At 56.8% G+C, this 53534-nt stretch carries 52 protein-coding genes and 1 tRNA gene; 18 read left to right on the plus strand and 35 right to left on the minus strand.

Going from position 1 to position 53534, the window contains the following annotated elements; all coding sequences use genetic code 11:
* Positions 1 to 524 precede the first annotated feature (524 nt).
* From KJ653_03365 to KJ653_03385, 5 genes are all read right to left on the minus strand, one after another.
* A complete protein-coding gene (locus KJ653_03365; GenBank protein ID MBU0684873.1) occupies positions 525 to 1772 on the minus strand; it encodes a serine hydroxymethyltransferase in 1248 nt (415 codons plus the stop codon).
* Between the two features lie 5 nt (positions 1773 to 1777).
* Positions 1778 to 1957: a hypothetical protein gene (locus KJ653_03370; protein MBU0684874.1), complete on the minus strand. Its 180-nt coding sequence runs from the start codon at positions 1955 to 1957 to the stop codon at positions 1778 to 1780.
* A 66-nt stretch (positions 1958 to 2023) separates the two neighbouring features.
* Complete coding sequence (locus KJ653_03375; GenBank protein MBU0684875.1) at positions 2024 to 2563, minus strand: exosome complex RNA-binding protein Csl4; 540 nt, start codon at positions 2561 to 2563, stop codon at positions 2024 to 2026.
* A gap of 33 nt (positions 2564 to 2596) precedes the next feature.
* Positions 2597 to 3193, minus strand: coding sequence for an METTL5 family protein (locus tag KJ653_03380; GenBank protein ID MBU0684876.1), 597 nt, complete (start codon positions 3191 to 3193; stop codon positions 2597 to 2599).
* Between the two features lie 29 nt (positions 3194 to 3222).
* Positions 3223 to 4044 carry a GTP-binding protein gene (locus KJ653_03385; GenBank protein ID MBU0684877.1) on the minus strand — a complete coding sequence of 274 codons (822 nt, stop codon included), beginning with the start codon at positions 4042 to 4044 and terminating at the stop codon, positions 3223 to 3225.
* A 210-nt stretch (positions 4045 to 4254) separates the two neighbouring features.
* Here KJ653_03385 and KJ653_03390 point away from each other — a divergent pair, with 210 nt between their 5' ends.
* Positions 4255 to 5562: a hypothetical protein gene (locus tag KJ653_03390; protein MBU0684878.1), complete on the plus strand. Its 1308-nt coding sequence runs from the start codon at positions 4255 to 4257 to the stop codon at positions 5560 to 5562.
* On the opposite strand, the gene KJ653_03395 is transcribed toward KJ653_03390, so the two are convergent.
* Positions 5563 to 6201, minus strand: coding sequence for a PHP domain-containing protein (locus tag KJ653_03395; GenBank protein ID MBU0684879.1), 639 nt, complete (start codon positions 6199 to 6201; stop codon positions 5563 to 5565).
* 143 nt (positions 6202 to 6344) lie between these two features.
* Between KJ653_03395 and KJ653_03400 the strand changes: the two genes are divergently transcribed.
* Complete coding sequence (locus KJ653_03400) at positions 6345 to 6722, plus strand: DUF1801 domain-containing protein (protein ID MBU0684880.1); 378 nt, start codon at positions 6345 to 6347, stop codon at positions 6720 to 6722.
* A 114-nt stretch (positions 6723 to 6836) separates the two neighbouring features.
* Here KJ653_03400 and KJ653_03405 read toward each other — a convergent pair whose 3' ends face one another.
* Positions 6837 to 7247 (minus strand): hypothetical protein, encoded by a 411-nt coding sequence (locus KJ653_03405; protein ID MBU0684881.1) that lies wholly within the window; start codon positions 7245 to 7247, stop codon positions 6837 to 6839.
* A 333-nt stretch (positions 7248 to 7580) separates the two neighbouring features.
* On the opposite strand from KJ653_03405, the gene KJ653_03410 reads away from it, so the two are divergent.
* Positions 7581 to 8228 (plus strand): site-specific integrase, encoded by a 648-nt coding sequence (locus KJ653_03410; GenBank protein ID MBU0684882.1) that lies wholly within the window; start codon positions 7581 to 7583, stop codon positions 8226 to 8228.
* Here KJ653_03410 and KJ653_03415 read toward each other — a convergent pair.
* Positions 8210 to 8282, minus strand: a tRNA-Val gene (locus tag KJ653_03415). The genes KJ653_03410 and KJ653_03415 overlap by 19 nt on opposite strands.
* 104 nt (positions 8283 to 8386) lie before the next feature.
* On the opposite strand from KJ653_03415, the gene mtnA reads away from it, so the two are divergent.
* A complete protein-coding gene (gene mtnA, locus KJ653_03420; GenBank protein ID MBU0684883.1) occupies positions 8387 to 9382 on the plus strand; it encodes an S-methyl-5-thioribose-1-phosphate isomerase in 996 nt (331 codons plus the stop codon).
* 138 nt (positions 9383 to 9520) lie between these two features.
* Entirely contained in the window at positions 9521 to 10585 is a 1065-nt protein-coding gene (locus KJ653_03425) for a ribosomal biogenesis protein (protein ID MBU0684884.1), read from the plus strand.
* Between the two features lie 18 nt (positions 10586 to 10603).
* Here the strand turns inward: KJ653_03425 and KJ653_03430 are convergent, their stop codons facing one another.
* Positions 10604 to 11821 carry a M20/M25/M40 family metallo-hydrolase gene (locus tag KJ653_03430; protein MBU0684885.1) on the minus strand — a complete coding sequence of 406 codons (1218 nt, stop codon included), beginning with the start codon at positions 11819 to 11821 and terminating at the stop codon, positions 10604 to 10606.
* A 111-nt stretch (positions 11822 to 11932) separates the two neighbouring features.
* Here KJ653_03430 and KJ653_03435 point away from each other — a divergent pair, with 111 nt between their 5' ends.
* Together KJ653_03435 and speB are read left to right on the plus strand one after the other, a co-directional pair.
* Positions 11933 to 12319 carry a translation initiation factor IF-5A gene (locus KJ653_03435; protein MBU0684886.1) on the plus strand — a complete coding sequence of 129 codons (387 nt, stop codon included), beginning with the start codon at positions 11933 to 11935 and terminating at the stop codon, positions 12317 to 12319.
* Positions 12320 to 12321: 2 nt separating this feature from the next.
* Positions 12322 to 13179, plus strand: a complete 858-nt coding sequence (speB, locus tag KJ653_03440) for an agmatinase (GenBank protein ID MBU0684887.1) — start codon at positions 12322 to 12324, stop codon at positions 13177 to 13179.
* 3 nt (positions 13180 to 13182) lie between these two features.
* Here speB and glmM read toward each other — a convergent pair whose 3' ends face one another.
* On the minus strand, positions 13183 to 14553 hold the full coding sequence (glmM, locus tag KJ653_03445) for a phosphoglucosamine mutase (GenBank protein ID MBU0684888.1): 1371 nt from the start codon (positions 14551 to 14553) through the stop codon (positions 13183 to 13185).
* 174 nt (positions 14554 to 14727) lie between these two features.
* Here glmM and KJ653_03450 point away from each other — a divergent pair, with 174 nt between their 5' ends.
* Both KJ653_03450 and KJ653_03455 read left to right on the plus strand, forming a co-directional pair.
* Positions 14728 to 15357: a DUF47 family protein gene (locus KJ653_03450; protein ID MBU0684889.1), complete on the plus strand. Its 630-nt coding sequence runs from the start codon at positions 14728 to 14730 to the stop codon at positions 15355 to 15357.
* Between the two features lie 10 nt (positions 15358 to 15367).
* Positions 15368 to 16381, plus strand: coding sequence for an inorganic phosphate transporter (locus KJ653_03455; GenBank protein MBU0684890.1), 1014 nt, complete (start codon positions 15368 to 15370; stop codon positions 16379 to 16381).
* 7 nt (positions 16382 to 16388) lie between these two features.
* On the opposite strand, the gene KJ653_03460 is transcribed toward KJ653_03455, so the two are convergent.
* From KJ653_03460 to KJ653_03510, 11 genes are all read right to left on the minus strand, one after another.
* On the minus strand, positions 16389 to 16604 hold the full coding sequence (locus KJ653_03460; protein MBU0684891.1) for a hypothetical protein: 216 nt from the start codon (positions 16602 to 16604) through the stop codon (positions 16389 to 16391).
* A gap of 9 nt (positions 16605 to 16613) precedes the next feature.
* Positions 16614 to 17603 (minus strand): NDP-sugar synthase, encoded by a 990-nt coding sequence (locus tag KJ653_03465; protein ID MBU0684892.1) that lies wholly within the window; start codon positions 17601 to 17603, stop codon positions 16614 to 16616.
* A gap of 104 nt (positions 17604 to 17707) precedes the next feature.
* Complete coding sequence (locus tag KJ653_03470; protein ID MBU0684893.1) at positions 17708 to 17923, minus strand: RNA-binding protein; 216 nt, start codon at positions 17921 to 17923, stop codon at positions 17708 to 17710.
* 74 nt (positions 17924 to 17997) lie between these two features.
* Entirely contained in the window at positions 17998 to 18939 is a 942-nt protein-coding gene (locus KJ653_03475; protein MBU0684894.1) for a hypothetical protein, read from the minus strand.
* Positions 18940 to 19044: 105 nt separating this feature from the next.
* On the minus strand, positions 19045 to 19560 hold the full coding sequence (locus KJ653_03480) for an SMC-Scp complex subunit ScpB (GenBank protein MBU0684895.1): 516 nt from the start codon (positions 19558 to 19560) through the stop codon (positions 19045 to 19047).
* Positions 19557 to 20486, minus strand: a complete 930-nt coding sequence (locus KJ653_03485) for a hypothetical protein (GenBank protein ID MBU0684896.1) — start codon at positions 20484 to 20486, stop codon at positions 19557 to 19559. Before KJ653_03485 ends, KJ653_03480 begins: the two co-directional genes overlap by 4 nt.
* Positions 20487 to 24200, minus strand: coding sequence for a chromosome segregation protein SMC (smc, locus tag KJ653_03490; protein ID MBU0684897.1), 3714 nt, complete (start codon positions 24198 to 24200; stop codon positions 20487 to 20489).
* Between the two features lie 45 nt (positions 24201 to 24245).
* Positions 24246 to 25379 carry a glycosyltransferase family 4 protein gene (locus KJ653_03495; GenBank protein ID MBU0684898.1) on the minus strand — a complete coding sequence of 378 codons (1134 nt, stop codon included), beginning with the start codon at positions 25377 to 25379 and terminating at the stop codon, positions 24246 to 24248.
* A gap of 49 nt (positions 25380 to 25428) precedes the next feature.
* Positions 25429 to 26379, minus strand: a complete 951-nt coding sequence (locus KJ653_03500; GenBank protein MBU0684899.1) for a Gfo/Idh/MocA family oxidoreductase — start codon at positions 26377 to 26379, stop codon at positions 25429 to 25431.
* 10 nt (positions 26380 to 26389) lie between these two features.
* On the minus strand, positions 26390 to 27493 hold the full coding sequence (locus KJ653_03505) for a DegT/DnrJ/EryC1/StrS family aminotransferase (GenBank protein MBU0684900.1): 1104 nt from the start codon (positions 27491 to 27493) through the stop codon (positions 26390 to 26392).
* Entirely contained in the window at positions 27490 to 27975 is a 486-nt protein-coding gene (locus tag KJ653_03510; protein MBU0684901.1) for an N-acetyltransferase, read from the minus strand. Before KJ653_03510 ends, KJ653_03505 begins: the two co-directional genes overlap by 4 nt.
* 149 nt (positions 27976 to 28124) lie before the next feature.
* Between KJ653_03510 and KJ653_03515 the strand changes: the two genes are divergently transcribed.
* On the plus strand, positions 28125 to 28610 hold the full coding sequence (locus tag KJ653_03515; protein ID MBU0684902.1) for a hypothetical protein: 486 nt from the start codon (positions 28125 to 28127) through the stop codon (positions 28608 to 28610).
* 5 nt (positions 28611 to 28615) lie between these two features.
* Here KJ653_03515 and galU read toward each other — a convergent pair whose 3' ends face one another.
* Entirely contained in the window at positions 28616 to 29485 is an 870-nt protein-coding gene (gene galU, locus KJ653_03520; GenBank protein ID MBU0684903.1) for a UTP--glucose-1-phosphate uridylyltransferase GalU, read from the minus strand.
* 87 nt (positions 29486 to 29572) lie between these two features.
* Here galU and KJ653_03525 point away from each other — a divergent pair, with 87 nt between their 5' ends.
* Genes KJ653_03525 through KJ653_03535 form a run of 3 tightly spaced genes read left to right on the plus strand, consistent with a single transcriptional unit; the run spans position 29573 to position 32450 of the window.
* Positions 29573 to 30883: a UDP-glucose/GDP-mannose dehydrogenase family protein gene (locus KJ653_03525; GenBank protein MBU0684904.1), complete on the plus strand. Its 1311-nt coding sequence runs from the start codon at positions 29573 to 29575 to the stop codon at positions 30881 to 30883.
* 57 nt (positions 30884 to 30940) lie between these two features.
* Positions 30941 to 31774: a glycosyltransferase gene (locus tag KJ653_03530; protein MBU0684905.1), complete on the plus strand. Its 834-nt coding sequence runs from the start codon at positions 30941 to 30943 to the stop codon at positions 31772 to 31774.
* Between the two features lie 40 nt (positions 31775 to 31814).
* The gene (locus KJ653_03535) at positions 31815 to 32450 is read left to right on the plus strand and encodes a glycosyltransferase family 2 protein (GenBank protein MBU0684906.1); all 636 of its coding nucleotides are present in this window, start codon (positions 31815 to 31817) and stop codon (positions 32448 to 32450) included.
* Here KJ653_03535 and KJ653_03540 read toward each other — a convergent pair whose 3' ends face one another.
* The 6 genes from KJ653_03540 to KJ653_03565 all read right to left on the minus strand — a co-directional run bounded on the left by KJ653_03540 (position 32451) and on the right by KJ653_03565 (position 38556).
* Positions 32451 to 34346, minus strand: coding sequence for a hypothetical protein (locus KJ653_03540; GenBank protein ID MBU0684907.1), 1896 nt, complete (start codon positions 34344 to 34346; stop codon positions 32451 to 32453). It lies immediately after the preceding gene.
* A 37-nt stretch (positions 34347 to 34383) separates the two neighbouring features.
* Positions 34384 to 34953 (minus strand): uracil-DNA glycosylase, encoded by a 570-nt coding sequence (locus KJ653_03545; protein MBU0684908.1) that lies wholly within the window; start codon positions 34951 to 34953, stop codon positions 34384 to 34386.
* Positions 34950 to 35450, minus strand: coding sequence for an orotate phosphoribosyltransferase (locus tag KJ653_03550; GenBank protein MBU0684909.1), 501 nt, complete (start codon positions 35448 to 35450; stop codon positions 34950 to 34952). The genes KJ653_03545 and KJ653_03550 overlap by 4 nt, the downstream gene beginning before the upstream one ends.
* 10 nt (positions 35451 to 35460) lie before the next feature.
* Positions 35461 to 36024 (minus strand): CDP-2,3-bis-(O-geranylgeranyl)-sn-glycerol synthase, encoded by a 564-nt coding sequence (locus KJ653_03555; GenBank protein ID MBU0684910.1) that lies wholly within the window; start codon positions 36022 to 36024, stop codon positions 35461 to 35463.
* A 66-nt stretch (positions 36025 to 36090) separates the two neighbouring features.
* Positions 36091 to 38046: an ATP-dependent DNA helicase gene (locus KJ653_03560; GenBank protein MBU0684911.1), complete on the minus strand. Its 1956-nt coding sequence runs from the start codon at positions 38044 to 38046 to the stop codon at positions 36091 to 36093.
* Between the two features lie 87 nt (positions 38047 to 38133).
* On the minus strand, positions 38134 to 38556 hold the full coding sequence (locus KJ653_03565; GenBank protein ID MBU0684912.1) for a hypothetical protein: 423 nt from the start codon (positions 38554 to 38556) through the stop codon (positions 38134 to 38136).
* A gap of 197 nt (positions 38557 to 38753) precedes the next feature.
* Here KJ653_03565 and KJ653_03570 point away from each other — a divergent pair, with 197 nt between their 5' ends.
* Positions 38754 to 39059: an MTH1187 family thiamine-binding protein gene (locus KJ653_03570; GenBank protein ID MBU0684913.1), complete on the plus strand. Its 306-nt coding sequence runs from the start codon at positions 38754 to 38756 to the stop codon at positions 39057 to 39059.
* A 39-nt stretch (positions 39060 to 39098) separates the two neighbouring features.
* On the opposite strand, the gene KJ653_03575 is transcribed toward KJ653_03570, so the two are convergent.
* On the minus strand, positions 39099 to 39488 hold the full coding sequence (locus tag KJ653_03575) for a hypothetical protein (protein MBU0684914.1): 390 nt from the start codon (positions 39486 to 39488) through the stop codon (positions 39099 to 39101).
* Between the two features lie 395 nt (positions 39489 to 39883).
* Positions 39884 to 40396 (minus strand): gamma carbonic anhydrase family protein, encoded by a 513-nt coding sequence (locus KJ653_03580; protein ID MBU0684915.1) that lies wholly within the window; start codon positions 40394 to 40396, stop codon positions 39884 to 39886.
* Positions 40397 to 40536: 140 nt separating this feature from the next.
* Here KJ653_03580 and KJ653_03585 point away from each other — a divergent pair, with 140 nt between their 5' ends.
* On the plus strand, positions 40537 to 42192 hold the full coding sequence (locus KJ653_03585; GenBank protein ID MBU0684916.1) for a PAS domain-containing protein: 1656 nt from the start codon (positions 40537 to 40539) through the stop codon (positions 42190 to 42192).
* A 41-nt stretch (positions 42193 to 42233) separates the two neighbouring features.
* The gene (locus tag KJ653_03590) at positions 42234 to 43157 is read left to right on the plus strand and encodes a DMT family transporter (GenBank protein MBU0684917.1); all 924 of its coding nucleotides are present in this window, start codon (positions 42234 to 42236) and stop codon (positions 43155 to 43157) included.
* A gap of 41 nt (positions 43158 to 43198) precedes the next feature.
* Here the strand turns inward: KJ653_03590 and KJ653_03595 are convergent, their stop codons facing one another.
* Positions 43199 to 43819, minus strand: a complete 621-nt coding sequence (locus KJ653_03595) for a MarC family protein (protein MBU0684918.1) — start codon at positions 43817 to 43819, stop codon at positions 43199 to 43201.
* Between the two features lie 92 nt (positions 43820 to 43911).
* Here KJ653_03595 and KJ653_03600 point away from each other — a divergent pair, with 92 nt between their 5' ends.
* Positions 43912 to 45354 (plus strand): M20/M25/M40 family metallo-hydrolase, encoded by a 1443-nt coding sequence (locus KJ653_03600; protein ID MBU0684919.1) that lies wholly within the window; start codon positions 43912 to 43914, stop codon positions 45352 to 45354.
* On the opposite strand, the gene KJ653_03605 is transcribed toward KJ653_03600, so the two are convergent.
* On the minus strand, positions 45342 to 46442 hold the full coding sequence (locus tag KJ653_03605) for a glycosyltransferase family 4 protein (protein MBU0684920.1): 1101 nt from the start codon (positions 46440 to 46442) through the stop codon (positions 45342 to 45344). The genes KJ653_03600 and KJ653_03605 overlap by 13 nt on opposite strands.
* A 367-nt stretch (positions 46443 to 46809) precedes the next feature.
* Here KJ653_03605 and ppsA point away from each other — a divergent pair, with 367 nt between their 5' ends.
* Entirely contained in the window at positions 46810 to 49245 is a 2436-nt protein-coding gene (gene ppsA, locus KJ653_03610; GenBank protein MBU0684921.1) for a phosphoenolpyruvate synthase, read from the plus strand.
* A gap of 124 nt (positions 49246 to 49369) precedes the next feature.
* Here ppsA and KJ653_03615 read toward each other — a convergent pair whose 3' ends face one another.
* From KJ653_03615 to KJ653_03625, 3 genes are all read right to left on the minus strand, one after another.
* Entirely contained in the window at positions 49370 to 50596 is a 1227-nt protein-coding gene (locus tag KJ653_03615; protein ID MBU0684922.1) for an MFS transporter, read from the minus strand.
* A gap of 129 nt (positions 50597 to 50725) precedes the next feature.
* Positions 50726 to 51934: a saccharopine dehydrogenase NADP-binding domain-containing protein gene (locus KJ653_03620; GenBank protein MBU0684923.1), complete on the minus strand. Its 1209-nt coding sequence runs from the start codon at positions 51932 to 51934 to the stop codon at positions 50726 to 50728.
* A gap of 185 nt (positions 51935 to 52119) precedes the next feature.
* The gene (locus KJ653_03625) at positions 52120 to 53334 is read right to left on the minus strand and encodes a saccharopine dehydrogenase NADP-binding domain-containing protein (GenBank protein ID MBU0684924.1); all 1215 of its coding nucleotides are present in this window, start codon (positions 53332 to 53334) and stop codon (positions 52120 to 52122) included.
* Positions 53335 to 53534: the final 200 nt, after the last annotated feature.

Genomic DNA, 53534 nt, shown 5'->3' on the forward strand with positions numbered 1-53534 from the left:
ATATAACAGCGTTAATAGGTCTACTTGAGTAGGCGATAGCCTTGAAGTGCCCAAAGTGCGGACTGGACCCTGACGAGAGACATTCACCTGAGTACTACTCGAGCTGCCAGAGGTGCTCAGCGATAGCACGGAGAAGAAGGATGCGCCCGGGCCGCGACTGGAGGCTGGTGGAGGGGAGCACTACACTCAGGAACGACTGCTTCTGCCAGGATTGCGGCAGACTCCTGGTTGCGCCCGCGCAATTCTGTCTCGCATGCGAGTTGGGGCGTTAATCGCCCCGTAGTTGAAGGTGTCCCGAGCAGGAATCCCTTCCCAACATACGGCCGGTCCTGCGGAACTTCTTGCCGGTTGAAAATGGGATCGCCTTTCATTCCACACGATTTTCTTCTCACATTTGCAGACGCAGGTTGACCCATTCCGCATTTTCCTGAGACAAGATTCAGCATCTCCGATTTGAACGTCAGTTCGCACCAAGGAATCAGGACGCGCAAGGGCACGGATCTAAGACCAGTTCGTGTCCGGCTCTATCTGAACCTGTACTCCATGTCGAAATCATCCCTGAGAGTCTTGACATCCTTCTTCACGTTCTTGCCCTTGGTCGCGGCCATGAAGAGGTCCGCTAGTGCTGACAGATCCTTCTCCCTAAACCCCATTCGGGTGATCTCACCAGTGCCGATCCTCCCGACCGAGTCGATGATCAGGTTCGACCGTTCCATCCGGATGGAGAAATCGTTCAAGCCCAAGCCATAGATAGCTCTCATCTCCTTTACGTCGTACAGGAGTTGGTGCGACCTAGAGAACCCGAGCTCTTCGAACATGATCGGGAAGCCTCTCTCCTTCAACTCTTTCCCGAGCCTCTGAGTGTTCTTGACGACCTGCTTTGCATACTTCGGTCCGAACGCCCTCATCTCCAGGAGCGCATGGCCCATAGAGGCAACTCTGTTCCAGTGCACGTTATCCACTATCCGCCAGGTCAGATTCCTCCTGATGGACTCGTCGTGCTCCTTGCGGTCTGTGAGTATGATGCCTCCTTGGGGGCCGAAGAAGCTCTTGTGAGTGGAACCGTAGAGAATCTCAGCGCCTTCCTTCAGGGGATTCTGGAACTCCCCGCCGGCTATGAGGCCCAGGACATGGGAACCGTCATACACCAGGGTGGAGCCCGCGTCATCGCAGGCCTCCCTGATAGGCTTCATGTCGTAGGGGAACAGTATCAGCGATGCTCCCAGGATTACCAACTTGGGCTTCCGCTTGAGAATGACATCCCCTGCTGCTTCAGTGTCCAGATTGTATTTGTCCATATCGAACGGCAGCGTGAACGCTCCGAGCCCGAAGATGTCCGGCAGATAGTTGGGGGCGTATCCGTCGTACCCTCCGTTTTCCGGGGGTATCGCGCACATGACGTCGCCCTTCTTGGTGGTCGACACGATTGTGATCATCGCCGCGATGTGGCCCGACATGGGCTGCACGCAGGCGTGTTTCGATTTGAAGACCTCGCGGGCCGCCTCCTCCGCCTTCCTCTCGACCTCCGTGGTGATCCTGGTGCCCCTGTAGGCGTTCTCGATGAACTCGCCGCCGGAGACGGAGTTCAGGGGAAGCGTGTACCTGTTCACGAACTCCGATGACAGGAGCGCCCTTACCTGTGGGCTCGTCTGGTTCTCCGAGGGCAGGAGGTTTATGGAATCCTCAATGCGCCACTTCTCCTGAGCCCTCATGCTGTCCAAGAAGTATGTGTTCTTCATCTCGTTCCCCATCGGGGTAACGGGCTCTTCCACTTAAGTCAATTGTAGATATTGAACCTGTTCTCGTTGCCAGGGTATGAGGGGAACTCGGGCTCTTCCTCTTCCATGTCCTCCTCCATCACTACGTTCACGAGCACGTTCACGATTTCCCGGAGTTGCTTCACGTCCTCCCTGAGTCGATCGATCTCAGCGAGGAGTCCTTTGTCATTCTCTGTCAAATGTGCTCCCCCTTCTGCCGGCCAACCTATCCGCAATCCCGCTATATGGGGCTTGCGCTTTGCCTCTCACTGGGAGAACGAGCGATAGTCGTCCGCGATCTTCCTGTTCTCAGTCCTGTCGCACTTCTCGCAGTACAGACCTCTGCCCTTCTTCTCCAGCGGGCTCCTGCACCTTCCGCAGAGCGCCCGGAGAACTCCGAAGTGTGGGCCTGCAGTCGATAGCTGAACCGAGGGATCGGCCTGGATGACTGTCCCTCTGATGATGTCCCCCGGCCTCATGAGGTCCCCAGCGTCCTCAACATACGAACTTGACAGCTTAGAAACGTGAACGGATGCGAGTGTCTCCGAGGACACCGCCCTCGCGTTCCCCTCCTGTGCTATGATCGAGATTATTGCCATGGCCGGCCTCGTGTCCGTGACCTCTCCGAGCACCAAGTCGCCTTCCTGTAGAACGACCGGCGGGTTGTCCAGAATGACCTTAGCCAGCTTGTCTCTGGGGTCCAGGTCGAGCTCTCCGACCGCGCTAGCGAATATCTTCCCGTCCATCTCGTATGTGCCCTCGCCGGACATGTACTCCTCGGCGATGGCCACCTCGTCCCCCGGCAACACTTTTCGACCAGTCCTAGCCAGCTGAATCACCTATCTCTCAAACCTCAAAAGAACTACTGAAACGGTCTCGGTAGCCTTTCTGTGGAATTCGAACGCATATGGTATCTCGAATTTATACTTTTTGAGTGGCTTGACATCCCCTCCCAGGGAAGATACCAGCCTGGCCACGAAGTCTTCAGTGCCGTCATTGTGAAGGCTGTAGGCCCTCGGCGCTAGCTCCAAGGCCTTCTTGATGAACGCACGGTCCGCGTGCTGGGTCTGTGCCCCGAAGGGCGGGTTCTGGAGGACTGTATCGAACTTGCCCGTTGCGGATGAGACGTCCTGCTCCTTGAAGTCGATGTCGAGGGAGAGTGCCTTGGCATTCCCATGGGCTGTCCGGACCGCTCCTGGGTCGATGTCTATCCCGGTGGCATTCCCGGCCCCCAGCAGCATGGAGCCGATCGCGAACACGCCGTTGCCGCAGCCGAGGTCGATGACCGACCTGCCCTCGATGTCCCCGGCCGTGAACGCCTCCCAGAGGATGTCGGTGGCGACGTCCGCCGGGGTCAAGTACTGTTCCAGTCTCGAGGATCTGGAACTCAGCGGCATCAGCTTCTGAAGCACTATTTCGAGTTGCCGCTTCTTCATGGATAAGCCCCTAGAAAGTGGCCCAGGGCCTACCTGACCTCGTCGATCATCTTCCAGCGCCTGAGCTTGTTGACCTCGGACACGTCTCTTCCATGGACGTCGCGCTCGATGTCGGACAGATACTCGATCGCCATGAGCAGCGAGTCCTTCGCGGGTGCGTTGACGTTGACCTTGGCTTTAGTGAACTCACGCTCGATTATATCCATGGCCCTCGAAGTGTCGCCGTACTGTTCGCAGAAGTCGCTGACGACGTCGTCTACGGCCTGCGCGAGGGATTCCGCTGTGGGCTCCTGGGAACCTTTCTTGTCACCAGAGTCAGTCCATGTCATCAACTCTCCGATCTTCCTGAAGGTTGCCTCGACATTCTCGCCAGTCTTCGCGCTTCCTAGGAGCAGCGGAACCTCCATTTTGACTGAGACCTGCTTGAGTGCCAGGGCGCCGGGCGATTCTGCTGGGGCCAGGTCCGACTTGTTGCCGACAAGCAGAACCGGGGCGTTTGGGACGACCTCACTGACCTCGGGAAGCCAGAAGTCCTCGACCGATTTCACTGTCTCGAGCCGAGTCAGGTCGGAGACCAAGATTACTCCGTGCGCGCCTGTCAGCCCCTGGGTCCTCATCTTCTTGTAGTCCTTCTGCCCCAGGATGTCCCACATCATTAGCGTCAGATAGACGGTCTTGTCGGGAAGCTTGTACTCGAGATCCTTCTTGCTGACTTTGGCACCTATGGTCGCGATGTACTTGTCGTCGAACACGTCGATGACGAATCTGCGGATCATGGAAGTCTTCCCGACCGACGAATCGCCAACGAGCGCGACCTTCTTGATATATCGCTTAGACTTGATTATGCTCACTTGATTCCCAGCCTGGAAGATGAATAATGACTTGGGATGCGATGCATCAGAGAATACATAACCCTTTCCAGAGCCCCACGGAGCTGGCACACAGTGCTCTCGATCCATTTCTTTGGGTGTAAGACTCTACTGGCCTAGCTGAGAATCATGCACTGAACCCAAGTAGGAAAAGCTCAATAATAGATAGCCGATAATCCCCGAGAAGATCAAATGGACAACTCCTCTCCCCAGGCCTCATTTCCCGCTAAGAAGGCGCTTGAGAACTATGCTATCTCCTACATGGGCGCCTACCTGAATACCGTCAAGAAGGAACGTCCGGAGCATGAGCCCTTCCTGGCGAGGAACCAGTTCTATGAGATAGAGGTCAGCCAGATGCCGAACAGCTGCATCGCAATGCTGTTCGAGAAGGCGGACAAACAGAATGTCGTGGCGAAGACCTGCGACTGGGACTTTGTCGAGGGCAAGGTGATGTCTGGCGTCGCATACCTCGTTACCGTGTACGCCCACGAAGGCATCTCAGTCGCTGACGCCATTTCGAGGGGCAAGAAGGACGCGATTAGAGACATACGCACCCTCGAGGACTCGTCCATATCCAAGGCGGTCACGCAGCTGGAAAAGATACTCCAAGGCATGTCCAGAGTTGGAAAGGGTAACAAGTCCATGGTAGAGCTCGGGGAGCGTGAACTCGCGAAGCTAGAGCCAATCAAGGACGCCATCCGGAACGCGGGACCCGAGCTAGACATGTTGCAGATGATAGATGCGCTCAAGAACTATCCAGGAGTTCATACAGAGACGTGCATTGGCGACCAGGAGAAAGAACTCCTTCAGAGGATCGTAACCGAGCTCGGGGACATGTCCGATGTCATCCGCAGAGCTGAGGCCCAGGACAAGAAGCTCGAGGAGCTCGAGCAGGCCATGAAGAAGGCCCTGTCCGAATTCAACAGGACTGTGGACGAGAGGGTATCGAAAGGCCTCGCTGTGATCCTTCAAGCATCTGATAAGAAGATCGACAAGGGCTTTTCCGCTTTTGCTGGAGCCTCGAAACATCCTTCCGACCTGCAGCTCCCGAAGGACCTTGAGACCAGGCTGGAGAGGATCGAGAAGACGGTTGCTGCCACTGTGTTGCATCTGAAGGACCAGTCCAGCAGGAGCATTGCCGAGACGGGGGCTCCGGCCGATCTGGAGAAGCGCATCGCCACATTAGAGAAGGCTCTTGGGCAGCTCGAAGTGAGGATTCAAGAGAGAGCGGCTAGGGCGGATGTCTCGGTCGCGCTTCCGAAGGACATGGAACAGCGGCTCGAGATGCTCGACAAGTCTGCCAGCGCCCTCCAGACACAGGTCCAGCAGTGGATCCAGGCGCAGCAGGCCAAGCCGGCGGTCCACGGAGAACTTGTTCTGGCCGTAGCCGACCTCAAGGAGAACATCGCCAGGACGAACAACAGGATCATCAAGATCGAGGAATTCTTGCAGCAGGCTTCGGGCGCGCGCGTCCGAACACTCAAGCAGAAGCCGCAATGATCATCTGCGCCAGATGCCCTTGATGCCGAACAGGACCGCCTCGTTGGTTCTGTGGATGAGCGGATTGGACCGGACCCTCCTGGTGATGACTGGGTTCTTGAGCACGACCTCGCGAAGCTCTGCAAGGCTCGTGCAGTCAGGAGCTTGGATCCTGCCGTTGCCGATCTCCATGACTAGGTGAGCGTCGGAGACAGCAATCCCTGGTTTGTTGAGTCCGGAGGCGAGGTCGACGGATCTCTGATTGTCTTTCGCGCTGAGCGTAGCGTTGAACGCCTCATAACCGTCGGCAATCTCGATTGCCCCCTTGGTGACCTTGCGTGACTCGCCCGGATGAGGTACTATAGCGATGCCTGCCTGAGCGTGAATCTTCTCCACCGCCTCTTCGAACGAGTATGACTTGATCTCCTTCTCCACGAATAGTGCTACAAGATCCCCCTTGTCGGTCTTGAGCTCCGCGCCGGGAACGATCAATAGGTTGGGCGGAGTGACCCTCGACGCGGCTCTTGCCCCTTCCCAAGAGTCGTGGTCAGTGATGGCAATCGCACCAAGGCCGACATCCGAGGCTCTCCTGACCATCGCTTCGATCTTGCTTCGAGAGTCAGGCGAGTAGAACGAGTGCATGTGAAGATCGACCTCCAAACTCTTGTCCTCCGGTTTCCACACGGATATCCGCGCCTTCACATAATGCTTCGGTCGAAGTCTCCGTATCGATACTCTCTCTGAAGTTCTTGGAATCGCGATTTGGCGCAAGATTGACCTAGCCACACGCAGGTCCCTCTTCGATGGAGGCACATCACATGGGCGAGGCGATGAATCCCGAGGTGCGCGAGTTCGTCGACGACCTGGACGAAAGCAAGAAGGGTATCGTTCTGAATCTGAGAAAGCTTATACTCGATTCGATACCAGGTGTCAAGGAACTGATAAAGTGGAAGACCCTGACGTATCAACGGAACGAGGTCATCTGCATGATTCTGGTGTTCAAGAAACAAGTGAACCTGCGGATCTGGAAAGGAGCCGAGGTCGACGACGAGAGCGGCCTGCTGGAGGGGAAAGGAAGAGTCATGAGACACTTGATTGTGGTCACAAGTTCCGATATCAATCCGAAGGTGTTCAGAAGTATCCTGGCCAAGGCGATGGCTCTCGACAAGAAAGGGCACTGAGTGTTGTCAGGCGGCATTGACCCAGACGCCAGGAGGCCTCTGCCTCACAAGCCTCTTATGCAGCGTGAAGAAACCTCTATGGGCCGCAGAGATTATTGCGTGACATATTCTTTCTCAGAATCTGCGTCGCTTCAGCATGCTCCAGAGCGCCCAGCCGCCGCCGTTCACAATCCCGACCACGAGCAAGGACAGGATGAATACAGCGAGGTTCTGGTAGCCGTTGTAGTCTCCTGCATAGAAGAACAGCCAGATTATGAGAAACACCAGCCATCCGATGCCGGACGCAATGGATATGACGGTCATCAGGATCGGACGGCCGAACTGCATGGGCTGCGCCACGCCCGCCCTCGTAGCCATCCGCATACCCCATGGCGCCCACATCGCGCCGAGTACGCCGACGCTCACGAGCACCGACACGATCACGATTGCCAGGTTCTGGAATATGTCGAAATCCCCTGCGTAGAAAAACAGCCATAGGATCAGGACGCTCACCCAGCCAATGACTATCAATATCGATGCTGCCACTCTCCATCCGAACCCCGGGGTCGTCCGGACGTCGGGATGAGAGTGTTCTGGCCAAGACCCTTGTTGAGGTGATTCTTCTTGTTGTTCCATGCAAACGCACCCGACGTTGACGAAAGACTTTGACCTATTTAACTCGAACCACGAATTTCGGGTGTGTCGACTCGTTCCTCGGCCCAGCTGGAGAGAAGAGAAGTGAGCCCAACCGGATTAGGGCGGGTCAGGCCGACTGGCTAGAGGTCGGAAATTTCCGCTTTCGGAAATCTCATCGCCGAGGATGCGAGAGATGATACAAACCCCTTCTCGTCCTTTTTCTCATGGTCATGTCCTGGTTGCATGAAGTCGTCATATGGGATAAGGGACTACGAAACCGAGTGGCTGACCCTCGAAAATGTCCTTCCTGGGGCATCTTCGCCGAGGAGAAGAATCGAGCTGTTGAGGTTGAGACCCAAGGATTTCCAGACTGGCAAGGCCTTCAACACCATTTCCATACTTGGCAAGGGTAGGTATGGTGGCAAGCTTCGAACCATTGACTGGCACCCTGACACGCCTGCCGAACTCGAAGCCTATCTTGATTTGAGGGACAGTATGGTGATGAGGGCCAGAGGCAAGAACCAGAATGTGGAGATGCCAGAGGACTTCTTGATCTATGAGAGAGATGGAAAGCTGTATCCCTACTCGGAGTCGGGGGTTGACTCAATCATAGGCAGGTTGTCTGAGAGGACACATATCGAGTTCATGAACCACGACCTTCGCCGAACATGTGGGAGAATGATGTACCGAGCTGGAGTCAGGATCGGACAGATAGCTCGGATATTCGGCCACAGCGACATACGCACAACGATGAAGTATCTCGGTCTCGACCATGAAGACATGGCCGAGGCAATGAGCCAATATGCCCAGTATCAGAAAGCGGTAGTTTTTCCGAAAGTGGAAAGAATCGAGCATGAGCCAGATGGTGAGAGTGGGCCCAACCGGATTTGAACCGGTGATCTGCGCTGTGTGAGAGCGCCGTCATAACCGCTAGACCATGGGCCCGACCTGAGCAGGCTGATGAATGCCCGATTGGTTTAATATTCTTTTGGAGCTGTGCTGACCCCATTCTTTTATCAACCCAATCTCATTCATGGGGTCGATCAAAGATGCTAGTAAGGACGGCCGAAGGAAAGAGGGACATCAGAGCTCTCTGGATGGAAAAGGGGGTCGTCAAGGCGATAGACCAACGTCTCCTCCCGAGCCAGCTCAAGATTGTCACGATAAGGACCGTCGCTGAGATGGCGCATGCAATCTCAGACATGACCATCAGAGGCGCTCCTTCCATAGGCGCTGCCGGAGCTTACGGCATGGCGCTCGCATGGCTGAGGAAGGAGAATCTGACCAAGGCCTCAATCACCCTGGTCAAGACGCGTCCGACCGCGCACGACCTCTCCTACGGCGTCAACCTGATGCTGTCGAAATGCGACGAGGATCTGGTGGAGGTCGCAGAATCATTCGCAGATGACATCGTGGAAATGTGCCGGAAGATCGGCGAGAACGGCGCCAAGCTGATCAAGGACGGTTACAGGATACTCACACACTGCAACGCAGGCGCGCTCGCGACCGTTGATTTCGGAACCGCCCTGGCTCCCATGAGGGTGGCGCATAGGCAGGGAAAGAGTATCTTCGTGTATGTGGACGAGACGAGACCGAGGCTCCAGGGAGCGAAACTCACTGCCTGGGAGCTCGGGAACGAAGGCATAGATCATGCGATCATTTCGGACAACGCCGCTGGGCATTTCATGAAGAGCTCAGTGGACCTCGTGATCGTCGGCGCTGACAGGATAGCCAGGAACGGCGACTTCGCGAACAAGATAGGGACATACAGCATAGCCGTGCTTGCGAAGGAGAACTGGGTCCCGTTCTATGTTGCTGCTCCGATGAGCACGTTCGACCCCAAGATGAGGACGGGCAAGGAGATTATGATAGAGGAGCGGTCCGAGGACGAGGTACTACAGGTGGGCGGGTGCAGGATAGGCCCGAAAGGCTCAAGGGCTTTGAATCCGGCGTTCGATGTGACACCAGCTCGTTATGTCAAGGGTTTCATTACAGAAAAGGGGATCCTAAGACCCGGGGAGTTCGCGGGTCTAAGGGGACGATGATTGAGGGATCACCGCTTCTGCGCGGCGCGTCTTCAACCAGGGCTTTCCAGCTCGACTGCATATTGCCACCTGAGAGCGTGAGAGAGTGGACATGGAGTCCCGGTAGCCTTTTTATCCAGGTTCAGGATACAGAGCGCGATGATCCTCACCACCAAATGGTTCGGTTCGTTCCTGTGCGATGAGGGGAAGGTCAGGAAGGCAGCTCTTTTCCCCAAGGATCCGAAGGAGATCGCTCTGAGACTCGAGAGGATTGGGAACGGTGAGATACTTGACGAGGAGCTGAACCTCGCATCATCCGCCAAGCAGGTCACGGACCGGAGGCTCTCCGAGTACGGCAAGAAAGTCAAGTTCGATTCATCGTTCATCAAACCCGAAGACTACGGTTTCTCTCTGGACATGTATCGGGAGGCCACCATCGCCCTCGCAAAGCAGGTCGTGAGAACCAGCATCGGACCAGACGTGCACCTCGGTCAAGCAGTCCGTGCTTATGGCGACCTCGTGTTCACCAACAACATGCTGTCCGAGAGGCTGCACGAGTGGTACGGGCTGCACTTCCCGGAGCTCGAGAATGTCGTGACGGGAGAGACGTACACGAAAGCCATCTCCGAGCACGGTTCGAGAGACGCGGTATTGTCCGCGCTCAACCTCGAGATGGATTCGATTGGTTCCGAGGTCGCACAAGAAGACCTCGATTCCGTCAGACTGCTCGCTCATGCGCTGAAGGAGTCGCAGGCGACGAGAGACAAGATAGAGAGATATGTCGAGAGGCGGATGAGCGAGGTCGCGCCGAATGTCAGCAACCTCGTCGGCCCGATTATAGGCGCGAGGCTGATCATGCATGTAGGGAGCCTGCGGCGACTTGCATCCATGCCCTCAGGGACCATCCAGCTCCTTGGAGCTGAGAAGGCGATGTTCAGGCACCTCAAGGAGGGTAGCCGACCACCCAAGCACGGCATCCTGTTCACACATCCGATGGTTAGGAACGCTCCAGGTTGGCAGAGGGGCGCGATCGCGCGAGCGCTCGCCGGGAAGATATGTTTGGCCGCCCGTGCGGACGAATACTCGCATAATGACATCTCAGGATTGCTCAAGGAGCAGTTGGAGAAGCGCGTGGCCGAGATCAAGAGGCAGCGTCCCGTCCCCCCGAAGAGGATGCCGAAGAGGCAGCAGAAACACAGGGATTCCTCGAGAAGGAACCGATAGGGAGCATTCTAAGAGAAGTCATTTCGCCCGTGCGAGTTCGAGCACCGCTGAGCAGTGAATCCTCGCGGCTGTACCTAGCTGTGAGATACTTATCGCCTCTTCCGGCTGATGATACCGCGCGAGTGCGCCTTTCTCCCCTGGCCCGACGCAGACGACAGGAACTCCGACCTCCTTGGCAATGGTATTGTCATCGGCCTCCGAGAGCCCGCAGACGAGCGAAGGTTCTTTTCCAGTGTAGTAGGTGTTCCATTTTCGCGTCACCTTGGCGAGCTCGCTGTTTGCCTGCGTCATATGAGGAAGGTACGGGTCGCCAGACCCCACTTTGAGTCGGACTTCCACTTTGCTATTGAGCTTGAGCTTCTTGATGGTCGCTTCGATTTCTATGCTGATGTCATATGGTTTTCCCGGAACTGTGGCCCTCATCATACGGATGTGGCACTTCTCAGGAACGCTGTAGCTTGTACTATTGCCAGATATTCCAAGAACCAGTTGGCTCTCCCTTAGCGGACTGCTGTTGTCAGACATGACGCCTTGCGCAGATCGCATCCCCATCTTATCGAGCGCGGTGACGATCTTCGCCGCGTCGGAGATCGCATTCACCCCAAGTCGAGGCGTTGACCCGTGCGCGGACCTTCCGCTGACCCAGATGTCGTAGTATGACCCGCCTCGCCTTCCTATTGTGATCACATCAAGGCTGCCGATCCCTTCTCCGACGATGACCGCCTTCGCATTCCGGAACCTGCCCGCGCTGATGAGCGTCCTGGTTCCAGCGCTGTTTTCCTCCTCTCCCGACACCGCTTGAAAGACGATGCTACAATCAAGCCTCCGATTTGAGTGAGCGATAGTCCTGAAAGCAAGCATGAGCGACGCGAGCCCGCACTTCATATCCAAAGAGCCAAGTCCGTAGAGCATGCCTTTCTCGACCTTTGCTCCGAACGGATCATGCTTCCAGCCGTCTTTGACCTCGACCGTGTCCATGTGGCCGTTCAAGACAATTGCTGGCCTGTTCCTAGGACCTATCCTCGCCACCACGGAAGGTCCATAGCCTTCTACAGGCACCAACTCCGGCGCCAGTTTCCACTTGTCGAGACGAGAGGCGATGAACTTGGCAATCCTTTCCTCATCTCTGTACACGCTCGGAATCCGTATGAGTTCCCTGCAGAGTTCTAGTAGTTCCCTCTCGTCGATTGACTCTGCGATGTCGATGTACTCGTTTGAGGACCCTTTCACGGCCATGATCTCGCCAGGTAGATGGCATAGGCCATCTAAAGAACCTTCAGCGCCCTCACCACATTCGGTAAGGTATTTAAGCGCTCATACTTTACCGATGGAATCGAAGTGAATGCCATGGCTACGGAGCAGGTGGAAGTCAGGGAGCTTAGGGAAGGCCGGTACGTGGTTATCGACGATGAGCCGTGCAAGATCTCAAGCATATCGACTTCTAAACCCGGGAAGCATGGAGAGGCCAAGGCCAGGATCGAGGCCATCGGGATTTTCGACGGGAACAAGAAGAGCGTCGTATACCCAGTGAAGCACAGAGTCCAGGTACCCATCATCGACAAGCGCACGGCCCAGATCGTGTCGATCATGGGGGCCGAGGTGCAACTCATGGACCTTGAGACATACGAGATGTTCCACCTGCCGATTACTGACGATGTGAAGGACGACCTGAAGCCGGGCGGCGAGATATTGTACCTCATCACCATGGACAGGAAGAAGATCACAAGGGTGTGATGATGCCGATTCGCGGCATGCTGAGGTATGCGGACGCGGTCTCTTCGCCCGAGGACGCAGAATTCGTGATAGTTGGAGTGCCCTTCGATAAGACCACGACATATAGGAGCGGCACGAGGTTCGCGCCTACAGTTGTCAGGGAGACCTCACAGACCTTCGAGAAAGAGAACTTCGAGCACGGCATCACATTCGACGATATCCCCGTCCACGACGCCGGCGACATGTACGAGGAAGGCCATGTGGACGAGATGGTCCAGTCCGTCGAGGCGGAGGCCAGGAGTATAGTCTCGGCCGGGAAATTTCCGCTGTTCATTGGTGGCGAACACTCGATCTCCCCTCCCGTGGTCAAGGCCTTCGGTGAGATATCGGTCATCACGATAGACGCTCATCTTGATTTCAGGGATGAGTACCAGGGCCTGAAGAACAGCCATGCATGCGCGCACAGGCGTATTGTCGACCATGTGGGCAAGGGGAACGCATTCGCGTTCGGGGTCCGTGCCATCTCCGCGGACGAGAAATTGGATGAGGCGCTCTACGCCGATGCCTTCAGGATCCACGAGGAGGGCACTGAGAAGGTATTCGAGGAGATGTTGTCAAAGCTGAAGCGAAAGCCCATCTACCTGTCGTTGGACATCGACGGCATCGACCCTGCATACGCTCCTGGGACAGGCACTCCCGAGCCGTTCGGGCTCACGCCCTGGGATGTTAGGTACATCATCAACAGGATTGGCGATCGGCTGGTCGGATTCGATGTGGTCGAGATATGCCCGCCCTACGACAACGGCAACACATCGATACTGGGCGCGAGGATGATGCGCGAGGTAATGGCCGTCAAGTGGAAGGCTATGCACAAGAAGTAGAGACTAGCCTCTGACGATCTTCTCCACTCGCTTCTTGAACTCGTCAGCTAGCTGCTCTGATCTCTCCTCGCTTTTCGATTCCGAATAGATCCTGAATATCTGCTCTGTCCCAGAGGGCCTGAGCAGGACCCATCCGTCCTTGAAGAATATCTTCAGCCCATCGGTGGTATCGATCCTTTCGCCCTTGGAAGATTTCGCCAGCTCTGATAGTACCTTCTGCTTCTTGTCCTCAGGGCATGCCGTCTTCTTCTTGCATTGGCAGTACTGAGGTATCCTGTCGTTGATCTCCGAGAGCTTGCCGTGCTTTGCCACAATCTCAAGTATCTTTGCAACTGCCATCGCGCCGTCCCTGCAGTACTGGAAGTTGGCAAAAATCAGCCCTCCGTTCTCCTCACCGCCGAACACGCCGCCCGTGTCCATCATTACTCTGGCGACGACTGGGGACCCGACCTTGGTGTAGATCACAGATCCATTGGCCATCTTGACTGCGTCCTCGATGCACTGCGAGCCCCCGACCGTCGTTACCACCAACCGCCCGGGCTTGTCGAGACAGACGAAGTGAGCGACGATTGCCAAGCTCCTGTCTCCGTAGAGGTATCTGCCCGTGTCATCCACGAATATCGTCCTGTCGGCATCGCCATCATGGACAAATCCGAAATCGAAACCGCCTGAGCTTACCAGCTTCACGAGGTCCTTCGTGTTCTCGGGTGTTGGTTCGCTGTTGTGACCGGGGAACGCCCCGTTCAGGTCTGCGTTGAGAGTGACATACCTGACACCTAGCCTCTCGAGTAGCTTCGGGGTGACGAGGCTGCCAGCGCCGTTGCTGCAGTCCACTGCCACTCTGAGATTCGCCTTCCTTATCGCTCCGACATCAACCTTCGAGATGATGCCGCCGATGTACCTATCGATCGCGGTCGTGTGAGGGGTCAGTCTGCCGACCCTCGCCCAATCGGCCCTGGCAAACTTCCCTTCGTGGTAGAGCCTTTCGATCTGCTCCTCCCTCTCCCGGCTCATCTCGGTCCCATCCGCATCGATCGCCTTGATGCCGTTGAACTCCGGCGGGTTGTGCGAAGCAGTGATGACCACGCCCCCCTGTACACGGCCGGTCTTGACCGCGTACTGGAGAGTCGGTGTTGGCACTATGCCGCAGTCGAGCACGTTGCATCCCGTGGCCATCAGGCCTGAGGCGCACGCGGACTTGATCATCTCGTTGGATGTGCGGGCGTCGGTCCCGATCATGACAGTACCTTTCATTAACGTACCAATCGCCATTCCGAGCCTGAGAGCGAACTGGGTGTCCATCGCGTCTGTGTTGACGAGGCCCCTCACGCCGTTTGTCCCGAAAAGCCTTGGAGCGGATTTCTCGACTGCCATCGGCACCTCTGATGTTCGAATCTCCAATAAAAGCTTCCTATCCTTGACCGGAAGATGGATTTGCCGGGCCAGTATTGTGACAGGAATCGAACATAGCGTTATCGTCTACAATGTGGCGTCCGCAAGGATTTATAATTCCACCCAATCATGCCCCTCCGAGGGGGAGCAGGAAGGATGGGTTTCAAGGAATGGATAATCCCGCAGGAGAAGCACTTCTTCGACCTTTTCGAGCAACAGGCCGATGTGGTCCTCGAGGGTGCTGAAGCGCTCATGGATATGGTCAAGAACTTCGATAACTTAGCCAAGAGGCGGGACCAGATCAAGGACATAGAACACAAGGGTGACGAGCTGGTCCACACGATTGCGGAGGCCCTCAACAAGACATTTGTGACGCCGATGGATCAGGAGGACATCTCCAAGCTCGCGTCAAGGCTGGACGACATCCTGGACTACATCGAGGCCGCTTCGCATCGTCTGTGGTCATATGAGATAAAGGCCGTTCCGCCTGACATGGTGAAACTCACGGAGGTCATCGTGACCTCCTCCAGGGAGGTCAACCACGCGGTCAAGGATCTCAGGAATTTCAAGAAGAAGAACGAGATACTGAAGCATTGCATAGAGATCAACCGGCTGGAGAACACGGGAGACGACATCACCCACGAGGCTGTCGCAGAGCTTTTCAAGAAACACGATGCAGTGGACATTATCAAGCTCAAGGAGATATACGAGTACCTGGAAGAGGCCACCGACAAATGCGAAGACGTAGCTGATGTCATCAAGGATGTCTTCATGAAGAATTCTTAGAGGAGTCCCGATGGAACTGCTTGGCCTCGCTGCAATCACAATCATCTTGACCCTTGGCTTTGACTTCGTGAACGGCTTTCACGACTCAGCGAACTCCATAGCGACCATAGTCGCCACAAAGGTGTTGTCACCGATCGCGGCCGTGAGCATGGCCGCAGTATTCAACTTCGTCGGCATCGTCGTCGGTCAGGAGGTCGCCAAGACCGTTGGCAAGGGCATAATCGACACAGACATCGTCTTTGAGCACGGCGTCCTGCTGGTGTTCTGCGCCGTCATGGGGGCGCTCATCTGGGACCTCATCACGTGGTGGTTCGGCATCCCGACCTCCAGCAGCCACGCGCTTGTCGGTGGTCTCATAGGAGCGGGCGGCGCAGTGGCTGGTTTGGATGCCATAGTCTGGGGAGGCACGCTCAAGACCTCGTCTTTCATCGTGATTTCTCCGCTGGCTGGATTGACCGCCGCATTTCTGCTTATGATCCTGGTGATGTGGATTGCCAGGGGATTCACGAGAACTCTCGTGAATAAGTGGTTCAGAAAGCTGCAGCTTGGCTCGTCCGCCTTCTACTCCTTCACGCACGGCACGAATGATGCTCAGAAGGGAATGGGAGTAATCACGCTAATACTATTGATCAACGCGCCTGGTGCTTCTGGGTCCAGCGAGTTCGTGGTACCGCTCTGGGTCATGGTGGCCTGTCACTTGTCGATCTCCCTGGGCACCTTCTTCGGCGGCTGGAGGATAGTCAAGACGATGGCGTCGAGGATCACCAAGCTGGATCCGTATCAAGGGTTCTGCGCTGAGACGGGTGGGGCAATCATGTTGTTCGCGACGGCCAAGCTGGGCATACCTGTCAGCACGACGCACACGATCTCCGGAGGCATAATGGGCGTAGGCGCGACGCGTCGTCTGTCTGCGGTCAGATGGGGTGTCGGAAGGAAGATCGTCATGGCATGGATACTCACGATCCCTGCCTCCGCGACCATTGCTGGTGCGCTGTTCCTGATCCTCTTGGGTTTGGGATTCTGATCGCAGCTCACGACCTATGGCTGGCCTTTCTGCGCTCCTGCCAGCGGTAGATCAGGTAAGTGACAAAAAGAGCAAACCCGAGCGCGACCCCAACCGCCACTTCATCTGAGAGGCCGACGGCTCTCGCAGCCAAAGCTGCCGCCGCCATCGCCCCCCATGGGATCAAAATCAGAACGAAGAGCTCCCAAGGCTTGGTCCTTCTCTTCCTGATCTTCTTTGCCATGCAATCACCCTAGACGTCCTTCTCGTCTGGCACGGCATTGCTGACAATGGTGGATATGACCTCTTCGCCGTCGGGGATCGTCACGCCGGAATCCACTATCGAATCTACGATCCGGCACCCGGTGCCTATTCTGGCGTCCTCAAGAACTACCGAGCTTTCCACTCGGGAACGAAGCCCAACGATGGCTCTCTCGGACACATAGGCACGAGGTCCTATCACCGCCCCTGCAACGACGGCTTCCTCACAAATGATGAACGGGTTCCTCAGGGTCGCACCCTCGGTCACGCACTTCTTGTGGAGAGTCTTGGATTCCTTCCCCATGAGCGTCCAAAAAGCATCTAGCACGTTCTCGCGCCTGCCGCAGTCTATCCAGTAGCCGTCGAACTTCATACCGTACATCCCCTTATCGAGGATCTTCGGGAACACCTCGCGCTCCATGGACACGAAGCCCTTTCCTATGTAGTCGAGCACTTCATGCTCGAGCGCGTACGCGCCCGCATTTATCAGGTTCGAGAAAGCCTCCTCTCGCTTGGGCTTCTCCTGGAACCTCCTGATCCGGGCGTCCTTGTCGAGGTCGACAACCCCATAGGGTGTGGGATCGTCCACCGGCCAGAGGGATATAGAGGCGATGCCCTTCTTCCTCCTGTGGAACTTGATGAACTTGCCTATGTCGAGCGATGAGATGCTGTCGCCGTTGATCACGAGGAACTGGCCGTCTATGTGGTCCTCGACATTCTTGACGGCCCCACCTGTGCCCATAGGCTTAGGCTCGTCAACGAGCGTTATCTTCCGCTTCGGCTTGCTCTTCAGAAGGTACTCCTCCATCACGTCCTTCTTGTAGCTAACGGGGACGACGACCTCGTCCACTTCCCTCGGGATCGAATCGATGACATGCATTATCAGAGGTTTGCCGACGACAGGGACCAGTGGTTTGGGAATGCGATATGTCAGCGGTCTCAACCGCGTGCCCATGCCTCCGACCAGCAGTACGGCCTTCACGGCATTCTGCATGCCGTTCGTTCGTATAAAGACATCTTGTGCTCCATTCTCTGCGTGACGGCGCTGACGCTGGCAGAACGGAAATCAGAGAACATTCGACCGTTTCAGAGGGGCGAGATGCTTACGACGTTGTTCCCGCGGAGAATGACGGTGCCCAGGCGCTTCACGTTCTCGCCGTACGTCTCCTCCGTGTCCTCAAGAACCATGTTCAGATAGTCGTCGAAGCCAGCGAGTGTGCCTACGAGAGACCTGCTGTCTTTCAGCAGGAGCGAGACCTTCTTGTTCATGGATTTCTCTAACAAACTTAGAGGCATCACCATCTTGAATCACGCTCTTGTCAATGACCACACGTCATTTAAAGGTTTGCGTGAGATGCTGACGCCGAACGCGCGCATCAGGGTATCCTGGACGCTGCTGGTTTTCCCCAGGCGAAGAGCCGAGCCTTGATCGAACCTCTCCTTCCCAAGTACCCGAACCCGATGGGGAAAATGAAGGACACAAGGACAACTGCGACCGCAAACGCTCCCAACCATATGCCGTTGCCAAGACCGCTAGTCCAAGTCAGGTCTCCCACGACGCTCGTTCCCAGGCTGTTTCGGGCCGAACCCCACCACCAGAGCAGCCCCATCAGCTGCGTCAACCCGGCGAGAGGAGTCACGAATGCCGCTGCCGAGCTGAGGATGAAGATCCACGCCCCCACCTTCCACGCGGAGCTCCCCTTCATGAACTGGTATAGGTTAGACTCCAACGGCGATATCTGGATCGAGCTTGTCGATATATTCATGGTGAGCCATGGGAGGGCGATCGCGACGAAAGCGATGAACGCGCCGATGACGCACAGCAGGTTGATCCGCAACTTCGCGGATGAATCGTATGGACTGAACGTCAGGAACCTGTTGGCCGTGCTAACCATCCTCCGCAACACGCTCGTGTTCGATCTATGCCCGGGCCCGATTGGCAGGCAAAGGCCCACAAGCACTACAGCTACGGACAAGATGCCGAGGTATGCTCCTAATGAGAGTTCCTGAGTCCCCTGCATGTCTCTGTAGGCGGCTGGGTACGCATACAGGAAGCCAAGCATCCCTCCCAGCTGCGCGAATCCGCCTGTCGGTGTCACGAACGCCAGACCTGAGCCGACCACGAACATCGAACAGGCGAGGATGAACACGGTCGTGAAGCCAGGCGGCCCCAACAGGATGTCATTGACAAGCAGATCGCGATAGTGGACATGATCGGGCAGGTCGCCGCCGATTATCCATGGAAAGAACAGGGACGCGAAGCCTAGGGCCGTCCCGAGCACGCACAGGACATTGACCTTGAGCTGGATTACGCTCACCCGTTGTGAAATCTGCTTGTTCCAGTATTAAGCCTTGTGACCGTGTTATCATGTGGCAGACTGCAGTCAAAACAGGCCAGCTGGCGAATCCACCTCAGCTAGGCCTTAGACAGGCTTCCCGGACATCTTGGAGAGCTCGACCTCGAGCCACGCCTTGACATCCTGCCTTGACCTGGCGTCGATCCCGAAGGTCTCTATGAACTTCTTCGTGGTGGTGAGCTCAATGCTCTTCCTCTTCGGCTTCGCCTTCACGAGTCCGAGGTCGACTAACTGCTTGACATGGTCGTATATCTTGTTCCCAACGAGGTCGAACATCTTGCTCTGGAGGACCGGCTGGTAGTACGCTATCAGTGAAGCTGTCTTGATCATGTCCTTGGGCACCTTGAGGTCTGCGAACCTCGCCGCCGGTTGGCTGAACTCCTTCTTGACCTGCATGGCGTACCTTGTGCCCATCTTGGCTATCTCGATGGCCCTGTCCGAGCCGTTGTACTCATCGATGAGCTTGTTCAGCGCCGACCGAATGGTCCTCACATCCAGGCCAGAAGCCGTCTGCAGGTCCGTGACCGTCACGGGCTTCGCGGCTGAGAAAAGCTCAGCCTCGACTATCCTCTCGCTCTTCACTTGACCACCGAAACCTCTTCCATCTTCTGTGCCTCGATGGCCGACGCGTCTTCGATCTGCGCGATGTCCCACGGGACCGTCAGCTCAAGGAATATCTCGCCGTAGGGCATCTTCTCCTGCCAGATGTGTATCTTCCCGATGCGGGCGAGGAACAGGATCGAAATGAACACCATGACCCGGTCAGCCTTGCCGGTCGTGTACAGGTCGGCTATCGGCACGGAGCCCTGACCGCACTTCTGGATCCTCTCCCAGACCAGGGCGATGTCCTCTTCCAGGTTCTCCTTGTGTGCCTTGTCGTCGAAGTCCGGCCTCTTGTACTTCTGCATGAACTTGGCCAGCTCCTGCCGGATGTCGCTCTCCTTCTTGGCCTCCTCGAACGCGTCCAGGAGGTCTATGAGGGTGACGGGCCTGTCGCACTTGCGCCTGACCTTCTCGTCTATGGGCATCTCATCTGTGTGCAGAAGCATCTCGCCGGTCCCGAGCTCGAACGGGTCCACGAACAGGTCCAGGTTCTCCGGGTTCCAGCCGTCGAACATCATCTCGACCTGCTCGGGCCTGTCGACCCTCAGCAGGACCTGCTCGGACTGGAGCTTCAGTATCTCCCAGGCCATGTAGACTATCTTCCCGGCTATGATGAGGTTCAGCTCAGAGGCCTTCTTGACCCTCTGGAGGTACATCTTGGAGAACTCGATCAGGTTGATGTCCCACGGGTTCATGCGCTGCGTGACCACTAGCTCGAAGACGAGCGCGACGCTCTTCTCGAAGGGGTCGTCCGATCCGACGAGCGTGCCTCTCTGCATCTCATCGACCATCTTGAGATAGCATTCGATCCTCGATTCCTTGCCCGCGCCTGAGTCATCCTCTATGATGGACTTCTGGAACATCAGGTGGTTCAGGACATCGCTGCATTCTGTCGTGAAAGTCATCTAGCTGGCCTCCTCTTCCGCCTTCGGCTGTTCATCGGTCTGCTCCGGCACGTCCGCGCCCTCGCCGATGTTGGGCTTCATGACGAGGTAGGATATGCCCTCGCGCTGCATCGTCACACCTATGATGTGGTCCGCCTCCCTGAGCGTGATGTTCCTGAGGGATATCTGTATGAACTGGGCGTTCTTCGCGCTCCTCTTGACGGCCTTGGCGACGTTCTCCGCGTTGATCCCGTCCAGGAACATGTCGACCTCATCCAGCAAATAGAACGGCGAGGGCTCGTGCGCCTGGATGGCGAATATGAACGATAGCGCGGTCAGGCTCTTCTCGCCGCCCGACAACGCCTCCATCCGGACGACCTTCTTGTCCTTCGGCCGCGCCTTGATGATGAGTCCGCCCGCGAGCGGGTCCTCCTCGTTCTCGAGCAACAGTTCGGCATCTCCACCGTTGGACAGCTCGGCGAAGATCCTTTTGAAGTTCTCGTTGATCCCGACGAATATCTTATTGAACCCGAGCTTCTTCTTGTCGTTGAGCTCCGCCACGAGCTTCATGAGGTTGGACTTCTGTTTCCCTAGCTGGCCGATCTCGTCCTTGAGCCCATCGAACCTGTGTCTCTTCTCCTCGTATTCGTCTATCGCCTTGAGGTTGACCGCCCCGAGAGTGGATATCTGTCTCTCGCAGTCCCCGATGGTGATCTTCAGGTCCTCGACGGACGGGACCTGCTCGGGCAGCTTGACCGCGGAGTACTGAGCGAGCTCTGATTCCGCCTCCTGTAGCTTCTTCTCGGTCTCGCCCACCTTCGTCTGGAGGCTCAGGACGAAGTCGCAGCTCGTCTGAGCCTTCGTGTGGAACTTCTCGATGCCGGCCTCGGTGTCAGTCTTCTTCTTGTAGAGTGAATCGCGCTTGGTCCTGAGGGTGTTAAGCTTGTCACCCATCGACCTCTCCATCTTCTGGAGGGCCTTGAGTTCGGTCTCCTGTTGGACCTGCTTCTCGGCGCTCTCCTCGCCCTTCTGCTTGAGCTCCTTGAGCTTGTCTTCGGTTTGCTGAATGCCGGCTTCGAGCTCGGCTTTCCTGCCCTGGACTAGCTCCATCTGCTTTGTTGTTGTCTGTATCTCCGAGTTGAGGTTCGCCACCTCGTTCGACAGTTCGAAGATCTCCGCCTCAAGCTCCTTCAGCTGCTTCGAGAGCTCGTGGGGCGTTGCCTCCATGAGCTTCTTGTCCTTGGTCTCCTTCTTCTTCTTGGTCTTCTCGATGTCGTCCTGGAACCTGCCCAGGTCGGTCTTCGTCCTGTCCAGGAGGTCCATGCTGTCGGCGATTTCCTTGTTCTTGGTATCCAGCTCCGCCTCGAGTGATGATAGCTTCGTCTCGAACTCCTTCTTCTTGGTCTCGAGCACTGCTATCTTGACGCTCTCTCCGCCGTCCTTGGTCGTGGCATCGTGGATCTGGGTCTCCAACTGAGATATGCTGAGCTTGAGCTCTGCGACCTCCGCCTGTATCTTCTCGGACTCCTCGATGGCCGTCCGGAGCTCTGCCGCCTTCTTCTCGATCTTGCTCTCCGACGGCGCGCCGAACTTCATCATGTTCTTGTCGAGCGTTCCACCGACCATCGCGCCGCTTGCCTCTGCCAGTTCGCCCTCCAATGTGACAAGTCTGATCCCGCCCATCAGTCTCCTGGCCTCTTCCAGGTTCTTCACGACGACGGTGTCGCCGAAGACGAACCAGAAAGCCGTCCTGTACTTCTCCTCGAACTTGACAAGGTCGATCGCGAATCCGATGGAGCCTTTGGCCGCCATTATCGCCTTGCCCCTCGGTCTGCCATCGATCATCTTGTTGAGCGGCAGGAACGTCGCCCTGCCGACCTTGTTCTTCTTGAGGTAGCTGATGCAGTCGGATGCGACCGCATCTGAATCGACAACTATGGACTGCATCCGGGCGCCTGCAGAGACATTCACCGCAGTCTCATACTCGTCTTGGACCTCAGCCAGTTCCGCGATTGTGCCATGGATGCCCTTGATTGTGCCCTTGTCCCTAGCCTCGAGGAGCGTGCTCACGGCGTTGTTGTAGCCCTTCCTGACCTGGTTGACTGCCTCAGCCTCCGCCTTGAACTGGTTGTACTCCCTCGTGAGACTCTTGATGGCGTTCTCCAGATCCTGATACTGCTCCAACAGCTTCCGTTCCTTGTTCCTCTTCGCCTGGTATTCTTCCTGGAGCTTCCTCGAGCTCTGGGTCGTGCCCTTCGTCTCGTTCTTGAGCTCCTTGATAGACCATTCTGCGTCCTTGAGCTCGAATTCGTAGGTCTTCTTCGTCTCTTCCAGGTTGGCGATGTCGATCTTCAGTCTCTGGACCCGCTCGTTGAGCCTGTCCTGCTCGAGGTTCAGCGCGTGGAGCTTCTCCTCCTTCGTTGTGACCTCTACCGACAGTCCTATGGCTTCCTTCTGGAGGTTGCTGAGATCGGAATCTGATTTGGAGATCTCGTCCTGATGCTCGGTAAGCCGTCCCCGCTTCTCCTCGAGATGTCCCGACTTCTCCTTGTGTGTCTGCTTGAGCGGCGCGAGCTTGTCATCCAGCTCCTTCAGGTCCTTCGTGACGGCCTTCTGGTCCTCCTGCTGGGCCACCTTGACCTCCTTGAGCGACTCGATCATCTCCGCGGAGTTCGTGACGGAATCCTTGGCACGGGCGATCTCCACCCTGAGGGTGTCGATCTTGTCCTTGATCTCCTTGGCCTCCTCGCCCCCGCGCTCGGTGATCTCCGCCTCCACGGCCGTGAGCTCCTGGCTGACCTCCGTGAGCTCCGCCTCCAGCTCCGTCTTCTTGGCTTCCGCCTTCTCCTTCTCGGCTGTGTAGTTGGTGATCTGCTCATTGACGGACGCGATCTCTCGTTCGATCGACACCTTCCTCTTCATCACCATGCACGCCTGCGATGAAACGAGTGTGTCGTGGAGGTCCTTGTACTTCAGGGCGCCCTCCCGGTCCGCGTCCAGCTGCCTCATCTGTTTCTTGAGCTCGTCGTGGATGATGGACAGGCGGTTGATGTTCTCCTCGGCTGCCAAGCGTTCCTTCTCGGCGCTCTGGATCTCCTCGTCGAACTTGGTTATGCCTGATATGTCGTCGAGTATGCGCCTGCGTTCCAGGTTGGTCATCTCGACTATCCTCGTGATGTCTCCCTGCTGGACGAAGTTGTACCCGTCCGCGCTTATGTGCGCATTTGCAAGGAGATTGTCGAATTCACCCAAGGAGGACCTTCTGTCATTGACATAGAAGTAAGAGTAGTATCCCTCCACGTTATCCGAAACGCGCACGACGCGCGTGAGCTTCACCGTGGCGGAATCGATCGGGATGAGCCTGTCGGAGTTGTCGAAGACCAGGCTCACCTTGGTCTCGCTTGCAGGCTTCTTGTCCTTGCCGCCGTTGAATATGAGGTCAGTGAGCTTTCCCGCCCTGATCACTCTCGAGCTGCGAGGACCCAGCACGAACAGGATCCCGTCAGAGATGTTCGACTTGCCTGCGCCGTTCGGCCCGGTGACTGCGCTGTAGCCCTCCAATAGAGGGATTCTCGTCTTCCGAGCGAACGACTTGAAGTTCTCGAGCTCGATCTCCTTCAGATACATCGGTTTCCTCTCCAAGCGGAATGCGAAAACATGGCGTGGCTGGAGCTTAGCTGCAATGCTGTTCTCTGCATCCCATCCCGTGAAGTCCGACATGTGTCGGACGCACAATAAAATGGGCTACAGAGTATATAATACTTAGGCCCACAAGTGGGCCTAGTTCGGCCGGCTCAGAGCCTGGTATGCGCTCAGAAGCTCCGTTCTGGACCGGTTCCAGGAGTACTCCTGGTCGTAGAGCTGTCTTCCCTTTCGCCCCATGTCGACTAGCGATTTGGTGTTTGATGTGGACTTGATCACAGCCTCAATGAATGCCGCCTTGTTGTACGGGATGACGATCCCGCATCCTGCCGCTTCGACCTTCTTCGCGATGTCCAAACCCTTGGTAGTGAGCATCGGCCTGCCCACCGCCATCGCGTTGATGATCTTGCCAGGGGTTCCAACCACATTGTTCGAATTTGAGGGGTCCATCATGGCGATAACGAGGTCGCTCGCGTATGTGATCCTGAGTGCCTCATCCGTATCGACCGTACCTATGAACTTCACAGCTGGGTTGTGCAAAGCCTCCCTTGACACCATCGGTTTGAGAGTCCCGTTCCCTGCGACCACGACGGTGATCTTGTCCGCTGCTGTGAAAGAGGTGACTGCCTCCTCAACGAATCTGCCCGGTTCGAGCGAACCTAGGTATGACACGACGAACCCTCTTAGCCCGTATCTGCTTCTGATGGCCTGGACGTCTGTTCCCTCGATCACGGACGGGTCCTGACTGGTCGTCACGACCCGCGCCCTATCCTTTCTGCCAGCGGACAACTCTTCAGCCAGGGCTTCGCTGACCGTTATGACGGCATCGGCTCTCCGGGCGCACCTCCTCTCCCAGGTCCACACGAGCTTTGAGATCGGGCCCACTTCATTCTCAATCATCTTTGCGTAGAGCTCGTGCGCATCGTAGAGAAGTGGTCTTCCTGACAACTTCGAGATCGCCATACCGAGTGGGAGAGTATCGAAATCATTTGCGTGTATGACATCGAATTCGATGTGCCTGCTTGCTCGCAAAGCCCTGATCCAGAACCTCGGAAGCCTAGCCAGAATCTTGCCTGGAGCTCTCTGCGGAGCCTTCGGACCTAGGCGGATGACATGGATTCCAGCCTCATCTGCCTCCGGAGGTCTGCTCATCTCCCTATCCCAGGCTAGGAGATGGACCTGGTACCCCGCGCTGATTAGCGCCCTGGCCTCAAGTTGGACCCTAGGGTCTGGCCTGTAGGGATTAGACAGCAGCATCAGGGTAGAAGGCATCGGCCAGTGAATCCACGGACGGGCTATAAAATGACATCCGTTTGTCTGGTCAGACCTTGATTACCTTTCCCTCGACCATGGATCTCTTCGCAGCCTCGATCAGCTCGACCGTCCTTACGCCGACGGTCCCGCTGTTCCTGGTCTCGTTCGTAGGGTCGCTGAACGACTGCACGAAGTGTATGAGTTCGTCTCTTATCGTGTTGTTCGGGTTGATCAGGATGTCCTTTGTGTAGCCGCTCTCGTATACGGTGATCTTCTGAGCGACTGCATCGATCAGGGCGGACCTCGTCTCGCCCGCGATGAATATCTGCCTGGTCTTCTTGGGCACCAGCCAGGAGATGTTCGCCATGGAGATCATGCCGTCCTTGAACTTGGATGCGACATAGGCCGTTTCCTCGCCATCCTTCCTTCTGAACGGCCCACCCGTGCAGCTCACCTCGACCGGCCACTGGTCCGTTAGATAGTTTTGGATGTCGAACATGTGCGGCGCGAGGTCGAATAGGACGTCCCTGTCGGGAAACGCCTTCTCAAGGTTGAGCCAGTCGCACTCTATCAGGTAGAGCTTCCCGAAGTAGTTCTCCTCCTTGATAAGGCGTCTGACCTCGTGCAGGGCGTTGTTGAACCTGAAGATGTGGCCTACTGACAGCGTTAGCTTCTTCTTCTGCGCGAGCCCGACCAGCTCCTTGCCCTCCTTCGAGTTCAAGGTGATGGGCTTCTCCACCAGGACGTGCTTCCCGGCCTCCAGCGCCTCCTTCGTGATCCTGTAGTGCATCTGGTTGGGAGTGCATATGTTGACCGCGTGGAGGTCCTTCATTGCCAGGAGCTTCTTGTAGTCCGTGAAGCCGTTCTTCACGCCGTACCTCTCCGCGCAGAACTGGAGGTTCTTCTCGTCCAGGTCGGAGACGCCTACCAGACTGACTTCTTCGACCTTGGTGTACTCATCGACGATCTTCCTACCCCAATATCCGACGCCTATGACACCGACATTGTACTTGGCCATGTGAATCCGCCTACTTGTCGTAGAACTCCTTGACGCAATCGACAACGTACTTGATCTGGTCCTGCGTGATGTCCGCGAACATCGGGATGGCGATGACCTCCTTGCAGCACTTCTCCGTCACCGGGAGCATGCCCTCCTTGAAACCGAACATCTGCTTGTAGATCGGCTGAAGGTGAATCGGTATCTCGTAGTTAAGTCCGACGCCCACACCTTTGCCGTCGAGGTGGGCCTTGAGCTCGTACCGCGTCTTCGTCCTCATGGTGTACAGGTGGTACACAGGCGTCACATCGCTCGTCGGGCCCGGCGGGAGCACCAGGTCTCCCACGCCCTTGAGCATCTGGTCGTACATCTTGGCCGCCACGCGCCTCTTGTCGTTCCACTCGGGCAGCATCTTTAGCTGCTCGATGCCGACCGCCGCGTTGGCCGAGTTGAGCCTGTAAGTGTATCCGATGATGTCGTGCTCGTAGTTGCTCCCCTTCTTGCGGCCGCAGTGCCTCATCCTCTGGCACGCGTCAGCGACCTTGTCGTCGTTGGTCGTGATCATGCCTCCGTCGCCACCCACGTGCATGTTCTTGGTCGGATAGAATGAGAAGCATCCTGCGTCCGCCAGGTTGCCTGCAGTATTTCCCTTGTAGCGGGCGCCGTGCGCTTGGCAGGCATCCTCGATGACCACTATGTTGTTCTTCTTCGCGATTTCGTTGATCTCGTCCATCGCCGCGACATGTCCGTAGAGGTGGACGGGCATGACGGCCTTGGTCTTCTGGTCGAGCGCGGCCTTCAGCTTCGCGGGATCGATCGTGTAATCCTTCTCCAGTACGTCGGCGAAATCCGGCACTGCACAGAATGGAACGAATGCGTTCGTAGTCGCGACGAAAGACATGGCAGGCGTCACGACCCTGTCCCCGGCCTTGAGTCCGTAGGCCTGCAGTGCCAGCTGGAGCGAGGCTGTTCCTGAGCTGACTGCGATTGCGTACTTCGACCCGCACATCTTCGCGAATGCCTCTTCGAACTTGAAGACGCTCTCGCCGAGCGTCAGCCTCTCGTTCCTGAGGGCGTTCGCCGCGGCCTCAATCATCTTTTCGGTCATGACTGGTTGAGCGATTGGAACCTTCATCTCTTTCCCTTTCCTTTGTTGGGCTTCCTCTTGTCCGCTCCCCTTGAACCGATCTTCTTCGCCGGGACGCCCCCGACGATGGCATTGGCCGGGACGTTCTTCGTGACGACAGCTCCCGCGGCCACCAGGGCGTTCTCGCCTATCGTCACACCGCAGACTATGGTGGCGTTGGCACCTATCGATGCGCCCTTCTTCACCAGCGTCGGGGTGACCTCCCAGTCGCCCACGGCCTTGGGCACTTTGTCGTTGGTGAAGCACGCGTGCGGTCCGATGAAGACCTCGTCCTCGATCGTCACTCCCGTCGGGATGAACGCGAAGGCTTCGATCTTGCACCTGTCGCCTATCTTGACCCCGCGCTGAATCTCGACATAGGCGGCGATCCTGCAGCTCTTGCCGATCTTGCACCCATACAGATTCACGAATTCCCGCACGATAGTGTCTTCTCCAACGTCCACGTCCTCAATGCTGTAGTACTTGGCCATCAGCTTCAAGGCAGAACCTCTTACTGCGGAATCCCGACCTAGCTATAATACATTATGGCGTATGATTCAAACCCTGATGGCCTAGAGAATGCCCACCCTCCCACAGCCTTGATCTACTGGCTTGGCATTTCGGCGGACAAGGTGGTAGTTTGGAGAGTATTGCAGTCGCTGGTGGAACGAAACCTTCGGTTCTGAAAGTGATAAAATCTGATTTGATTGCTTTCATAGCCTGGCCGTCCTTGCTGGTGGGACCGGTGTTCCTAGTGTTGGCAATGTTGTCTTCCGGGAAATCCACGGAGACTTCTGAGAGCGCGGACCCGAATCTCATGCCAACAATACTCGCTATCCTGGGAATTGTTGAGTTGACCTCAGGTGCCCTTCTCCTCGCTTGGAAGTCAAGCATTGTCGCTGACGTATTCGCACATGGCGTCGAAACCAGGAGTCGCCTGGTGAGTTACGACAAGGAGGCTGGAAGAGTGACATTCGAGTTTGCTTTTGAGGAACAGCAACAGAAAGCATCTAAGCACGTGTTCGGGCGCAAGTCGTTTCCAAACCCACAAGTAGGCCAAGAAGTCGTACTGATCGTCCATCATGACCGGCCAGACAGGTTCGTCATCCGCGATCAGTATCTGTGACACCGTCAATGCTTCCTGATGGCGAACTCGGGCGCGGACTTCAGTTCATCTGCCAAGTCCTTCCTTTCCATGCTGAGCGCAACGGTCGCCCGTATCCAATCGGCCTTGCTGCCGATGTCAAATCTTCTGCCCTTGAACTTCAGGCCGTAGAGCCCGCTCTTTCGGCAGACCAATCGCATCGCGTCCGTGAGCTGGTACTCGCCCCCCTTGCCCGGGCCTATCTTCTCCAGGGACGAAAATATGTCCGGTTGGAACACATAGCGGCCGATGATGGCAAGGTCTGACGGCGCCTCCTCAGGGGACGGCTTCTCCACCAGGTCGTCGACCTTGTAGATGTCATCCTTCACGCGCCTGCCCTTGATGACCCCATATCTCTGTATCTTGGACTTCGGTACCTGCTCCACTCCAACCACAGACGCCTTCACGTCGTCGAACACGTCGACGAGCTGACCGATGCACGGCTTGTCGCTGACGACGATGTCGTCGCCGAGCATGACTGCGAACGGCTCGTTGCCTATGTGCTTCTTGGCGCAGAGTATTGCGTGCCCTAGCCCCAGCTGTTCTTTTTGTCGGATGTAGAATATGTCGGCCATGGAGGCGATCCTCTGGACCTCCGCGAGAGCCTCCGAGTTGCCCGATTCCCTAAGCTTGTGCTCGAGCTCGTAGGATTTGTCGAAGTGGTCCTCAATCGCTCTCTTCCCTCTGCCCGTGATGATGATGATGTCCGTCATCCCCGACGCGACCGCCTCCTCGACCACATACTGAATCGCGGGCTTGTCGACCACGGGCAGCATCTCCTTGGGCTGGGCTTTCGTAGCGGGCAGGAACCTGATCCCCATGCCCGCAGCCGGTATGACGACCTTCATCGTCCGAATGAACATCTGGCAGCCATATAATCCTTTCCTGATTGCCTGGCCAGGCAATGGGAAGGGTTATTACTCTCCCTGCCGGTTGCAGGCTCGATGAAGATATGCGTCATCGGCGCGGGCTATGTCGGCCTCGCGACCGGTGTCATGTTCGGGAAGCTGGGGCACGATGTGTCCGTGGCGGACATCGACCAGGGTAGAGTCAAGACAGTAAATTCAGGGAGACTGCCATTCTATGAACCCCCGCTGGAGAAGGAGCTCGCGAGACTTGTCAAGAACGGCCTTCTCAAGGCGACGATGGAGACTGTCCGGGCAGCCTCAGAGTCCAAGTTCGTGTTCATCTGCGTCCAGACACCGTCGTTGCCGTCCGGCAGGATAGATGTCAGGCCGGTCAAGGCCGCCAGCAGGAGCATAGCGAAGGCCCTGAGACGCTCTGACAAATACAAGGTTGTCGTGGTGAAGAGCACAGTGGTCCCTTCCACCACCGATTCAATCGTGAAACCGATCCTCGAGAAGGCCTCGGGCAAGGATTTCGGGCTCTGCATGAACCCGGAGTTCCTCCAAGAAGGGAGCGCTCTCAGGGACAGCATGAAGCCGTCCAGAGTGGTGGTCGGCTCCGAGGACAAGCGCGCTGGCGACCTTCTGATGGCTCTCTTCGCCCCGATCAAAGCCCCAAAGATAAGAACCGACCTTCGCTCGGCGGAGATGATCAAGTACGCATCCAATATGTTCCTCGCCACCAAGATATCCTATTCAAACGAGATCGCGAACATGTGTGTCAGATTCGGGGTCGACTCCGAGGGCGTGCTGAAGGCTGCTGGCATGGACCCCAGGATCGGGCCCCTGTTCCTCAAGCCAGGCCTCGGCTACGGCGGCAGCTGCTTGCCTAAGGACGTCAAAGCCCTGAAGGATAAGGCACGGGCGGAGGGCTACAGCTCGAAGCTCCTGTCCACCTTGCTGGCGATCAACGACCTGCAGCCGATCGAAGGCGTTCGCATCCTCGAGGAGGAGATAGGGAGCTTGGAGACAAAGAGGGTAGCCGTTCTCGGACTCGCGTTCAAAGGCGGCGTGGACGATATCCGCGAGACCCGGGCGGTGCCGCTCGTGACTCAGTTGCTCGCCAAGGGCGCGCGTGTGGTTGCCTTCGACCCGATGGCGATGGGGAGCTTCATCAGACTAATGCCGACGATAGAGTACGCGGAATCCGCTGCCGAGTGTCTCGAGGGCGCTGACGGATGCATCATCCAGGCAGACTGGCCGGAGTTCAGGAAGCTCGGAAAGAGAGAGTTCTCCAAGATGAAGAGGGCAGTGATCGTTGATGGCAGGAGATGCCTGGATCCTCAGAAGGTCGAGAGGGCGGGCGCGAGGTATCTCGGGATCGGCTACGGCAAGGCCAGGAAAGGATAGGCCAGGAATCCGAGAAACCATAATATGCAGCTAAGGTTTTCTGAAGGTGCCAATAACATGATGATAAGCGTCGTCCTCAACCTGCTCAACGAGAAGAACCACATAAGGGACCTTCTGGACAGCCTCGTGACGCAGGAGCTGCCGTTCGAGATAGTCATAGTCGACGCGGGCAGCTGGGATGGCACTGTGGACATCGTCAGGAAGTACATGGAAGGCCACCCCGAGGTCGCCCTGTACCATCGCCCGGGAACAAGGGGCGAGAGCACCAACTTCGGGCTCCTGAAAGTGAAGGGGGACGCGATCGCCACCATCGGCGGAGACTGCATCGCGAACCCATTCTGGCTGAAGGAGCTTAGAAAGACCCTTAAGACGCACGACATCGCCGCTGGCAAGACGATCAACATCGGCTACCACGCCTTCGAGGACCTCGAGCGTGTGGAGTTCTATCACCGTGGCATGGATATCTCGTATCCTAGCGGCAACATGGCCTGGCGCAAGAAAGTCATAGACGATGTCGTAGGGTTCGACCCGTGGTTCGTGACCGCTGAGGACATCGATCTCAATTATAGGGCGGTCGAGAAGGGGTACACCCTCGGCTACAACGAAGACGCAATCGTGTATCACAGGATGAAAGAGAGCTTCCGCAAGTTCTTCAAACAGGCCTTCTGGAACGGCTGGGGCAGGAAGCAGCTCACAATGAAGCACGGCAGGCTGTGGTCGAGCTACAAACCGCAGAGGTTGCTCGAGACATCCAGGTCCGTCTGGGCCGTCGCGAGGCTGTTCTTCGCGGTGCTCGGATACTTGGTGTGCAAATTCTACGAGCGGTCACCGTACATGCCGCCCACAGGCAAGCGGCCGCGGAGATTCAGGCTAGTCTTCCCAGGGAGGTGATCGCACGGACAAGGGCAAGGTGTCGGTCATCATCCCGACAATGAACGAGGAGAAGAGCATCGGCCTGGTGATCGGCGAGGTCAAGCAGGCCCTGGGACACAGGCCGTTCGAGATCTTGGTCGTGGACACAGACTCCAAGGACCGTACCAGAGAGATCGCATCCGGGACGGGCGCTGTCGTCATCGATGAGCCTCGGAGGGGTTACGGCCGTGCCTACAAGACGGGTTTCGAGAAAGCCTCGGGCGACTACATCGTCACGCTCGATGCGGACATGACCTATCCGGCATCTGACATCCCAGCACTCCTTGACATGCTCGAGGGCAAGGCCCTCGACTTCATCACGACGAACAGGTTCGCGCGGATGGAGGAGGGCGCGATGGGCGCGAAGCACAGGTTCGGGAACTGGGTCCTGTCGACGGCCACGAGGCTGCTCTTTCGAGTCAAGGTCAAGGACTCCCAGAGCGGCATGTGGGTGTTCAGGCGTGCGATACTGAAGGACCTCATCCTTAAGAGCGATGGGATGGCTCTGTCAGAGGAGATCAAGGTGGAGGCGTTCAGGAAGTCCAAAGCGGCAGAGGTGCCGATCACCTACAGGCAGAGGGTGGGTGAGGTCAAGCTCAGCAGTTGGCATGACGGGTTCGGGAACCTCAGATACTTGTTCAAGAAGCGGTTCTGATCAGTCCTTGTTCGAGGAGTTCTTTCCTTTCTCCAGGAGCAACAATAGCGCGAATATGAGTATCAAGATCCCGGGCAGAATAGAGAGGCACAGAAGCACCAGATCCCCAGCCTGTTTATGGGGCTGGTCGAACACTTGTATCTCGGTCAGCGACTGGTTGGAGGTCACCACGATCCATCCGTTGCCCACGACCTCACCGTTCGGTCCGTTGAGGACCTCCACCCGCACCATCTGTCCGATGTCGACATCAGACGGTGCGATTAGCACCATTGCGAAAGTCGGGTTGATGTCCCGGACTAAGAGGCTTTTGTTCCCGACGGTCCCCCTCACTTGATAACCTTGATGGATGACCTCACCGTCCTTGACGAGCCTTACCTCCATCAAGACCTGCCCGTAGAGGGTCGCGTTCAGCGCCTGGTAGGAGACAGCCACCCCGTCCCTCTCTGCGCTGGTCGCCAGCACTAATGACCCGAACACGTCGTTGATCACAATCGGCGACTTGTCGCTCTTACTGAATATGTCTAGCAGCGTCATGCCGCCAGGTTCGCGCCTGAAGACCCAAGCTGTGATGGTCGTGTAGTCGTAGGACCAATTCAAATCCAACTCCGTGGGCAATCCGAAGAGTCCTATCGAATCGTTCCCGGCTTTGTATGTTATCGTCGGGCCCGGCAAGCTCTCGTTTGTAGGTCCTGGGTGTCTCGCGAGTCTGCCGAAGTCATACCATGATGTGGACGCCAGCTGGAGCTCGATGTATGTGTCATCTACGGATGATGTGTTCGGAGCGTAGATGATCGCGCCCGTTGCGTTGTGCGTTGTGATCCCGTCATAAGGATCCGGGTTGGACCACTCTTTGAAGTACGTGACCATATTCTGGTAGGACATCGCTGACTCGATAGCCAACATGCGTATCTCGAACGGAAGATTTCTCCTCTGCAATTGGTCCATCAGATTCCCGAAGTCCACTGCCCAAGCGGTCTCGTATGACTCAGCGGCCTCAAAAGCTTCCATGATGGTCCCGTGGAAGATGCTATCGTACTTCTTCCCCTGGTCGGAGAGCGCTATGAGGTCGTTCATCACTGGCTCGAGCCTCGAGAGGTTGTAGACTCCCATCGTTGCTGAATATGGCGAATTGACCATCGACCAGTCAACATACGCGTCCACGATTCTAGCACCGAACGCCTCGGGTGCCAGGTTCGTGTCGATTGCTAGGCCGTCCAGGACTTGCGTGTATGGAAGACCTTGGAACGGGACGTCCTTCTCCGAGCTGACGAAGATCCTGGTGTACTCTCTGATCTGGTTCAGCATCTCGAAAGAAGCCTCCGCGCACGAGTCGATGATGACCATGTCCAGAGGCCTTCCGAGGCTCGATGTGGAGCTGACGAGGGCAGACCTCAGCTCTGGAAGTGACATGATGTCCGTGCCGTCAGGGCACAGGCCGTGCCAATTCGCCCCGTGTCCCCAGAGTATCAACACATATCTCTGCGCTGGATACGCGGACACGGAGAAGTTGATGAACGCGCTGAGCGTGTCCGGGGATGCCATGTTCACCTCTCCGCTCGGAGGTATCACGATGCCCGAGTCGTTCACTCTCCACGAGACTATCGTTGGGTCGAGGCCGTTCGGATCCTGCTGCACCCTCAGCAGAGTCGTGTTGCTGTCGCCGTACTCATCTACAAGGGCGATGATGTTCGTCCCCGCCATCTGCTGCGCGGCCTCCATCTCGTTGACGTCGTCCTGCCAAGATAGGATCGGGGTCGCGTCGTCCGCCATATAGACCATTATCGTCCAGGTCGTCACGGTCAGGTCCGCTTTCATGGCCTTGGACGATATTCCGACTGGGCTCATCAGGATAGGAAGAAGAAGGATGGCGGTCAGAAGGATCTGCGGCCGGCTCATCGAACGATTGATACGGTTGGACAAGTACAATAAGATTTCATTTCTTGGGTCCCGTCTTGACAACGCCTGCAGCTTCCAGGCATCTCCTTATGTCCTCCTCGAACCTCTTGAGGCTCTTCCTCTGGTAGAGACAAGCTGCTGGATGGAATGTGACGAAGAGCCGGACCTTCTTCCCGGCGATGGTTAGTGGAATCTCCTTTCCTGCCAGGTCGGATATTTTATCTCTGTTGTTCAATAAATAGTTTGCTGCCGTCTGGCCCAGAGCGCAAACGACTTTCGGAGAGACGTCTCTCAACTCCGATTCGAGGAACATGGAACATTTCTCGACCTCATCCCTCCTGGGTTTTCTATTGTCTGTCGGCCTGCACTTGACTAGGTTTCCGACAAAGACCTGATCACGACTGGCGCCAGCTCTCTCGATGGCGTCATTGAGAACCTTCCCTGCGCGACCGATGAAAGGCTGTCCCTTCAGGTCCTCGTCCTTCCCTGGGGCCTCGCCGATGAAGAATATCCTGGAATCGCATGGACCGTTTCCGGGAACCACCTGCGTCCTGCTCTTTGACAGACGGCATCTGGTGCATCTGAAATCAATCTTGCCGCAGGTCATGCCAGGTCCTTTGCTTTGAAAAGTGAGATGAGCTCGATGCCGTGTTCCGTGAGCATCTCCTTGGCGCCCTCTTCGCGGTCCACCACGACGATGGCCTTGGACACATTGGCGCCCTTCTCCCTGAGCGCGCTCACGACTCTCATCGTGGAACCACCGGTGGTAGCGACATCCTCGACTATTACGAACTTCTCTCCGGGCAGGACCTCTCCCACGATGAGCTCCTTCGTGCCGTGGTCCTTCGGTTCATTCCTCACCATAACGAACGGTCTGTCGGTCTCGAGCGCTACCGCGACCGCCAGAGGCACTGCTCCGAGGGCCATGCCCGCTATCTTCGCCTCGTCCACGAACGGTGCCATCGCCTTGCCTATCTCGCGAAGCACCTTCGGATTCGTGCTCGCGCGCTTGATGTTCACGAAGTAGTTGCTCTTCTTGCCGGATGCGAGTATGAACTCCCCTGTCTGCACGACCTTCATGTCCTTCAGCATCTGCTTCAGCATGGCCTCCCACCTACCAGGGCACATTCTTCTTGCCCAACTTATAACCTATGATGTTCACGCCTCTGTGAAGGAGCGGGACGACGGCCAGGAATAGCACCAGGCCGAAGATCCCGTCGCCTTCGATGTAGTGGTCGATGAACCAGCTGGACTGGAAGATCAGCACGAGCACGATCGCCCCTGCGACGAAGTTGTACTGGTCGAGCACAGGCGCCTTGTCTCCCCGGCCGATCTCGAGCCGCCTCTTGACGAACGAGCCCAAGCTGTCCCCAAGCATCGCACCGAAGCCGAGGCTCAGCACCACGCACAAAGACCGTGGCCAATCGCCGAAGCCCCACGAACTCTCGGTCCCAAACAGGTCCGCGAGTCCGATCTGGACTATGCCGAACACCACGCCTGCCAGCGACCCGCCAAAGAACCCCCTCCAGGTCTTCCCATCTCCGAGGACCCTATTGCCTCGCCAGATCTTGCCGAAGTCCATCGGCCTCCCACCGCCGAAGAGCACTGCCGCGGAGTTTGGTATCAAGGCTGGCAGCATCAGCCACACGCCCGCCAATGCCGCCTCGATCGGCGTCATTCGGACGGCATATCGCGGAAGGTCGTATTAATGTGAACGCAGAAGAGCCCTCGTCTTGTCTGCCGGCTACAGCTGCAGCCCTTTTCTCTTTGCTTGAACGCGTTGCAGGGAGGCCGCCTTGGGCATGGGTTTCTCGAAGAAGGCGTTCACATCTTCCACGGAATCCTCAGTTCTCTTGGCGGATATCGTGTCCGTGAAATGGATCGCCCGCTTGTCGAGTATGATCGCCACGCCCCTGTCCGTCTCGCTCCTGATCAGTCTTCCGATGGCCTGCTGGAGCTTGCGTGCGGTCGGGGCTTTCACCGCCCTTTCCCATCCCCTTCCGAACCTGATCTCGCAGAAGTGCTGGAAGGCGCGTTGCTTCGCCGTCGGCTTGGGGTAAGGGATGCCCGCGAGTATCGCAACCTCCATCTCCGTACCGGGGAAATCGATCCCCTCGCTCACCCTGCCACCTGCTATCGCATGAAGGAACGCCTTGCCTGGTGATAGCTTGAAATCGTTCACGACCTTCATGAAGTCTCCCTGTCCCATCCCCTTGCTCTCGAAGAACACGTTCCTGCCGAGGAGCGCAGTGGCGGTCTTACTCGATATCTTCTGCATCAGGGCGTACGACGGATAGAACACTATCGTGCTCCTGGGCACCCGGTGGGCGAGCTCCGTGATGCGCTCCGCCAGCCTTTCGATCATGCCATCATCACGCTCGATGTCATCGTACTTGGTCGTGACATCGTCCATGAAGAGAACGAGCCGGTTCTCAGGAGGAAATGGGGATGGTATGTCCACTAGCCTTGCGTCCTTTGGCAGCCCGATGGAGTCTCTGTACTCGTCCAAAGGTTTCAGAGTCCCGGACATATGCACGCTCGCGTGACACTCCGCAATCGGCCTGCATGCGATCGCTGAGTCCAGACAATACGCCTCGAACGCCTTCGCGTCGTCGTACTTCGTGATGAGCTTGACATACTCGCTCTCTTCCAGGGTCTGCCAGAATGTGAGGAACCCCGCGGTGCCGTGGACGTACGACCTGGGCAGTCTCCCGGCGAGCTTCCTGTGATCCCTGACCATCTCGCCGAAGTTGGCGATCTGGGACAGAACGCCATTCAGCCCCCTGCTCGTCATGTGGGTGCCAAACATCAGTTCCTCCTCAAGCTGCGACTGAGGGATGATCCCGTCCTCGTCGATCAGGTATTCCTCAACGGCCTTGTCCAACGCCTCCTCGGTCATCAGGAGGACGTCCCGGAGGCTTATGCCGTCCCCGACCTCAGGGTCCCCGAACTCGTCCACCTCCTTCTGGGCGAGCTTGAGTACGATCTCACTCAACGCAGCGGACTCGAGCTCCCTCGCGTAGGACGGCAGGTTGTGCGCCTCATCCACGATCAGAACGATGTCCTGGAGCGACGATGCCATCCAGTCCATGAGGGCGTGGCGAATGAATCCGTCGAAGAACATGATGTATGGGGTTGCGACGACGTCCGCCGCAGGGACGTGCATCTTCGCGACTTCGTATGAGCACAACCCTCTGTCGACGCAGTACGCGGAGAACTCCTCGGCTGTCGGCAGCTCCTCCCTCGCGTAGCGCATGATCGGCGTGAGATCATCAGAGACTGTTGCCGCATAGTACTTGCACGCCTCCTCCTCTCCTCTTATGACCTTGGCCTTGCGCTCTCCGCAGACCTTGGATAGTTCTTCCGGGCTGCCTTGCGAGAGCTCATGGTCAGTGCGCGCCAGAGGGCACATGTTCTTCCTGCCCTGGAGCGCGACGGCGAACACATTGGTGCGCTCGGCGATCTGACGGAGCTCGAGCATCACCTGCCTCTGCTGCGAGTTCGTGCGTGTCACGTAGAGTATCTTCTTACCCCTCTCCTTGCAGAACTCGACGCACGCGGCCAGCGAGCACACGGTTTTCCCTGTACCGGTGCCGCTCTCGACCACCAGGTGCGCGCGGTCATGGCAAGCGTTCCCGACAAGCTCCATCAGCCTGTCCTGTCCTGGCCTAGGGACGTACGGGAATATTCTAGATGCCATGTGATTGATGGTTAGGGCCGGTGAGGTCTAATCGCTTTCGCTGAGAGAAGTGAAAGTAGAAAATGAGCTGCTGGAGGTGGTCTGCGACTATTCTCTGTTCCAGATGTCGTCAGGGATATCGGCGTAGACGTTCTCCGAGATGCCATCTCCGGAGGTCAAGCCCTTCTTTCCCGTCAGGAGCTCATGTATGCGCTCCTTGCGGAACATCCAGTAGTGTATTCGCCACTCGCGACCATCGTAGAGCGTCGTCTCCTCTCTCTCGGTCATCAAGATGCCCGCGTCCTCGAGCATGTAGAAGGCGTCCCTGTCCTCGGGCTCGAGCACGTTGTCGATGATGCGCTCGCTGTACCCGAAGAAGTTCATGACATGCTGGGCCATTGATCTGGCTTCCTCCTCCGGCATGCCCGCCTTGTCTATGCTGTTCTTGATGGCCTTCGTGAGGTGCTCCACCGTTAGGGTCGAGCCTGCAGATTCCCCATCCGACTTCTTCAGCTTCGTTAGAATATTCATGTTCTCACGGCTGCTTCTTACCACTATTATCCCCCTCTCAGATGGTTCAGACAAGAATCTGCTTTCGCAACATTCATTTAGCAATTCGTCATATAAATATGTTCGTTCACGACGGCTCATTGTTCGCACGCGCGCTAGGTTTCCACTGGAAACCGGCCAGTATGTGGATTGGACAGATATGTACGGAGGATGAGGAGATGTTGGCGGAGTTCAGCGTGGTGCCGATTGGCAAGGGCGAGAGCGTGAGTCAGTATGTCGCGGAATGCTTGAAGATTGTGGAGGCGTCGGGCATCGCCTACAAGCTCAACCCCATGGGAACCGTGCTGGAGGGGGATTATGACGCTGTCATGGCGGTGATAAGGGCGTGCCACGTGCGAGTCATGGGGATCTGTCCAAGGGTCATGACGACTATCAGAATAGATGACAGAAAGGGCGTTCAGAACGCCCTCGAGAAGAAGATCGCCTCAGTGGAAAAGAAGGTCGGAAAGGAATTGGAGAAGTAAATTACGGAAATGGTTTGAGAGCGTCTAGTCGCACAGCGTTCAAAAGACGAAGTTCAGGTTCGTGAACCAGAAACCGACGACGGCAATCAGGAACGCCGCGGATACTATCATCGCGGTCCTGACCCACTTCTCCATGTCGGTTCTGACTATCGCACCCAAAAGCAACGCAACGGTCAGTATGAACATCCCAAGGGACTTCACTACCTGCCCTGCGTTGACTCCGCCTTCCGTGTCCATCAATCCAATCAGCCATGACCCGACCATCACGAGCAGCAGGCTGACCACTACCGCAATGGAAAGCATCAGGTCAGACACCACGGTCTTCACGTAGTCGACTGCTGGCTTGTGCGGCGGTTGATAAGCCGGCTGGTACATCGGGTACGGACCCTGTGGTCCAGGTTGTCCAGAAACCATTTTTATCCCTTCCATTTCGATAATGGTGTCAACATGTAATATCTCTTTCGGAAGGGGGTATATAAGCATCGAGAACGGTCAGAACAGTGGATGTCGGTCGTTCTCTAGAGGATTGTCGGGTGCAAGAAGTGGGCTTGGGATAGAGTTCAGCGATCAGACCCGTTCGTGGTCTCATCTTCCTGCCGATGTCTCTTCCTAACGAGGACGAGTCTGCACTTCTTCACCTTGGCGATGACTGGCTTGCCGAAGTGTACCTCCAACTTGACACCTTCTCAAAGGCAGACTGATCGCCCCACCCTGACGACAGTATACCTTTCTCAGGAACCGTGTTACGCGTTCTGTCCTATTTAAACCAGATGTCGCCTTCATGGACTCAGCGGACGGAACCTCTACGGAGGTTTTTTCTAGGGTCACTGTTGCGACCGGTACTTGGCTGCCTTGGCAGCCAGCAACTTCAGCTCTTCCCTAAGCCAGTCAACATCCTTGGCAGAGGTCTGTCTGACCACGTGGGCTGGAAGGCCCATGACGAACGATTCCGCGGCTATTCTTGTACCAGGCGGCACGAGACAGCCCGCAGCTATGACCGATCTCTCCCCGACGACGGCTCCGTCAAGAATGAGTGCTCCGATGCCAACAAGCGTCTCATCGCCCACCTTGCACCCGTGCAGCCGTGCTGAGTGCGAGACGATGCATCCGTCTCCTACGATGACGGATCTCCCCTTGGGTGCCTCCGCGAACGACATGTCCATCATGGCTGATCCCCTGCCTATCTCCACCATGTCGTCATCTGCTCTGAGTACCGCACCGGGCCAAACACTCGAACTATCGCGGAGGAACACCTCACCAATCACAACGGCCGATTCGTCCACGTAAACGTCCGAGCCCAGAGTCGGGCTCTTGTTCCCGAAACTCCTGAGAACCATGGACCCCTAATCGACGCTCGAACCGATATAGCTTTCAGGTGTGATTGGCCGAACGAACAGCTTATCTACAGCGAACAGCGTTTCCACGGATGTCGCTATGACGCAATGGAGGGCACCCTCTCCCCCGGAGGTCCTGTTAATTGTCGCAGTCCAATGACTACGAATCACCCATCCTCAAGACTCTGCATCGTCTCTCCGCAAAGATGCAGAACCTACAGGGTTCGGAGGAAGGTTTCAGAATCATCGCAGACGAGCTCAGGTCCATTGCGAACTCCGACTACGCAGCCGTTTTCCTGGTCGACAATGACAATTCCACTCTGAAGCTCGTGGGTCTGTCCGGATTCGATAGGGACAAGGCCAAGAGCCTGCCGGTCGTCAAAGTGGACGAGGAATACAGACGGCAGGTCTTTGGCGCTAACGGACCCAGGATCTTGAAGCTCCGCTCACAATCTGATTTCCCGAGCGTCGCCCAAGACCTCGCAAAGGCGACCGATATGGAGACAGGTCTTCTCTCACCGATCATGCTGAGAGGGGAATTCCTCGGATATGTCGCCATCGGGAACAAGAAAGGGAGCCCCGATGTCAGCGAAACCACGGAAGAGCTCATGGCCTCGTCATCAGACGCCGTCGCGGTGGTCATCGACAGCATGCGGATCTACTCGAAGCTCAGCCAGGCGAAGGAGAACACGGACCGTATCTTGTCACTGGCGCCTATTGGAATCTTCAGCTGCGACCCGAAGGGCATCTTCAAATCGGTCAACCGACAGATGCTGGCCATGCTCGATAGCGACTCAGAGCAGGAGCTCATTGGAACCAGCGTGTTCGAGCTCCCCGTCGTTACGAAGTCCGGCCTGGACGCGCTTCTAATGCAGGGCGTAGAAGGACATGAGGGCGAGAAGGCAGATGTTCACTTCGTTCTTCGCTCGGACAGAGCGCTGTACCTGCACGTGAAGGTCACTCCCCTGAAGACTGAGAAAGGCGATGTCCAGGGGCTCCTAGCCGTCGCAATGGACATCACATCCAAGATAAGGCTCCAGAACCAGCTCGAGAGGTCGTACGAGAAGCTCACACAGACATACCAGGAGCTGGAGCGGGTGACCAAGATGAAGACGCAATTCATCGATGTCGTCTCGCACGAGCTAAGAACCCCGCTCACCGTCATGAGGGGTTACATCGACCTTGTGGAGTCCGAGTACTCAGCAAAGCTCGAGCCCAAGTTCGGGTCGAGGCTCAAGATCATCAAGGCGAACACGGACAAACTCTACGGCCTTGTCGAGAGCATGCTCGATGTCAGCAGACTCGAAAAGGGTTCGCTCATGATACACCCCGAACCCGTCAGGATCGACACCATCCTGGAAGAGATAGTCCGGACCATGATTAACGACGCCGAGGTGAAGAATCAGACTCTCATCCTCGACATCGAGGGGAAGTTGCCGCTCATCATGGCCGATAGGCGGAGACTCAAGGACGTTTTCAGCAATCTCATCGACAACGGATTGAAGTACACGCAGGAAGGGGGCAGAATCCAGGTGAGCGCGAGGGACGAGGGACGTATGCTGCATATCTGGGTCAAGGACAATGGTGTTGGCATCCCGCTCGAGAACCTCGGCAAGATCTTCGACAGGTTCCACATAGTGACCAGCGACGACCTATCCCATCAGGTCAACAGACTCGGTCTTGGACTGCCAATCGCGAAAGGGATAATCGAGGCGCACGGTGGCAGGATCTGGGTCGAGAGCCAGGTGGGCAAAGGCAGCGTGTTCCACGTCGACCTTGTCAAAGAGTCCCCCAAGTAGATTCTAATACCTCAAATACTTCCGAGCAATCTCCGAACCCGATGGTAGCTAGGGAGAAGAAAAACGCCATATTCCTAACTGTCCTCGCTAGCCTGATATGGGGCACATCGTTCCCGGGGACGAAGTGGGGCCTTGGGTTCGTGGGCAACGACGTCTTCTTCCTGTTTCTCAGGTTCCTGGTCGCATGCGCCATCACGCTCTCCGTGGTCGTCTACTTGGGCAAGCTGAGGCTGTCCATCTTCAAGGAGCCTATGATGTGGGTGATCGGAGGGTTCAATGCGGCAGGGTTCGTGCTGCAGTACGTCGGCCTGAATGACCACACCGGCTACGGTACCACGGCATCCAAGACGGCCTTATTGGTGGACATCAACGTCGTCGCTGTCGCCATCATCTCCTACTTCATGTTCAAGGAACGTCTGGGCCGGATCCAGACCGCAGGCATCGTGTGCGGAACGGTCGGCGTGATCTTTCTAACGCTCAACAAGGATCTCGTGTTTGACCCCAATCAGATCGTAGGCGACATCATGGTCTATATGGCCGGCTGGAGCTGGGCGTTCTTCATAGTGTACAACAAGCGGATGCTGGGCAAATACAGCGGCGTGGAGATTAGCTCGGCAGCGATCACAACATGTGCTTTTTGGCTCGTGCTGCCGACCTCCTACCTCTTCTATAAGGGTGCGGACTTCTCGATAGAGCCGGTCGGTTGGCTGATGATAATCTATCTGGGCCTGTTCTGCACATCCATCGCGACCCTGCTCTGGGCAATGGGCCTCGAAGGAGTCTCGGCCACCGCATCAGCGACCATAATGCTGATTGAGGTGCTGACCGCATTGGCATTGTCTATCGGCGTTCTCGGAGAGACCATGAGCGTCGCCGCCACCTTCGGAGGCGTTCTCGTCCTATTGGCGATTTTCATGGTGGCGGGGACGGGCATCGGTGAAAAAGAACCGGTCAAGTCCGCCTAGGCCTCTTCTGGCCGGCATGAGCGAACGCCCAAATCGAGCGATCAGCCTAACGTGCCCGCGTAGTCCGAGACGCCGTCTAATATCATCTGCACGGCATACGCAGACGCCAAGAGCCCCATGACCCTGGTCAGGGCTCTCGTGCCGGCCTTGCCGATGAGCTTGAAAATCAGGTCCGCGCGCACCAGAATAAGCGTGGAAACCAACATGACGGTGATTAGCGAAGCTATCACGAGCGGGATTTCTGATGTCCCCGAGAGGATGATGACGACAGACATTGCGCCTGGTCCGGCCAGCATGGGAGTGCCGAGCGGAACGAACGCCATGTCCTCGGGTAGCTGCTTCTCCTCGACCTCCTCTTCCCCCTTGCGCCTGGACCTGGGCGGGTCGCCCTCGTAGAGCATGCTGATACCTATGACGAGCAGGAGCAGTCCACCGGTTATGCGCAGCGCATCGATTGAGATGGACAGATAGTCGAGGATGGCCTTTCCGAGCACGGAGAAGACGATCAGGAGGGACGTCGCGAACAGAATCGAGTACCTCAGGGTCTTCATCCTGGCAGTCCTGTTCATGCTACCTGTCAGCGTTATGAAGAGCGGGAGCACGCTGAACGGGTCTATGATGATGAACATCGGAATGAACACGAGCAGGAACTCAACAGCCATTGGCACGAGCACGGTATTTCTGCTATGTTTCGCTCTCGCAAGTCTGGGCCGCAAACACCTTTACCACTGAGTCGCATTTGCCGCGCAAGAACATGCCTAGTGATTCCTCGCTCGAAAGGATATACGAGCGCATTGACAAAGACAAGGGCAGGCACATCGCGAACGTCACGAGACTGCTGAAGCAACCGAGCTCCAGCCAGCAAGACATAGGGATCAAGGAGTGCGCGGAGCTGGTCGCGAAGATGTACGAGGCCGCAGGTTGCGAGAAGGTCGAGATCGTCAAGACCAAGGGCAACCCGATCGTGTACGGCGAGTGCAAGGGAGAGTCGGAGAAGACGCTCATGGGCTACTTCATGTACGACACGATGCCCTACAACGAACCCGGCTGGAACCATCCCGCCATGGGCGCCAAGCTGGTCGACATGAAGCTCCCTGCCGGGAAGGTGAAGGCGATCGTCAACAGGGGTTCTGACAACACCAAAGGTCCCTTGGCCGCGTTCCTCAACTCGGTCGAGGCGAGCGACAAGGCCGTCGGGAGGCCCCCGTGCAATCTCATACTCGTGGCCGAGGGCGAGGAGGAGCTCGGGAGCCCGAACCTTCCGTCATATTTGCAGAAGGACAAGAAGAGGCTCTCGAGAGCTGACGCGTGCTATTTCCCCTACTTCGCCCAGGACTCGGACGGCGCCATGAACATCTACCTTGGCGTGAAGGGCGTTGTGTATTTCGAGCTTGAGTGTTCGGGCAAGAACTGGGGCAGGGGGCCGCAGGAGTTCGCGATACACAGCGCAAACAAGGCCTGGGTCGACAGTCCCGTCTGGCGCATGATTGACGCGCTCAAGACGATGACTTCGGACAACGGGAACAAGATCCTCATCGACGGATTCTATGACGATGTCGCTCCGCCGTCCGAGGAGGACAAGGAGGTGATTGCCGCGTCCGCCAAGACCTTCGATCCGAAGGCGACGAAGGACGCGATGAAGGTCAAGCGGTTCATGATTCCCGATGAGGAGAAGGCCGAGCTGCTGAGCTTGTTCACTTACGGCACGACCCTCAATATCGACGGTATCTGGGGCGGATGGATCGAGAAAGGATCGAAGACCATCCTGCCGCACAAGGTCACGTGCAAGATCGACATCAGAGTGGTGCCGAACCAGAAGAAGGACAAGATGATGCCGCTCGTTAGGAAGCACCTTGACAAGATGGGGTACAAGGACATCACGATGAGGGAGATAGACACCGGCTACGACTGGTGCAGGACGAGCGTGAAGGCTCCCGTCGTCCGGGCGTTCATCAGGTCGTTCAAGGCGTTCGGCGGCGAGCCCACCATTTGGCCGACCTCCGGAGGGTCCGTTCCGTTCTTCGTGTTCAACAGGATTCTGAAGCTCCCGTTCACGATGGGAGGCATGGGACACAGCGACCTCGCGCACAGTCCAAACGAATACATGGTCGTAGAGGGGAACGCTAAGATCGCGGGGTTGGCAGAGATCGAGAAGTTCATGGTCCACTTCATGAACGAGTTCGGTCAGTCTGTCTGAAGCGCCTTTCTGTACTCCTCGAGGACGACTCTGGCAGTGCTGTCCCAGGAGAACTCCTTCACTCTCTCCATTCCTGCATCGCCCATGCGCTTCCTGAGGACAGGGTCGTCCAGGAGCATGATGATCGCTCTAGACAGCGCCTTCACGTCCCCCGCATCCACGAGAATGCCGTCTACGCCGTCTCGGACGAGCTCGGGAATGCCCCCGACCCTCGAGGCGACGACCGGCTTGCCGCAGGCCATCCCCTCCATCAATGAAAGACCCCAGCCTTCAGTCTTCGACGGCAGGACCACAAGGCTGCAACCCGCGTAGAAACCTAGGAGCATCTCCTGGCTCACAGACTCGTGGAACTCGATGTTGTCGCTGATGCCGAACCGATCCGCCAGTTCTTTGAACCAGCGCTGTTCGTCCGTTCCCCTGAACCCGGTTTTCGCGACCGAGATCAGACGAGTACCCGGCATCTTCCCCACGACATGCACCATCGCATGGATGAGCTGCTCGAGACCTTTCCTGGGTTCGAGGCCGCCCACGAAGAGGATCGTCGGGGTCTTCGCTTCACGCGCGCGCGTCGCACTGAAATCGGATGCATCTATTCCGTTGTAAGTTACAATCGACTCGTACCCGTAGTCGCGCGCGAGAGCGTCCTTCCAGTAGTTCGAGACGACGAACCTGTGGTCTGCGTGGGCAACTGCCCTCTCCTCGAACTCAAACAGTCTTGGCTCGGCGAAATCGTCGATGTGATGAATGGTCCTGAAGATCGGTGCGGAGATCAGTCCCTTCGCCTTCATGCTTGCCAGGGACGTGCCTCCAACACAGTCCTGGGCGTGATATATGTCCGAGTCCCGCGGAAGGTTGTCCGAGTATGATCCGATCATCCGTTCTAGCCGCGTCATGAGCTCCGGGCTCCAATCGTACGGGAATATCTCGAACGGGACGGATACGTCGCGGAAGTATTTCTTGAGCGAGTTTGGGTCGTCCGACCTCGCCAGAGAAAAGAGCGTGACATCGACTCCGAAAGCCTTCAGGCGCTCCGCGAGTTTGAGCGCGTGCACGACACCTCCTCTTGGCCTCGTGCTGTATGTCAGCATCGCCACCTTCAATTCGGCATCTCCGGTCGCGGCAACGCAGTCTTGTGATAATTCCTTTCTCCCTGGAGGACAAGGACTCCTCGGAGATTGTTGCACGGAGTTGGACGTGACATTCACACCAATTTCGAGGTCAGACAGTCGAAGGGTTTTCGAGCCCTCCGACCGTAACTGAGAAATGTTATTAAGCGCGGGACATTTATCCCCTTCATGTTGCGAGCAGTCAGCATGCCCAGATGACGCTGTGAATGGCGCTTGGGCATCGTTCGAACTGCTCCTAGCCGCTCGCTGGAAATCGCAGGGAGTTCCTGGGCTTCGGCGTTCGAACGAGCAACAAGTAGCATCAACCTGTTCCGGGCTGGGGCGAAGTATGCTCAAGGGGGAGAACACCTCATCTAAGAGAACCAACGAGCAACTGCTATGGTTCGACGAGATTGGTCTCAAGGACCTCCCGAAGGTGGGCGGCAAGAACGCCTCCCTTGGTGAGATGATTCGCCACCTCACATCCGTGGGCATCAGGGTGCCCGAGGGTTTTGCCGTAACCACTAAGGCCTTTCACGAGTTCGTAGACGCTGCCGTTCTCGAAGAGAAGATTCAGGCAGCTCTGGTGGGGCTTGACCCTGACAACCCGTCCGATGTGGCTCAGAGGGGCAAGGTCATCAGGAAGATGTTTCTGGATGCCGACTTCCCCCAGGAGCTCAGGAGGGAGATAGAGTACGGATACTGGGAGCTCGGGCGGAAGCTGAACATGCCCAACCCAAGCGTCGCCATACGCTCGAGCGCGACCTCCGAGGACCTCGAGGGAGCATCCTTTGCGGGCCAGCACGAGACGATCCTCAATGTCCGTGGAGAGACCGCAGTGCTCAAGGCGATCAAACAATGCTTCGCATCTTTGTTCACCGACAGAGCGATCGCATACCGCGTCCACAAGGGCTTCGGACACATCGGGAACGCGCTCTCGGTAGGGGTGCAGCGCATGGTCAGGAGCGACTTGGCTTGCTCGGGCGTGATGTTCACGCTCGACACCGAGAGCGGCTTCGACGGCGTAGTCTACATCACGGGTTCGTGGGGCCTTGGTGAGATGATAGTCCAGGGCGCTGTAAACCCGGACCAGTTCTATGTTCTCAAGTCCGCTATTGGAAAGTTCGAGGACCCGATCGTCGAGAAGAAACTCGGCAGCAAGCATCAGAAGCTCGTTTACGCCTCGAAGGGTCCTGGCATGGCCGATGCTGAGGTGTCCGAGGCCGACAGACAGAGGTTCATTCTCGCGGACGATGAGATCGTCACTCTTGCCAAGTGGGCTTGCATCATAGAGAATCACTACAAGAAAGCCATGGACATCGAGTGGGCCAAGGACGGAATCACCGGGGAACTGTACATCGTCCAGGCCAGACCAGAGACGTTCCATGCGGTCAAGTCGCAGAACGTGCTGGAGACTTATGTGCTCGAATCGAAGAGCGAGGTGCTCGCGCGCGGCGAGGCCGTCGGGAGCAAGATCGGCATGGGCGTCGTGAAGGTTCTCGAGAGTGCCTACGAGATCTCAGAGTTCAAGAAGGGCGAAGTGCTGGTAACGGACAAGACCGACCCGGACTGGGAGCCTATCATGAGAATCGCATCGGCTATCGTCACTGACCGAGGAGGCAGGACGTGCCACGCTGCGATCGTGTCGAGGGAGCTCGGCATACCCTGCATCGTGGGGACGGGCAATGGCACAAGAGCGCTCAAGACCGGTCAGCAGGTCACGATCGACACCTCCGAAGGCCAGGGAGTAATCTACCAAGGCCTCCTGAAGTTCAGGATCGACAAGACCGACCTAGCGAACCTCCCGAAAACTCGCACCAAGATCATGATGAACGTCGGAGTGCCTGAGCACGTGTTCACTCAGGGCCAGATACCATGCGACGGCGTCGGTTTGGCGAGGCTGGAGTTCATCATCGCATCCCATATCGGCATCCACCCGTTGGCACTAATAGAGTTCGACAAGCTCAGGAAGAAGGCGGAGACGGACCCTGATATTGCCAGGGTCGTCGACCAGATCGAGGAGAGGACACACGGGTACGAGAACAAGGAGGATTTCTTCGTCGAGATGCTCGCGTGGGGCATAGGCAAGATCGCCGCGACATTCCACCCGAGAGACGTCATCGTGAGGCTGTCGGATTTCAAGACCAACGAGTACGCAAGCCTGCTCGGCGGAACACTGTACGAACCTAAAGAGGAGAACCCGATGATCGGTTGGAGAGGTGCTTCGAGATACTACGCAGGTCCTTTCAAGGAGGCCTTCAAGCTCGAGTGCATCGCGCTAAAGCATGTCAGGGACAAGAAGGGACTGACCAATGTGAAGGTCATGGTCCCGTTTTGCAGGACCCCTGAGGAAGGTAAGAAGGTCATACACACGATGAACGAATTCGGGCTCAAGCAGGGGGAGAACGGACTGGAGGTCTACATGATGGCCGAGATACCGAGCAATGTCGTCCTTGCGGAGCAGTTCGCAGAGGTCTTCGACGGCTTCTCGATCGGCTCGAACGACCTCACTCAGCTGATGCTAGGTCTCGACAGGGACTCGGAGCTGGTGTCCCATCTGTACAACGAGAGGAACCCTGCGGTCAAGCACATGATACAGAACGTCATAGAGCGCGTCAAGAAGACGGGCAGGAAGATAGGGATATGCGGTCAGGCGCCGTCCGACTTCCCTGATTTCGCTGAGTTCCTGGTCGAATGCGGCATAGACAGCATCTCCCTCAATCCGGACAGCGTCATAAAGACCAGGCTGCTCGTGGCCGAGAAGGAAAAATCATTGGGCCAGTAACATTGATTCTCTTCCCGCCCGCTAGCAGTATCAATTTTGATAACGTTTATTAGCCTAGACGCCGTTTTCCCAATTCTGTTCTCCCCCTACTTTTTCTTGGCGATTGCTGGGGAGGGCCATCTCATCAGAACTGTTTCAGAGCCCGAAGTTTCTTGGTCTTCTTCCTGGAGATGTCGACTTCCTTGTTCCAGACTGTCAAAAGGTAGAACCCTATGGGCAGGATAGATATGGCAAGGATCAAGAGGCTCTCCCTTGTGCCCCAAGCGGTGGCCAAGAACCCGAATCCGATCTCGACCGGGGCCAGCACCATCGTGAAGAGCAGCGTGCCGATTGAAACGACTGTGGACCGGTGCTGCGAGTCCACCCTTTGGTTGATGTAACCGTTCGTGATGGGTCCGACTAGGATCGAGACGGAGTAGATCATGAACTGTATGACGATGGCTGCTGGGGACTTCACGAGGAACACGATCCCGAACGAGCCGACGATTGACAGGAGGATGAACAGCAATGAGCTCTTCTCGCCCAGCCTCCGCTCGATCTTGCCTGCCTGGGTAGCCACGATGCCTCCGACGATTGTGAACGCACCGATGAACAGGCCGATGTAGAAGTAGTTCAGGTTCAGGTCATCGTTCATGTAGACCGATCTGAAGATGGCCATGACGTACAAAGCGATCTCGACGATGATCTGGAACGCGATCAGAACGATGATGGCCCTCGATGTCTTCACGTGGTTCCATCCGACGGTCAGCTGGATTTTGAACGAACCGAACTTGGTCCGGTCCACCTTGGGCTCCCTCAGAAGCAAAACGGTGAAGGAACCCGTGAGACCCACGAACGCGCTTATGATCAGGGTGAGGTCGAGCCTGTCCGGCAGAATGTACTGAACGATGACTCCGCCGGTCACGCACGCCAACGCGGACATTACTGCCATGACCGCCCATGACTTAGCCATCACCCCTATGAACTCGCCAGACCGCTTCAGCTCCAGGAGCGTGTCGTAAAGGAACGGTGTGTCGCCGCTGACAATGAAGCAGACTCCGATGGCCCACAGGATGTTCGATGCCAGGAACTGCCAGAACTCCGTGCTCAATCCAAAGGCCAGGACTCCGGCGGCGAACATCACCTCGCCAATGAACAGCATCAGCTTCCGGCCGTACTTGTCTCCCAGCAGTCCCGCAGGCAGCTGAAAGCAGATCATCGTCGACCAGAAAACCGCATCGACGATCGTGAGCAGAAAGAGGCTATCCAAGTACTTGTTCGCCCAGAGGGTCCAGAAGGGGATCCAGAGTGAGAATGACGTGACCGCTTTGAAGAGAAAGTATTTCCTGATGCGGTCGTCCCCTGCTGCCATCGTGGCCCCGTATGTGAAATGGTCTATAAACTGATGCTGTGGGCGCCTGTTCGATTCAGGAATTCGCCTACGAAAAAATCAATGATCTCGGAGGGAGGGACGAACCGCTCCGCTCCGGTTGTAGTTTGATCAGAGCTTCTTCTCGAGGCAGTTCATGCCGTACTTCGGGAGCATCTTCACGAACGGTGCTGGGTCGAGCATCTCCGGCGGGAACACACCTTTCTGTTTGATCTTGCCCTGTGCGAACAGGATCGCAGCTATCGCGAGCGGAACGCCTACAGACCAAGCGGTGGCGCTGTTCTTGTACTTGTCCCAGATCTTCTTGTGGTCGAGTGAGGTCCAGATGTAGTACCCGACTTCCTTGCCGTCCTTTACACCCGTCGTGACAGCTCCTATGGCACACTGGCCCTTTGACAGGTGGCCCAACTGAGATGGGTCTGGGAGCACGGCGTTGACCACATCCCTCGGTGCAACCTTGGCCCCCTTCACATCGATCTTGTTTGGGTTCGACAGGCCGAGCTTACCGATCATCTCTATCGCGTCGACATACTCGTCCCCGAGGGCGATCTTGAAGTCGCAATAGTCGCACCCTTTGCCCAGGACCTCGCCGATGTATGTCGGCAGGGTCTCGGCCTCCTCGTGGTCCACATTGTATATCGGTATCTTGCCGACGCCGTCCGGGAAATCGAAGATCTCCTTGTTCTCGAACGAGCCGTATTTCCTGTAATGCCCGTCTGCGTAGTAGGTCGCAGGCATGAGGACCTCTTCAATTAGCGTCTCAGGGGACCAGAGGGGCGCGAAATCATAGCCTTCGACATAGCCGTTGTCCCCATCCCTGATCAGGATCTTCTTGACCTTGTCCATCCTGTCAGCGGCCATCCTCGCAAACATGTTCGAGAGGCCGGGGTCGCACCCGATGCCCAGCATTCCTGTCAGGCCCAGTTTCTTCCAGGCTTTGTCCTTCTTGAGATACATGAATGACGGTGGTGACGGCTTGATTATTCCGCCGGCCTTGGTCTTGTCCAATGCGATGTCCCAGGCCGTGTTCGCGTAGTGAACCTTCGCCTTCTCGCAGGCGTCCATGACGGCACCGCAGTACCTTGGTATCACCACGTCCAGCACGATGTCCAGACCTTTGAACGCCTTCGCCATGCTCGTTACGTCGGACGCGTCAATCTTCTGAACTGAAACCTTGTCGTTCGATATCTTCTTCTGAAGCCTCTTGCCCTTCTCCGGGTTGCGTGCGCCAAGTATCACCTTGTCGAACTCATCGGATTTGGCGAGGACTTCAGCGGTCACTGATCCAATCGCTCCCACTCCAAGAACCATAGCCTTCATTATTTCACATGCCTACGAGAAACCGGCATATGCCCAGCTCCCCCACCGTCCAATGCCTAGCGCCTAGATAAACCTCTCGCGCCCTTCGAGACCAGCGTCTAGCTGAAATCGTGGGCTGAACGATGTCCGGGCAACTGGGCTCGAAGTCTCTCGTAGGCACTTGACACTAGCCTTGGTAGCGCGGCTCAGTAGCGCCTCTGTTCTATGGTGTGGACGGGCATGCCGTACTTCTTAAGCAGAGGCAGCCAGGGCTCCGGGTTCAGCATCTCCGGTGGTATGACGCCCTTCTGAGAGATCTTTCCCTGCGCAAACAGGGTCGCCGCAATCGCTAGGGGCACGCCGACCGAGTAAGCAGTCGCGCTGTGGCCGTACTTCTTGAAAGTGTTCTCGTGGTTCAGCTGGACCCAGATGTGGTAGCTGACATCCTGTCCGTCTTTGATCCCTTTCGTAACCGTGCCGATGGCGCAGTCGCCCGTGGCCCTCTCACCGAGGGTGGAGGGGTCGGGTAGACATGCAGCGACGACATCCCTCGGAGAGACCTTCGCGCCCTTCACGTCGATCTTGCCGGGGTTCGAGAGGCCGAGCATTCCTATCATCTGGATCGCCTCGACGTATGCATCGTCGAGTGCTATTTTGAAGTCGCAGTAGTCGCAGCCCTTGCCCAGGACCTCGCCGATGAACGTCGGGAGCGTTTCGGATTCCTCATGGTCGACGTTGTAGATTGGGAGGCTTCCGACTGGGGCAGGGAACTCGAAGAGCTCCTTCCCGCTGAACGGGGGTAGTTTCCTGTAGCTGCCATCCTTGTATATGGTCGCAGGCATGAGGACCTCTTCGATCAGGGTCTCGGGCGACCAGAGAGGAGCGAACTTATGGCCCTGGACCATGCCGTTGTCGCCGTCTCGGACGAGTATCTCCTTCACCCTGTCGAGCCTGTCAGCCGCCATCCTCGCGAACAGGTTGGACAAACCTGGGTCGCAGCCCAGTCCCATCATCCCGGTCAGACCCGCCTTCTTGAACTCCGGATCCATCTTCAGCTGCTTCCAGGCGGGGGTCTCCCTAATGACCTGTCCCGCTTTCGTTTCGTCCAGCGCAACGTCCCACGCCATATCGGCGTAGCTGGCGTGCGCTTTCAGGCATGCGTTCATGATGTTCATGTTGAACCGCGGTATGACGCCGTTCAGGATCAGGTCAAAGCCTTTGAACGCCTTGGCCATGCCGTCCACGTCGGACGCGTCTACCTTCGCCACGGTAACCTTGTCGCTCGAGATTCTCTTCTCTGTCCGCTTAGCGCGCTCGAGGTTCACGTCCGCGATCACTACCTTGTCGAACTCCTCGGAGTGCGCGAGAATCTCTGCGGTCACAGAGCCCACCGCTCCGACTCCTAGCATCATAGTCTTCATAAAATCGTCTCCAAGGAGACCCTCCAATTAATTGGAGGGAGGAATTGGAGCGTCACCAGATATATGTATCTCCTCAGACAATCCACTCTCGTAGCTCCTACGGGCAAGTCGTCAGCAATGACGGGGCGGATAAGATGTCTGTGAAGCCTTCCTGTGGGAGTAGGCTGCTGATACCGTGACGGTATCTGAGGGGCGGCATC

It is taken from the genome of Candidatus Thermoplasmatota archaeon (genome assembly GCA_018814355.1).
GTDB lineage: Archaea > Thermoplasmatota > Thermoplasmata > UBA10834 > UBA10834 > COMBO-56-21.

What these genes read in the sequence shown, in the direction of transcription:
- KJ653_03380 (MBU0684876.1), bottom strand. Translation starts at nt 3,193, where the DNA reads ATGAAGAAGCGGCAACTCGAAATAGTGCTTCAGAAGCTGATGCCGCTG.
- KJ653_03390 (MBU0684878.1), top strand. Translation starts at nt 4,255, where the DNA reads ATGGACAACTCCTCTCCCCAGGCCTCATTTCCCGCTAAGAAGGCGCTT.
- KJ653_03400 (MBU0684880.1), top strand. Translation starts at nt 6,345, where the DNA reads ATGGAGGCACATCACATGGGCGAGGCGATGAATCCCGAGGTGCGCGAG.
- KJ653_03410 (MBU0684882.1), top strand. Translation starts at nt 7,581, where the DNA reads ATGAAGTCGTCATATGGGATAAGGGACTACGAAACCGAGTGGCTGACC.
- mtnA (MBU0684883.1), top strand. Translation starts at nt 8,387, where the DNA reads ATGCTAGTAAGGACGGCCGAAGGAAAGAGGGACATCAGAGCTCTCTGG.
- KJ653_03425 (MBU0684884.1), top strand. Translation starts at nt 9,521, where the DNA reads ATGATCCTCACCACCAAATGGTTCGGTTCGTTCCTGTGCGATGAGGGG.
- KJ653_03430 (MBU0684885.1), bottom strand. Translation starts at nt 11,821, where the DNA reads ATGGCCGTGAAAGGGTCCTCAAACGAGTACATCGACATCGCAGAGTCA.
- KJ653_03435 (MBU0684886.1), top strand. Translation starts at nt 11,933, where the DNA reads ATGGCTACGGAGCAGGTGGAAGTCAGGGAGCTTAGGGAAGGCCGGTAC.
- speB (MBU0684887.1), top strand. Translation starts at nt 12,322, where the DNA reads ATGCCGATTCGCGGCATGCTGAGGTATGCGGACGCGGTCTCTTCGCCC.
- glmM (MBU0684888.1), bottom strand. Translation starts at nt 14,553, where the DNA reads ATGGCAGTCGAGAAATCCGCTCCAAGGCTTTTCGGGACAAACGGCGTG.
- KJ653_03450 (MBU0684889.1), top strand. Translation starts at nt 14,728, where the DNA reads ATGGGTTTCAAGGAATGGATAATCCCGCAGGAGAAGCACTTCTTCGAC.
- KJ653_03455 (MBU0684890.1), top strand. Translation starts at nt 15,368, where the DNA reads ATGGAACTGCTTGGCCTCGCTGCAATCACAATCATCTTGACCCTTGGC.
- KJ653_03460 (MBU0684891.1), bottom strand. Translation starts at nt 16,604, where the DNA reads ATGGCAAAGAAGATCAGGAAGAGAAGGACCAAGCCTTGGGAGCTCTTC.
- KJ653_03470 (MBU0684893.1), bottom strand. Translation starts at nt 17,923, where the DNA reads ATGGTGATGCCTCTAAGTTTGTTAGAGAAATCCATGAACAAGAAGGTC.
- KJ653_03485 (MBU0684896.1), bottom strand. Translation starts at nt 20,486, where the DNA reads ATGACTTTCACGACAGAATGCAGCGATGTCCTGAACCACCTGATGTTC.
- KJ653_03495 (MBU0684898.1), bottom strand. Translation starts at nt 25,379, where the DNA reads ATGCCTTCTACCCTGATGCTGCTGTCTAATCCCTACAGGCCAGACCCT.
- KJ653_03500 (MBU0684899.1), bottom strand. Translation starts at nt 26,379, where the DNA reads ATGGCCAAGTACAATGTCGGTGTCATAGGCGTCGGATATTGGGGTAGG.
- KJ653_03505 (MBU0684900.1), bottom strand. Translation starts at nt 27,493, where the DNA reads ATGAAGGTTCCAATCGCTCAACCAGTCATGACCGAAAAGATGATTGAG.
- KJ653_03510 (MBU0684901.1), bottom strand. Translation starts at nt 27,975, where the DNA reads ATGGCCAAGTACTACAGCATTGAGGACGTGGACGTTGGAGAAGACACT.
- KJ653_03525 (MBU0684904.1), top strand. Translation starts at nt 29,573, where the DNA reads ATGAAGATATGCGTCATCGGCGCGGGCTATGTCGGCCTCGCGACCGGT.
- KJ653_03530 (MBU0684905.1), top strand. Translation starts at nt 30,941, where the DNA reads ATGATGATAAGCGTCGTCCTCAACCTGCTCAACGAGAAGAACCACATA.
- KJ653_03535 (MBU0684906.1), top strand. Translation starts at nt 31,815, where the DNA reads ATGAACGAGGAGAAGAGCATCGGCCTGGTGATCGGCGAGGTCAAGCAG.
- KJ653_03540 (MBU0684907.1), bottom strand. Translation starts at nt 34,346, where the DNA reads ATGAGCCGGCCGCAGATCCTTCTGACCGCCATCCTTCTTCTTCCTATC.
- KJ653_03545 (MBU0684908.1), bottom strand. Translation starts at nt 34,953, where the DNA reads ATGACCTGCGGCAAGATTGATTTCAGATGCACCAGATGCCGTCTGTCA.
- KJ653_03550 (MBU0684909.1), bottom strand. Translation starts at nt 35,450, where the DNA reads ATGCTGAAGCAGATGCTGAAGGACATGAAGGTCGTGCAGACAGGGGAG.
- KJ653_03555 (MBU0684910.1), bottom strand. Translation starts at nt 36,024, where the DNA reads ATGACGCCGATCGAGGCGGCATTGGCGGGCGTGTGGCTGATGCTGCCA.
- KJ653_03560 (MBU0684911.1), bottom strand. Translation starts at nt 38,046, where the DNA reads ATGGCATCTAGAATATTCCCGTACGTCCCTAGGCCAGGACAGGACAGG.
- KJ653_03565 (MBU0684912.1), bottom strand. Translation starts at nt 38,556, where the DNA reads ATGAATATTCTAACGAAGCTGAAGAAGTCGGATGGGGAATCTGCAGGC.
- KJ653_03570 (MBU0684913.1), top strand. Translation starts at nt 38,754, where the DNA reads ATGTTGGCGGAGTTCAGCGTGGTGCCGATTGGCAAGGGCGAGAGCGTG.
- KJ653_03575 (MBU0684914.1), bottom strand. Translation starts at nt 39,488, where the DNA reads ATGGAAGGGATAAAAATGGTTTCTGGACAACCTGGACCACAGGGTCCG.
- KJ653_03580 (MBU0684915.1), bottom strand. Translation starts at nt 40,396, where the DNA reads ATGGTTCTCAGGAGTTTCGGGAACAAGAGCCCGACTCTGGGCTCGGAC.
- KJ653_03590 (MBU0684917.1), top strand. Translation starts at nt 42,234, where the DNA reads ATGGTAGCTAGGGAGAAGAAAAACGCCATATTCCTAACTGTCCTCGCT.
- KJ653_03595 (MBU0684918.1), bottom strand. Translation starts at nt 43,819, where the DNA reads ATGGCTGTTGAGTTCCTGCTCGTGTTCATTCCGATGTTCATCATCATA.
- KJ653_03600 (MBU0684919.1), top strand. Translation starts at nt 43,912, where the DNA reads ATGCCTAGTGATTCCTCGCTCGAAAGGATATACGAGCGCATTGACAAA.
- KJ653_03605 (MBU0684920.1), bottom strand. Translation starts at nt 46,442, where the DNA reads ATGCTGACATACAGCACGAGGCCAAGAGGAGGTGTCGTGCACGCGCTC.
- ppsA (MBU0684921.1), top strand. Translation starts at nt 46,810, where the DNA reads ATGCTCAAGGGGGAGAACACCTCATCTAAGAGAACCAACGAGCAACTG.
- KJ653_03615 (MBU0684922.1), bottom strand. Translation starts at nt 50,596, where the DNA reads ATGGCAGCAGGGGACGACCGCATCAGGAAATACTTTCTCTTCAAAGCG.
- KJ653_03620 (MBU0684923.1), bottom strand. Translation starts at nt 51,934, where the DNA reads ATGAAGGCTATGGTTCTTGGAGTGGGAGCGATTGGATCAGTGACCGCT.
- KJ653_03625 (MBU0684924.1), bottom strand. Translation starts at nt 53,334, where the DNA reads ATGAAGACTATGATGCTAGGAGTCGGAGCGGTGGGCTCTGTGACCGCA.